Source organism: Sediminicola arcticus, assembly GCF_040566695.1.
In the GTDB taxonomy this organism is placed as follows: Bacteria; Bacteroidota; Bacteroidia; order Flavobacteriales; family Flavobacteriaceae; genus Sediminicola; species Sediminicola arcticus.
Genome location: NZ_JBEXAE010000002.1, coordinates 346,030 through 403,700 on the forward strand (window position 1 = coordinate 346,030; position 57,671 = coordinate 403,700).

57 protein-coding genes and 1 tRNA gene (1 of these 58 running past the window's edge) are annotated in these 57,671 nt (G+C 36.5%); 30 read left to right on the forward strand and 28 right to left on the reverse strand.

Translation table 11 applies throughout. The features are described from left to right. The 3 genes from ABXZ36_RS05310 to ABXZ36_RS05320 form a co-directional block, all read right to left on the reverse strand. Positions 1-496, reverse strand: partial view of a hypothetical protein gene (locus ABXZ36_RS05310; protein WP_354614450.1) — the 5' portion only. It extends 65 nt beyond the left edge of the window; the window shows 496 of its 561 coding nt (coding positions 1-496); its start codon is at positions 494-496; its stop codon lies beyond the left edge, outside the window. Between the two features lie 230 nt (positions 497-726). Next, on the reverse strand, positions 727-867 hold the full coding sequence (locus tag ABXZ36_RS05315) for a hypothetical protein (protein WP_354614451.1): 141 nt from the start codon (positions 865-867) through the stop codon (positions 727-729). Between the two features lie 350 nt (positions 868-1,217). Beyond that, positions 1,218-1,294, reverse strand: a tRNA-Arg gene (locus ABXZ36_RS05320). A 256-nt stretch (positions 1,295-1,550) separates the two neighbouring features. Between ABXZ36_RS05320 and ABXZ36_RS05325 the strand changes: the two genes are divergently transcribed. Next, complete coding sequence (locus ABXZ36_RS05325; RefSeq protein ID WP_354614452.1) at positions 1,551-2,549, forward strand: LacI family DNA-binding transcriptional regulator; 999 nt, start codon at positions 1,551-1,553, stop codon at positions 2,547-2,549. A 4-nt stretch (positions 2,550-2,553) separates the two neighbouring features. Here ABXZ36_RS05325 and ABXZ36_RS05330 read toward each other — a convergent pair whose 3' ends face one another. The 3 genes from ABXZ36_RS05330 to ABXZ36_RS05340 form a co-directional block, all read right to left on the reverse strand. Beyond that, complete coding sequence (locus ABXZ36_RS05330; RefSeq protein WP_354614453.1) at positions 2,554-2,706, reverse strand: SsrA-binding protein; 153 nt, start codon at positions 2,704-2,706, stop codon at positions 2,554-2,556. A gap of 514 nt (positions 2,707-3,220) precedes the next feature. Next, a complete protein-coding gene (locus ABXZ36_RS05335; RefSeq protein ID WP_354614454.1) occupies positions 3,221-5,101 on the reverse strand; it encodes a M56 family metallopeptidase in 1,881 nt (626 codons plus the stop codon). Between the two features lies 1 nt (position 5,102). After that, a complete protein-coding gene (locus tag ABXZ36_RS05340) occupies positions 5,103-5,462 on the reverse strand; it encodes a BlaI/MecI/CopY family transcriptional regulator (RefSeq protein ID WP_354614455.1) in 360 nt (119 codons plus the stop codon). 160 nt (positions 5,463-5,622) lie between these two features. On the opposite strand from ABXZ36_RS05340, the gene ABXZ36_RS05345 reads away from it, so the two are divergent. Then, the gene (locus ABXZ36_RS05345) at positions 5,623-6,561 is read left to right on the forward strand and encodes a calcium/sodium antiporter (protein WP_354614456.1); all 939 of its coding nucleotides are present in this window, start codon (positions 5,623-5,625) and stop codon (positions 6,559-6,561) included. 63 nt (positions 6,562-6,624) lie between these two features. Here ABXZ36_RS05345 and ABXZ36_RS05350 read toward each other — a convergent pair whose 3' ends face one another. After that, entirely contained in the window at positions 6,625-7,635 is a 1,011-nt protein-coding gene (locus ABXZ36_RS05350; RefSeq protein ID WP_354614457.1) for a glutamine synthetase beta-grasp domain-containing protein, read from the reverse strand. 203 nt (positions 7,636-7,838) lie between these two features. On the opposite strand from ABXZ36_RS05350, the gene ABXZ36_RS05355 reads away from it, so the two are divergent. The 9 genes from ABXZ36_RS05355 to pyrF all read left to right on the forward strand — a co-directional run bounded on the left by ABXZ36_RS05355 (position 7,839) and on the right by pyrF (position 16,869). Next, entirely contained in the window at positions 7,839-10,025 is a 2,187-nt protein-coding gene (locus ABXZ36_RS05355) for a glutamine synthetase III family protein (RefSeq protein ID WP_354614458.1), read from the forward strand. 87 nt (positions 10,026-10,112) lie between these two features. Further along, positions 10,113-11,291, forward strand: a complete 1,179-nt coding sequence (locus ABXZ36_RS05360) for an AIR synthase related protein (protein ID WP_354614459.1) — start codon at positions 10,113-10,115, stop codon at positions 11,289-11,291. Positions 11,292-11,342: 51 nt separating this feature from the next. Beyond that, the gene (locus ABXZ36_RS05365) at positions 11,343-11,774 is read left to right on the forward strand and encodes a QcrA and Rieske domain-containing protein (protein WP_354614460.1); all 432 of its coding nucleotides are present in this window, start codon (positions 11,343-11,345) and stop codon (positions 11,772-11,774) included. Between the two features lie 27 nt (positions 11,775-11,801). Further along, positions 11,802-12,236 (forward strand): thioredoxin family protein, encoded by a 435-nt coding sequence (locus ABXZ36_RS05370; RefSeq protein WP_354614461.1) that lies wholly within the window; start codon positions 11,802-11,804, stop codon positions 12,234-12,236. Continuing rightward, the gene (locus ABXZ36_RS05375; RefSeq protein ID WP_354614462.1) at positions 12,233-13,228 is read left to right on the forward strand and encodes an FAD:protein FMN transferase; all 996 of its coding nucleotides are present in this window, start codon (positions 12,233-12,235) and stop codon (positions 13,226-13,228) included. Before ABXZ36_RS05370 ends, ABXZ36_RS05375 begins: the two co-directional genes overlap by 4 nt. 36 nt (positions 13,229-13,264) lie before the next feature. Then, positions 13,265-13,474 carry a DUF4266 domain-containing protein gene (locus tag ABXZ36_RS05380; RefSeq protein ID WP_354614463.1) on the forward strand — a complete coding sequence of 70 codons (210 nt, stop codon included), beginning with the start codon at positions 13,265-13,267 and terminating at the stop codon, positions 13,472-13,474. A 6-nt stretch (positions 13,475-13,480) separates the two neighbouring features. Continuing rightward, positions 13,481-14,764, forward strand: a complete 1,284-nt coding sequence (locus ABXZ36_RS05385; RefSeq protein WP_354614464.1) for a DUF3570 domain-containing protein — start codon at positions 13,481-13,483, stop codon at positions 14,762-14,764. A 153-nt stretch (positions 14,765-14,917) separates the two neighbouring features. Beyond that, positions 14,918-15,994, forward strand: coding sequence for a peptide chain release factor 1 (gene prfA / locus ABXZ36_RS05390; RefSeq protein WP_354614465.1), 1,077 nt, complete (start codon positions 14,918-14,920; stop codon positions 15,992-15,994). A gap of 53 nt (positions 15,995-16,047) precedes the next feature. Then, entirely contained in the window at positions 16,048-16,869 is an 822-nt protein-coding gene (pyrF, locus tag ABXZ36_RS05395) for an orotidine-5'-phosphate decarboxylase (RefSeq protein ID WP_354614466.1), read from the forward strand. 7 nt (positions 16,870-16,876) lie between these two features. Here pyrF and ABXZ36_RS05400 read toward each other — a convergent pair whose 3' ends face one another. Continuing rightward, on the reverse strand, positions 16,877-17,071 hold the full coding sequence (locus ABXZ36_RS05400; RefSeq protein WP_354614467.1) for a hypothetical protein: 195 nt from the start codon (positions 17,069-17,071) through the stop codon (positions 16,877-16,879). A gap of 228 nt (positions 17,072-17,299) precedes the next feature. Here ABXZ36_RS05400 and ABXZ36_RS05405 point away from each other — a divergent pair, with 228 nt between their 5' ends. Then, positions 17,300-18,082: an alpha/beta fold hydrolase gene (locus ABXZ36_RS05405; protein ID WP_354614468.1), complete on the forward strand. Its 783-nt coding sequence runs from the start codon at positions 17,300-17,302 to the stop codon at positions 18,080-18,082. 83 nt (positions 18,083-18,165) lie between these two features. Here the strand turns inward: ABXZ36_RS05405 and ABXZ36_RS05410 are convergent, their stop codons facing one another. The 4 genes from ABXZ36_RS05410 to purU form a co-directional block, all read right to left on the reverse strand. Beyond that, entirely contained in the window at positions 18,166-19,521 is a 1,356-nt protein-coding gene (locus ABXZ36_RS05410) for a RagB/SusD family nutrient uptake outer membrane protein (protein ID WP_354614469.1), read from the reverse strand. A 13-nt stretch (positions 19,522-19,534) separates the two neighbouring features. Next, complete coding sequence (locus ABXZ36_RS05415) at positions 19,535-22,570, reverse strand: SusC/RagA family TonB-linked outer membrane protein (protein ID WP_354614470.1); 3,036 nt, start codon at positions 22,568-22,570, stop codon at positions 19,535-19,537. A gap of 343 nt (positions 22,571-22,913) precedes the next feature. Next, positions 22,914-23,618, reverse strand: coding sequence for a DUF4197 domain-containing protein (locus ABXZ36_RS05420; RefSeq protein ID WP_354614717.1), 705 nt, complete (start codon positions 23,616-23,618; stop codon positions 22,914-22,916). A gap of 83 nt (positions 23,619-23,701) precedes the next feature. Next, the gene (gene purU / locus ABXZ36_RS05425) at positions 23,702-24,553 is read right to left on the reverse strand and encodes a formyltetrahydrofolate deformylase (protein WP_354614471.1); all 852 of its coding nucleotides are present in this window, start codon (positions 24,551-24,553) and stop codon (positions 23,702-23,704) included. A gap of 143 nt (positions 24,554-24,696) precedes the next feature. Between purU and ABXZ36_RS05430 the strand changes: the two genes are divergently transcribed. Further along, positions 24,697-28,131, forward strand: a complete 3,435-nt coding sequence (locus ABXZ36_RS05430) for a methylmalonyl-CoA mutase family protein (RefSeq protein ID WP_354614472.1) — start codon at positions 24,697-24,699, stop codon at positions 28,129-28,131. Positions 28,132-28,194: 63 nt separating this feature from the next. Here the strand turns inward: ABXZ36_RS05430 and ABXZ36_RS05435 are convergent, their stop codons facing one another. Then, positions 28,195-28,632, reverse strand: a complete 438-nt coding sequence (locus ABXZ36_RS05435) for a hypothetical protein (protein WP_354614473.1) — start codon at positions 28,630-28,632, stop codon at positions 28,195-28,197. A 120-nt stretch (positions 28,633-28,752) separates the two neighbouring features. Here ABXZ36_RS05435 and ABXZ36_RS05440 point away from each other — a divergent pair, with 120 nt between their 5' ends. Then, entirely contained in the window at positions 28,753-29,205 is a 453-nt protein-coding gene (locus tag ABXZ36_RS05440) for an Lrp/AsnC family transcriptional regulator (protein ID WP_354614474.1), read from the forward strand. Positions 29,206-29,346: 141 nt separating this feature from the next. Continuing rightward, positions 29,347-30,756: an alpha/beta hydrolase gene (locus tag ABXZ36_RS05445; RefSeq protein ID WP_354614475.1), complete on the forward strand. Its 1,410-nt coding sequence runs from the start codon at positions 29,347-29,349 to the stop codon at positions 30,754-30,756. Here the strand turns inward: ABXZ36_RS05445 and ABXZ36_RS05450 are convergent. Both ABXZ36_RS05450 and ABXZ36_RS05455 read right to left on the reverse strand, forming a co-directional pair. Further along, the gene (locus tag ABXZ36_RS05450; RefSeq protein ID WP_354614476.1) at positions 30,743-31,483 is read right to left on the reverse strand and encodes a DJ-1/PfpI family protein; all 741 of its coding nucleotides are present in this window, start codon (positions 31,481-31,483) and stop codon (positions 30,743-30,745) included. The two genes, ABXZ36_RS05445 and ABXZ36_RS05450, sit on opposite strands and share 14 nt — an antisense overlap. Continuing rightward, positions 31,476-32,687, reverse strand: coding sequence for an MDR family MFS transporter (locus tag ABXZ36_RS05455; protein WP_354614477.1), 1,212 nt, complete (start codon positions 32,685-32,687; stop codon positions 31,476-31,478). Before ABXZ36_RS05455 ends, ABXZ36_RS05450 begins: the two co-directional genes overlap by 8 nt. A 223-nt stretch (positions 32,688-32,910) precedes the next feature. Between ABXZ36_RS05455 and ABXZ36_RS05460 the strand changes: the two genes are divergently transcribed. After that, positions 32,911-33,558 carry a DUF1684 domain-containing protein gene (locus ABXZ36_RS05460; RefSeq protein WP_354614478.1) on the forward strand — a complete coding sequence of 216 codons (648 nt, stop codon included), beginning with the start codon at positions 32,911-32,913 and terminating at the stop codon, positions 33,556-33,558. A 62-nt stretch (positions 33,559-33,620) separates the two neighbouring features. Here ABXZ36_RS05460 and ABXZ36_RS05465 read toward each other — a convergent pair whose 3' ends face one another. The 5 genes from ABXZ36_RS05465 to ABXZ36_RS05485 all read right to left on the reverse strand — a co-directional run bounded on the left by ABXZ36_RS05465 (position 33,621) and on the right by ABXZ36_RS05485 (position 37,265). Then, positions 33,621-34,667 carry a porin gene (locus ABXZ36_RS05465; RefSeq protein WP_354614479.1) on the reverse strand — a complete coding sequence of 349 codons (1,047 nt, stop codon included), beginning with the start codon at positions 34,665-34,667 and terminating at the stop codon, positions 33,621-33,623. A gap of 126 nt (positions 34,668-34,793) precedes the next feature. Beyond that, positions 34,794-36,038: an ammonium transporter gene (locus ABXZ36_RS05470; RefSeq protein ID WP_354614480.1), complete on the reverse strand. Its 1,245-nt coding sequence runs from the start codon at positions 36,036-36,038 to the stop codon at positions 34,794-34,796. A 30-nt stretch (positions 36,039-36,068) separates the two neighbouring features. Beyond that, positions 36,069-36,407, reverse strand: a complete 339-nt coding sequence (locus ABXZ36_RS05475; protein ID WP_354614481.1) for a P-II family nitrogen regulator — start codon at positions 36,405-36,407, stop codon at positions 36,069-36,071. 289 nt (positions 36,408-36,696) lie between these two features. Then, the gene (gene crcB / locus ABXZ36_RS05480; protein ID WP_354614482.1) at positions 36,697-37,068 is read right to left on the reverse strand and encodes a fluoride efflux transporter CrcB; all 372 of its coding nucleotides are present in this window, start codon (positions 37,066-37,068) and stop codon (positions 36,697-36,699) included. A gap of 17 nt (positions 37,069-37,085) precedes the next feature. Next, positions 37,086-37,265 carry a hypothetical protein gene (locus tag ABXZ36_RS05485; protein WP_354614483.1) on the reverse strand — a complete coding sequence of 60 codons (180 nt, stop codon included), beginning with the start codon at positions 37,263-37,265 and terminating at the stop codon, positions 37,086-37,088. A 346-nt stretch (positions 37,266-37,611) separates the two neighbouring features. Between ABXZ36_RS05485 and ABXZ36_RS05490 the strand changes: the two genes are divergently transcribed. Beyond that, a complete protein-coding gene (locus ABXZ36_RS05490) occupies positions 37,612-38,001 on the forward strand; it encodes a pyrophosphohydrolase domain-containing protein (protein ID WP_354614484.1) in 390 nt (129 codons plus the stop codon). Positions 38,002-38,048: 47 nt separating this feature from the next. Here the strand turns inward: ABXZ36_RS05490 and ABXZ36_RS05495 are convergent, their stop codons facing one another. Then, positions 38,049-39,113: a branched-chain amino acid aminotransferase gene (locus ABXZ36_RS05495; protein WP_354614485.1), complete on the reverse strand. Its 1,065-nt coding sequence runs from the start codon at positions 39,111-39,113 to the stop codon at positions 38,049-38,051. Positions 39,114-39,219: 106 nt separating this feature from the next. Between ABXZ36_RS05495 and ABXZ36_RS05500 the strand changes: the two genes are divergently transcribed. The 9 genes from ABXZ36_RS05500 to ABXZ36_RS05540 all read left to right on the forward strand — a co-directional run bounded on the left by ABXZ36_RS05500 (position 39,220) and on the right by ABXZ36_RS05540 (position 48,036). Beyond that, complete coding sequence (locus tag ABXZ36_RS05500) at positions 39,220-39,723, forward strand: DUF4920 domain-containing protein (protein ID WP_354614486.1); 504 nt, start codon at positions 39,220-39,222, stop codon at positions 39,721-39,723. Between the two features lies 1 nt (position 39,724). Beyond that, positions 39,725-40,408 carry a tRNA (5-methylaminomethyl-2-thiouridine)(34)-methyltransferase MnmC2 gene (gene mnmC2 / locus ABXZ36_RS05505; RefSeq protein ID WP_354614487.1) on the forward strand — a complete coding sequence of 228 codons (684 nt, stop codon included), beginning with the start codon at positions 39,725-39,727 and terminating at the stop codon, positions 40,406-40,408. A gap of 113 nt (positions 40,409-40,521) precedes the next feature. Continuing rightward, on the forward strand, positions 40,522-41,484 hold the full coding sequence (locus ABXZ36_RS05510) for a TIGR01777 family oxidoreductase (RefSeq protein ID WP_354614488.1): 963 nt from the start codon (positions 40,522-40,524) through the stop codon (positions 41,482-41,484). Positions 41,485-41,633: 149 nt separating this feature from the next. After that, a complete protein-coding gene (locus tag ABXZ36_RS05515) occupies positions 41,634-42,188 on the forward strand; it encodes a nucleotide exchange factor GrpE (protein ID WP_354614489.1) in 555 nt (184 codons plus the stop codon). Positions 42,189-42,197: 9 nt separating this feature from the next. After that, positions 42,198-43,316: a molecular chaperone DnaJ gene (gene dnaJ, locus ABXZ36_RS05520; RefSeq protein WP_354614490.1), complete on the forward strand. Its 1,119-nt coding sequence runs from the start codon at positions 42,198-42,200 to the stop codon at positions 43,314-43,316. A gap of 193 nt (positions 43,317-43,509) precedes the next feature. Continuing rightward, positions 43,510-44,445, forward strand: coding sequence for an ABC transporter ATP-binding protein (locus ABXZ36_RS05525; protein WP_354614491.1), 936 nt, complete (start codon positions 43,510-43,512; stop codon positions 44,443-44,445). Next, complete coding sequence (locus ABXZ36_RS05530) at positions 44,438-45,772, forward strand: ABC transporter permease (protein ID WP_354614492.1); 1,335 nt, start codon at positions 44,438-44,440, stop codon at positions 45,770-45,772. The genes ABXZ36_RS05525 and ABXZ36_RS05530 overlap by 8 nt, the downstream gene beginning before the upstream one ends. Before the next feature lies 1 nt (position 45,773). Continuing rightward, positions 45,774-46,616 carry a mechanosensitive ion channel family protein gene (locus ABXZ36_RS05535; RefSeq protein ID WP_354614493.1) on the forward strand — a complete coding sequence of 281 codons (843 nt, stop codon included), beginning with the start codon at positions 45,774-45,776 and terminating at the stop codon, positions 46,614-46,616. A 256-nt stretch (positions 46,617-46,872) separates the two neighbouring features. Then, positions 46,873-48,036 (forward strand): sigma-54-dependent transcriptional regulator, encoded by a 1,164-nt coding sequence (locus ABXZ36_RS05540; RefSeq protein WP_354614494.1) that lies wholly within the window; start codon positions 46,873-46,875, stop codon positions 48,034-48,036. Positions 48,037-48,081: 45 nt separating this feature from the next. Here ABXZ36_RS05540 and ABXZ36_RS05545 read toward each other — a convergent pair whose 3' ends face one another. Continuing rightward, positions 48,082-48,780 carry a hypothetical protein gene (locus ABXZ36_RS05545; RefSeq protein WP_354614495.1) on the reverse strand — a complete coding sequence of 233 codons (699 nt, stop codon included), beginning with the start codon at positions 48,778-48,780 and terminating at the stop codon, positions 48,082-48,084. Between the two features lie 199 nt (positions 48,781-48,979). Here ABXZ36_RS05545 and ABXZ36_RS05550 point away from each other — a divergent pair, with 199 nt between their 5' ends. The 3 genes from ABXZ36_RS05550 to ABXZ36_RS05560 all read left to right on the forward strand — a co-directional run bounded on the left by ABXZ36_RS05550 (position 48,980) and on the right by ABXZ36_RS05560 (position 52,322). Continuing rightward, the gene (locus tag ABXZ36_RS05550; protein WP_354614496.1) at positions 48,980-49,864 is read left to right on the forward strand and encodes a PPK2 family polyphosphate kinase; all 885 of its coding nucleotides are present in this window, start codon (positions 48,980-48,982) and stop codon (positions 49,862-49,864) included. Then, positions 49,861-51,240 (forward strand): M20/M25/M40 family metallo-hydrolase, encoded by a 1,380-nt coding sequence (locus ABXZ36_RS05555; RefSeq protein WP_354614497.1) that lies wholly within the window; start codon positions 49,861-49,863, stop codon positions 51,238-51,240. Before ABXZ36_RS05550 ends, ABXZ36_RS05555 begins: the two co-directional genes overlap by 4 nt. A 149-nt stretch (positions 51,241-51,389) precedes the next feature. Then, entirely contained in the window at positions 51,390-52,322 is a 933-nt protein-coding gene (locus ABXZ36_RS05560; RefSeq protein ID WP_354614498.1) for a peptidylprolyl isomerase, read from the forward strand. 671 nt (positions 52,323-52,993) lie between these two features. Here the strand turns inward: ABXZ36_RS05560 and ABXZ36_RS05565 are convergent. The 5 genes from ABXZ36_RS05565 to ABXZ36_RS05585 form a co-directional block, all read right to left on the reverse strand. After that, positions 52,994-53,185, reverse strand: coding sequence for a cold-shock protein (locus ABXZ36_RS05565; protein ID WP_062055258.1), 192 nt, complete (start codon positions 53,183-53,185; stop codon positions 52,994-52,996). A 185-nt stretch (positions 53,186-53,370) separates the two neighbouring features. After that, on the reverse strand, positions 53,371-53,628 hold the full coding sequence (locus ABXZ36_RS05570; RefSeq protein ID WP_354614499.1) for a VF530 family protein: 258 nt from the start codon (positions 53,626-53,628) through the stop codon (positions 53,371-53,373). Positions 53,629-53,640: 12 nt separating this feature from the next. After that, positions 53,641-54,603 carry a tRNA-dihydrouridine synthase family protein gene (locus ABXZ36_RS05575; protein WP_354614500.1) on the reverse strand — a complete coding sequence of 321 codons (963 nt, stop codon included), beginning with the start codon at positions 54,601-54,603 and terminating at the stop codon, positions 53,641-53,643. A gap of 86 nt (positions 54,604-54,689) precedes the next feature. Further along, positions 54,690-55,256 carry a cupin domain-containing protein gene (locus ABXZ36_RS05580; protein WP_354614501.1) on the reverse strand — a complete coding sequence of 189 codons (567 nt, stop codon included), beginning with the start codon at positions 55,254-55,256 and terminating at the stop codon, positions 54,690-54,692. A 261-nt stretch (positions 55,257-55,517) separates the two neighbouring features. Next, positions 55,518-56,156 (reverse strand): peroxiredoxin, encoded by a 639-nt coding sequence (locus tag ABXZ36_RS05585; RefSeq protein ID WP_354614502.1) that lies wholly within the window; start codon positions 56,154-56,156, stop codon positions 55,518-55,520. 157 nt (positions 56,157-56,313) lie between these two features. Between ABXZ36_RS05585 and ABXZ36_RS05590 the strand changes: the two genes are divergently transcribed. Further along, positions 56,314-56,859, forward strand: a complete 546-nt coding sequence (locus ABXZ36_RS05590; RefSeq protein WP_354614503.1) for a YfiT family bacillithiol transferase — start codon at positions 56,314-56,316, stop codon at positions 56,857-56,859. A 32-nt stretch (positions 56,860-56,891) separates the two neighbouring features. Here ABXZ36_RS05590 and ABXZ36_RS05595 read toward each other — a convergent pair whose 3' ends face one another. Beyond that, positions 56,892-57,449: a thioredoxin family protein gene (locus ABXZ36_RS05595; protein WP_354614504.1), complete on the reverse strand. Its 558-nt coding sequence runs from the start codon at positions 57,447-57,449 to the stop codon at positions 56,892-56,894. Positions 57,450-57,671 lie beyond the last annotated feature (222 nt).

The window sequence follows — 57,671 nt, forward strand, 5'->3', positions numbered from 1 at the left end:
ATATAGGAGAAGGGGAGAAGGAGGACTGAACATGAAATGGTATTGACCTCAAACCATTATCTTCGGCTACACCTACTAGATTCAGCATACTCTCAGCTAATTCTAGTCTAGCAATTTGTTCTTTAGTGGTCGCATATTTAGTGAAGTCTTCTTTTACAGGTTCTAATATGTCCTTTTGAGGGTAATGTTTAGCGCTTAAAGACTTGATTTTCTCTAAGTTTATGTCCATTAAGCCAGCTAATTTTAAGCCATTTAAACTAAGGGTATTTTCCTTCTTATACTTATCCTCTATTAAACCATAAACGTTCGGCATGAGGTCGCTAAACAGCTCTGATGGGATATTAGTTTCATTACCTAGAACGCTTTTAATCTCTTGTATTATTTGCTCTTCAAGGTGTAGTTTGTCCTTATAAGATTGCATTGCGGAATTGAATGCTGTGTCATCAAATTTAATAGCTCTTTTCTCGTTCTCTTTTACTTTAATTTCTCTAGTCATTATATAATTATTTATTTAGTTATTTATTTAATTTTTCAGTTCGGTATGATACTGTTCGATATTAAAAACTTGTAAATGGTTTTTTAAAACCATTCGCAGAAATGTGCTAATAGTTGTACTATGTTTAACAGTAGTTGCAAGTCCGCACATGCGTCTAATCTTGGATATTTCTCCTTTACTAAGTTTTACCTCAATGACTATTTCAGGTTCTTTCTTTTCCCCTTTCATTTTTAGTATTTCTGAAGGTTTCTTAACACGATCTGACGCATCAAACTTGATGGGGTCATGTATAGTTCATCAGCCTTCTTGTAGATTTTCAGTTTGTCTTCTGTAGTAATTCGGATTGATACATTTTCTTTTAGTGAGTCCATATAAGTAGATTTTAGTTATTACTTATAGTTATAACTTGATTCGTCTTTATCTGTTCCATTTTAAGGCGATTACCATCAAAAAGTTATTAACGTTCCTAATTGACAATAGAGAATGAATTATAAGAGTTGGTTATATGTTGAGGTGAGATATGTCTTGATTACTAAGGGAGTAGAAGATATTTACATTTCCTTAAATATACCTATTGGTATATTAATATCTTGAAAAAGTTCTGATTTAATGGGAAAATATCCCTCGAATTGTGTTAAAAAGTGCAGTATGTTGTAAACGTGGTCGTAAACATTGGGCATAAAAAAAGGAGCTACTTTCATAGTAACTCCTTGATATTCAGTGGTGACCTCGACTGGATTCAAACCAGTAACCTTCTGAGCCGTAATCAGATGCGCTATTCAGTTGCGCCACGAGGCCTTTTTGGCGATTTCCGAACTAACGGGCTGCAAATATATTTCTTTTTGAATTTACAGCAAAGAACTATTGTAAAAAGTAATGAAAATAAGATGATTTCATGGATTTGGACTGATCTAGAACAATACTTTTCTGAGAATATGTGTTAAAAAAGACAGCTAACCACCTATTTTTGTGGTAAATCCTTAATGACGACATGTGGCGTAAGGTCGAAAATAGTATATCGTAAAAATGGGGGATTTTAATTAACAACCAACTCGTGAAAAACTTAACACTAAAGGATCTCTCTAAGATTTTAAACTTATCTCCATCTACTGTATCAAAGGCGTTGAACAATAGTCCAGAAATTAGTGATATCACTAAAAAAAGAGTAAAGGAGGTGGCTTTGGAATATAAATACAGACCAAATTCATTGGGACTTAGCCTTAAAAAGGGCCGAACCAAAACCATAGGAGTTATTATTCCAAGTGTTTTAGATCGGTTTTCTGCTAAGTTATTTATAGGAATAGAAAAGGTTGCTCATATATACGGGTACAATGCGATCTTGTGTACTTCTAATTATAGTGTACAACGCGAAGATGAGAATTTGAATTTCTTAAGTGATAAGGGCATTGACGGAATTATTATTTCCTTGACAGATGAAACTATTGTACAAGAGAAATACGAACATATAACAAGGGTTATCAATTCGGGTATGCCGGTTGTGCTCACTAATAAGGTTCCAAATGAATTAAATGCCCATAAGGTTAGTATTGACTTCTACAAGGAGGCTTATAATTCCATCAAGAATATAAAATTGTCTAAAAATGACAAAGTTTTGATAGTGGATTCTTTTTCAGATGCCATTTATTTTGATAAAAGGAAAAAAGGAATTTTAGACGCCCTAAACACTGAGCATCAATTTAAGGATGTGGAATTATTGAAATCTAACGGAGAAGAAACTTTTGTCAAGGATGTGGTAAGCAAGATTAAAATGAAAAGGATAAATGTTTTGATCATATCCAATCAGTATTTATTGGAAACCATCATTGACGATATGGAAGTGCGTAAAGATTTGGAAACCGGTCATGTGTGTGTATATGGTTATTCTAATCAGAAATCTTCTTTTGAAAATATCAAAGGTGTTACAGCTATTTCTCAGCGCGGTAAGTTTCTCGGGGAACAGTCGGCTCAATTACTAATTTCCCAATTGGAAGGGAATGTGGAAGATACCTTAAAGGCAATTCGTATTGATAGTATACAGAAGAGGTTATATTGAGAGCCTAATCTAAGGATTGAAGTGTCACATAGTAGCGCCATCCAATAATTGCCATTTGTGCTTTGGTGGCTTTAGAAAGATCTAATTGCTTTTTTGAAAAGGACGGAAAGAGTAGTTGGTTCACTTTGGCCAACAATTTAAAGAATATTTTTTTCATCGCTATTTTTTCCAAATATAGTAGATATGTACTAATAAAAAGGATGCCTTTCCACTCCTTTCTTTTTAAATGGGTTTATGGTATTGACTTTAAGCTAATATCATAATTAATGACATGAGGACAAATACCAGAATTTCAGCAAGAATGATCATAGTTCTTCGTTTTTAATGTTAGTAGATTGGATTACAGTGATCGATTATTGACTCAGTATACAACAATACAATTCACATTTCCAAGTCGTGGTCTACGATTTAATATATTTGCATATGAATATATTACTAAATAAATATAATCTATTTTAGATTTTCAGCTTGTATCTTATTAAAGGTTTTATATTTTAATTTAAAAAGGCTCAGATGTTGTAATGTGTAAAAGCTGAAGGGGGATTTGTGCTCCTTTTTTATGTTGCCTAGGGAACTTTGATGCTGAAAGATATTAAAAAATATACTTGTATCATTTTCTTTCAAAAAAAATCGCTCCCTTTAGGAGCGATTTTAACAAAATGCAATCTTGCTCATTGTTTCTTTTTGGTTGTAATTTTAATGAAGGTCGCCTTATTTGTCGTTCCCAGCTTTTCGTTATCTTTTGCATTTTTTAAAATGTCAACTGATACAATATCATCTGGGGATAGCTTGTTCATTTCTTCTCTTGTAGATTCCTTACCGTTTATCATTATTTTGATATTCTTCTCATCATCTGCGGTATTCATCATGGAGGAGTGGATTAATTCCTCTTCATTTTCGTCATTCATTTCCTTGTGTATATCCTTTACAATAAAAACAGATTTCTTTTTGTTGTTATGGTGGTCCATATGCAATATCATTTGATCTGATTCTTTGCCCATCTTCATTTTTTCAAAATCTTCATTGGAAATTGTTTTCCCATTGACCTCAATTGTTTTTTTACCGTCTACTTCTTTAATGATTATTTTATTAGTTGTATCATTAAAGGATTCTATCCAAATAGTATCATCCCCATTTCCCTTCTTTATTTTTTTAATGATAATTTCTTGTTCTACCCCTTCCTTTTTCATTTCTTCAAATTCATCCATGGTAACTCTATCGCCATTTACTATAATTGTTTCTTCATCGTTTTCATTAAGAATTACAATGTGCTTTTTCTCCTTTTTATAAGTATTGGTGCGAGCTAGATCTTCATTTGCCCGATCAATTTTAGTGCTTATAATCATCCTCTCTATATTGGAGCGTATTTCCGAAGGGCCATAAGGCATCTCATGATCTCCCGAAACAATGAACATACCACCTCCAGTATTGGTACCAAAAAGTATTGGTTCTATCCCATTCTCCTCACTGTAACTAGCTCTGACCATCCCATTGGTCTTGTGCTGGTATTCAATTGTTATAGCGGAAATGTACCCAGCCTCGTTTCTTTTGAGGCCATTGTATTTTAAGGTTCCCATTTGGGTAGATTTTATCTGTTTCTTTAGTTCTTCCAGTTCTGCTTTGGTTCGTTCTTTTATGATGGTATAGACCACTTCCTCTGGATCTAATTCTACAGAAGTTTGTATGTTGTACTGTGCAACGGTCTTGACATTGAAAAGGAAAATAAAGCCAATGATCATAGGAAGGACAGTGGCAAATTTCCACACTTGTTTTTTGTTTGATTTTACTTTGTTTAACATGACGATTCGTTTTTTGATTAATGAATTAAAAAAGGGATTTACAATGGAGAATTGCTGACTTCCCAAACTTGTTTTTAGAAGGAGATATTGATAACTCTTCTTATTTTGATTTATTTCTGCGGTTTGATGGTCTGCAATAAATTCTAAATTTTGTTCCATATATGATTTATAGAGCCAAATGAATGGGTTGAACCATAGGAAGATTGATACTAATTGCATGAAAAGAATATCTAGGGAATGTAAGCCCAAGACATGGACTTTTTCGTGGGTTATAATACTACAAAGTTCCTCTTCTGAATAGGGCTTTTTGTAGAGAACAATGTATTTGAAAAATGAAAATGGCGCTATGTTCTTTTTTGTCTCCACCATGATATAACCTTCTGTATTTGAAGTAGTACTCTCATAAACTAATTTTCTTAATGATAATAACTGTATGATTAATCGGACAGTTAATACGAGACAACCTATTACGTACATTAGAAGTACTAGCCAGAACCATTTAATAGGCTCCGGAAGTTCATGCGGAGGTAGTGCTGTGTTTAAAGAAGCTACATTGAGAACTATCGGTGAATTTATCCAGATTATTTTGGTGTAGGTAACAAAAGGCAATACTAAAGCTAATAGAAGTCCGAAGAGTAAAAAAATGCGATTCAACTTAAATGTAGTTTCTTTCTGAAGTAGCACAGAATAGCTTAAGACAAATAAAAGGATTACCCCTGACGATTTTAATAGGTATATTATAAATATTTCCATGTCATTTGTTCTTTTCGATAAGATTGATAATTTCTTTCAATTCCTCAACAGATATTTTATCCTCTTTCGCAAAGAAGGAAACCATACTTTTATATGAATTGTCATAATAATCTGCCAATGTTGAATTGATGTACTTTTTGCGATAATCTTCCTTGGTAATTATTGGATAATACCTGTGGGTGTTTCCAAAAGCCTCGTGGGATACATAGTTCTTATCTTCTAAATTGCGAACAATGGTTGATAATGTATTATAATGGGGCTGATCCTCTTTTATTTCGGCCATAATTTCCTTTACAAAGGCCTTTTTTAATTGCCATAGGATTTTCATGATTTCCTCTTCCTTATTGGTTAGCTTTTGCATCACTTTTATTGTTTATACCAAACCTAAAACTAAAATAGTAGTTATACAACTAAATTAGTAGTTATTTAACTAAAAACATAGTAGGATGAAAATGGGTGAGTTGTTCCCAAGCGTGTTTTGAATTGGTATTCTTCTTCTATATTTACAAGAAAAAATAGTAATGGAGAATATCTTATTCGTTATCACTGGGTTGGTATTTTTAATCTTGGGAGGTAATTGGTTGTTAAAAGCAGCTGTAGCACTTTCATTGAGACTCAATATTCCTAAAATTGTGGTAGGGATGACTGTAGTTTCTTTTGCTACTTCTGCTCCAGAATTAATTGTTAGTATCAATGCCGCATTGGATGGATTTCCAGATCTGGCTCTAGGTAATGTGGTCGGCTCCAATATTGCAAATCTGGGACTTGTGTTGGCGATAACCATTATTCTTGGACCTATTGAGGTTCGTAAAGACTTTTACACGACCAATTGGCCTGTTATGATGTTGGCTTCGTTGATATTTTTTGTATTTATTTACTTTGATGGACGGTTACACCAAAGCGAGGGGATTGCCATGGTGGTAGTCTTGTTCTTGTTCCTGGTTTATTTGTTGAGATTTCAGAAAACAGCAGTAGTAGATGAAATGCCAGAGGATGATGTTCAATTGCCGCTATATAAAACGGTATTGTATATGGGACTTGGAGGAGTCGGACTTTGGGGCGGCTCCGAGTTGTTGATCAATGGTGCCGTAGGATTAGCATCTTATTACGGGGTTAGTGATAGGATAGTGGCAGTAACCATAGTTTCTGTAGGTACTAGTATTCCGGAATTGGCCGCCTCGGTGATTGCGGTATTAAAAAAGGAAAAGGCGATATCCCTTGGTAACCTAATTGGTTCAAATATTTTTAATCTATTGGCCGTTTTAGGGATAACGGCAATTATCACTCCAATTACAGTCATGGATCAGGGTTTATTAAATAGCGATATCTTTTGGATGTTGGGTATATCATTTCTCATTCTTCCATTGGTATTTTTCCCGAAAGGACTCCGCTTGGGATGGCGTGACGGCTTGGTGCTCTTGGTATTTTACCTGGCCTTTATTTACCATACAATATCATAAAAGAGCCCATGGAATTCCAGAGGCTCTTTTGGGTGATAAAACAATTAATTTATTTTGGTGGGTTTAAACTTTAGCAGTTTTTACCGTTTTTACAATTCTTCCCGCAATCTTATATGGATCGCCGTTAGAAGCTGGTCTTCTGTCTTCCAACCATCCTTTCCATCCTTTTTGAACGGTGATGATCGGAATTCTTATAGAAGCTCCCCTGTCAGATACTCCGTAACTAAAGTCATGGATAGATGCAGTTTCATGCTTCCCTGTCAATCGCTGGTCGTTAAACTCACCATAAACGGCAATATGTTCAGCGGTAACTGGTCTAAAAGCTTCACAGATTTTCTCGTATATTTCTTGTGAACCACAAGTTCTCAAAGTAGTATTGGAGAAGTTTGCATGCATGCCTGATCCATTCCAGTCACCTTTTACTGGTTTTGGGTGGTATTCTATATAGTAACCATATTTTTCTGTTAAACGATCCAATAAATATCTGGCAACCCAAATTTCATCTCCTGCCTTTTTGGCTCCTTTTGCAAACAATTGGAACTCCCATTGTCCACTTGCAACCTCTTGGTTGATTCCCTCAAAGTTCAATCCGGCAGCGATACAAAGATCGGCATGCTCCTCTACAAATGCCCTTCCGTGGGTATTTTTACCACCTACAGAACAGTAATACATCCCTTGAGGGCCTGGATAACCTCCTACTGGGAAACCTAAAGGCAATTGGGTGGCTCTATCCATAATAAAATATTCTTGCTCAAACCCAAACCAGAAATCACCATCTTCATCATCAATACCTGCTCTTGAATTTGATACGTGTGGCGTTCCATCGGGATTTAAAACTTCTGTCATAACTAAGTATCCATTTTTCCTAGTAGGATCTGGATATATTGCAACAGGCTTTAGAAGACAATCAGAAGATCCTCCTTCAGCTTGTTTTGTAGAACTTCCATCGAAAGACCAAATAGCACAGTCTTCCAATTTTCCACTAAAATCATCTTCAACTTTAGTTTTGCTTCTTAGGTTTGCGGTTGGTTCGTAACCATCCAACCAAATGTATTCTAATTTAGACTTGCTCATAATCTTGGTAGTTAATTTTAATCTTTAAGAAAGGCAAAAATATAATATTTCATCTACCTATCTAAATTTTTAGGGTCTAATTGTATTAAATGATCTTATTATTTTATTTACCCATATAGATTTAGGGGTATTTTGATTTAAATTTATTTTTTAGTCCATAAATTATTAAATCCTTAATTTTGCTCTCAACATAAAATCAATATATGTCCAAGCTTAGATTTTCGTCCATAAAGGAAAGTAATAATAGAAAGCGCATAGCCATTGAAGAGAAAGGTAGACGGTCTGAACTTTTTGGGATGAATGTTTTCAATGAGGCTAAGATGCTTCAGTTTTTGACCAAGGACGCCTTTGACCGAGTTAAGGGTGCCATGTTTTCAGGAACAAAAATGGATCGTAAAATTGCCGATCAAGTAGCGGAAGGAATGAAGGCATGGGCCATCAATATGGGGGCCACGCATTATACCCATTGGTTCCAACCTTTAACCGGAGCTACCGCAGAAAAGCATGATGCTTTTTTTGATCTTTTACCTGATGGCAAGGCTTTAGAGAAGTTTGGAGGCGGACAATTGGTGCAACAAGAGCCAGATGCATCTAGTTTTCCCAATGGAGGAATTCGCAATACCTTTGAAGCTAGGGGGTATACCGCATGGGATCCTACTTCTCCAGCCTTTATCTATGGATCAACCCTTTGTATTCCTACTATCTTTGTAGCCTATACTGGCGAGGCTTTGGATAATAAAGCACCGTTATTGAGGGCATTGGGCGCTGTTGATGAGGCGGCTACTGCAGTAGCTAAATATTTTGATAAAAATGTTTCTAAGGTAAATGCTACCCTAGGATGGGAGCAGGAATACTTTTTGGTAGACAAGGCTTTGGCATATTCTCGTCCAGATATATTATTCACTGGAAGAACCTTGGTGGGAAGTTCTGCTGCCAAAGGACAACAATTGGATGATCACTATTTTGGGGTAATTCCAAGCAGAGTACTTAGTTTTATGAGTGATTTGGAGAAGGAGTGTACCAAATTGGGAATCCCTGTGAAGACGCGTCATAACGAGGTGGCGCCCAATCAATTTGAATTGGCACCTGTATTTGAAGAGGCCAATTTAGCGGTAGACCACAATCTATTGCTCATGGACGTCATGGAAAAGATTGCGGACAAACATAGCTTTAAGGTGCTCTTCCATGAAAAACCCTTTGCTGGAATCAACGGCTCAGGAAAGCATAATAATTGGTCTTTGGCTACGGATACAGGAGTGAACCTCTTAAGTCCGGGAACTACGCCCATGAAAAACTTGCAGTTTTTAACCTTTTTTATCAATACGATAAAGGCGGTGGATACGTATGAGGAGCTCTTGAGATCTTCCATTGCTTCGGCAAGTAATGATCATAGGCTAGGGGCCAACGAGGCGCCCCCAGCCATTTTTTCTATTTTTATTGGTAAACAATTAAGTGATGTACTTGATGAGCTGGAAGGGGTTTCCCATGGTAAATTATCGCCAGAAGAGAAAACTGAGCTTAAATTGAATGTAGTTGGTAAAATTCCAGAGATCTTATTGGATAATACTGATAGGAACCGTACCTCTCCCTTTGCTTTTACAGGAAACAAATTTGAGATGCGTGGTGTTGGGTCCAAATCTAACTGCGCTAAGCCAATGACTATCCTCAATACCATTGTAGCGAAACAATTGATTGCCTTTAAAAAGGAAGTGGACGCTTTGATAGATAAAAAGAGCCTTAAAAAAGATGAGGCTGTTTTTAATATCCTACGGGAATATATAAAGACCTCCAAGAGAATAAGGTTCGAGGGGGATGGCTACAGCGAGGATTGGGAAAAAGAGGCCAAAAGAAGAAAGTTAAGCAATAATAAATCTACTCCTCAGGCCTTACAGGTACTTACTTCTAAGGAGAGCTTGACTTTGCTGAAGTCCATGAATGTCATGAGCGAAGTGGAGGTAAGAGCAAGACAAGAGGTGGAATTGGAAGCTTACATACTGCACCTGCAAATAGAAGGTAGGATGTACAATGAGATTGTATACAACTATTTGATACCTGCTGCCATTACCTATCAGAATAAACTGATCACAAATGTGATGGGTCTCAAGGATATCTACGGAGCGGCCCACAAATCGTTTACAGAAGGGCAATTGTCTATTATAGAAAACATAGGGGAGAATATTAGTGCTTTAAAGAAAAAGACAGACGCCATGACGGAGGCTAGAAAAAGTGCCAATGCCTTAAAGGATGTAAATAAAAAAGCATTTGCCTACTGTGACAATGTTCGTCCATATTTTGAGGAGATACGAAATCACAGTGATAAATTGGAACGCTTGGTAGATGATCAGCTTTGGCCACTGACCAAATATAGGGAGCTATTGTTCATAAAATAGAAGCCTTCTAATATCCTAAATTTAAAAGCTCACTTTATGTGGGCTTTTTTTATGGATTCACTTATTTTTGTACCAAACAACAGATCCATGGTTTCATCCAATAGTGAAAGATACAAGCAAAGAGGGGTTTCCGCATCCAAGGAAGATGTGCACAATGCCATTAAGAACATAGACAAAGGCTTGTTCCCTAAGGCATTTTGTAAAATAGTCCCTGATTATTTAACAAATGATGAGGACTATTGTTTGGTAATGCATGCAGATGGGGCAGGGACCAAATCTTCATTGGCCTATATGTATTGGAAAGAGACTGGGGACATCTCGGTATGGAGGGGTATTGCACAGGACGCCCTGATCATGAATGTGGATGACCTAATCTGTGTTGGAGCCACTAACAATATCATGCTATCTTCCACCATTGGACGTAACAAAAATTTGATTCCTGGTGAAGTGCTGTCAGCCATTATCAATGGTACGGAAGACCTTATTGCCGATTTAAAGGAGCATGGAATCACTATCCACTCCACAGGAGGGGAAACTGCCGATGTAGGGGATTTAGTGCGAACTATTATTGTGGATTCTACCGTTACCGCAAGAATGAAACGCAGTGAAGTTATCGATAATGCGAACATTAAACGCGGGGATGTCATTGTGGGTTTAGAATCTTTCGGACAGGCTACTTATGAAAAGGAATACAACGGAGGGATGGGAAGTAACGGACTTACGTCTGCAAGACACGATGTATTTTCTAAATATTTAGCAGATAAATACCCAGAAAGCTATGATCATGCCGTGCCTTCTGAATTGGTGTACTCTGGAAATGTAAAGTTGACAGATGTTGTACCGGAATCACCATTGGATGCGGGAAAATTAGTTTTATCACCAACGCGGACCTATGCGCCCATTGTAAAAAAGATATTGAATTCTTATTCCTCCAAGGATATTCATGGCATGGTGCACTGCAGTGGTGGAGCACAGACAAAAATCCTTCACTTTATAGATAACCTTCATATTATAAAGGACGATCTTTTCCCAGTACCACCTTTGTTTAAATTAATCCAGGAACAATCTAAGACAGATTGGAAGGAAATGTACCAAGTATTCAACTGTGGTCATCGCTTGGAATTTTATGTGAATGAAGCAATTGCCAATAATGTGATTTCAATATCCAGAAGTTTTGGGGTAGATGCCAAAATAGTGGGGAGGGTAGCCGAAAGTGAGACTAAAAAACTCACAATAAATAGCGAATACGGAATCTTCCAATATTAAGGCATACGAATTATTCAATTAAAACGTTGTCTTATAATAAGGTAATGTGCTATGGAAAGAAAAAAATTCTTAAAAAGTATAGGTGCAGGTGCAGCCTTTGCCCTTGTATTTCCATGTTTAAATGGGTGTTCCTCAGGTGGGGATGATTTGCAAGAGACGCCTGTTCCCAGTGGGGTAGATTTTACAATAGATCTTAATTCAAGTGAAGCCAATAACCTAAAAAATAATGGAGGTTTTATCCTTAAAAACCTCGTGGTTGTCGTAAGAAACTTACAGGGCAACTTCGTGGCGGCTAGTCAAGTTTGTAGTCATCAGGGAACTGAGGAGGTTCGCTTTATTGATGATAATAATGGAATATTTTATTGTTCCACCCATGGTTCACGATTCGACCAGACAGGAACTCCTTTAAATAGTATCACCAATAATCGACTAAAAATTTTTAGAACAGAACTCAATGGTGATATCCTTCGCGTTTTTGAATAATGGGCAATTAATTTTACACTTTTCATAATGAAGCTATTGGTAAGGGTTTTATTGATTTTTTTTACCCTATTCTGTGCTGCGCAAGATTGGCAGGAAAACTACAAGGGGGTCTTGGCTATGGCTCAACATGAAGATAAGCCAATTGTTTTAGTGTTTTCAGGATCTGATTGGTGTGCTCCTTGCATTAAATTGGATAGGGATATATGGCAGTCTGAAGAATTCAAATCATATTCCAAGCAAAACTATCTTCTTTACAGGGCAGACTTTCCCCGTAAAAAGGAAAACAAACTTAAAGATCAGGTGGTACAACAAAATAAGGAATTGGCGGACCGTTATAATTCAAAGGGATATTTTCCTTTGGTGTTGGTCCTCGACAAAAACGGAAACATATTGGGAGAAACAGGGTATCATAAATCCACACCTAAGAAGTACATCACACTTTTAAACTCCTTTAAAAAGTGAAAAAAATACTCCCCTATTTATTTCTGATTTTGTTTGTGAGTTCTTATGGTCAGGAGCATCAATATGTCACCGTACAAAAGGTAATGAAATTGATGGGGAGCAGGTTTGAAATAACCGTAGTTGCAGCTAATGAGGAGATGGGATATATTAATATTGAGGATGCTGCGGCCGAGATACAACGTATTGAAAGAATAATTTCTTCTTGGGATGAAAGTTCTGAGACTTCCGAAATCAATAGAAATGCAGGTATTCAACCAGTAAAAATAAGCAGTGAACTGTTTAAGCTCATTGAACGAAGCAAACAGGTATCTGAGATTACAGATGGGGCTTTTGATATTACCTTTGCTTCAATGGATCAGATTTGGAAATTTGATGGATCCATGAAATATCTTCCATCTAAAACTGAGATAAAGAATTCCGTTGCTAAAGTGGGCTTTCGAAAAATAATTATGAATTCAGACGAGAGCACCGTATTCCTAGAGGATAAAGGAATGAAAATAGGTTTTGGCGCCATCGGAAAGGGGTATGCAGCCGATAGGGCCAAGGAACTTTTGATATCCAAACAAGTTAGGGCTGGAATTATAAATGCAGCCGGAGATCTTACAACTTGGGGTACCAAGGTGAGTGGTGAAAAATGGTTGATTGGTATCGCTAATCCGTTGAGTAAAGATAAAATTTTTTCATGGTTGCCCATTGTGGAATCTTCAGTGGCAACCTCAGGCAATTATGAAAAATTTGTAACTTTTGGAGGTGTAAAATATTCACATATTATTGATCCTCGAACAGGATATCCTGCCAGTGGGATCAATAGCGTATCTATATTCACAAAAACAGCCGAGCTTAGTGATGCCTTGGCTACCGCTGTTTATATTATGGGTATCGATACGGGGTTGGCTTTGATTACCCAACTAAGAGGAACTGAGGCAATAATAGTGGATAGTGAAAATAAAATTCACAAAAGCAATGGCATTCTGTTCGAGAATAATAAGTAGTTTTAGACTATAGACGCTTTTTTACTTTATAATCAAATGAAAATAACACTAGTACTCTTTTTTTTAGGCATATCGCTAACTTCCTGCGTAGCAGTAAAAGAGTATGATAAAGTCTATTTGAATGACGAGGAAATGCAACTGGCCATAAAAAGTATGGAGCAGTTCGAAATCAATTTTCAAATATACAGGGAGGCTGCATCTGGTGGTAACGGGGGTAAAACCGGTGGTGGCTGTGGCTGTAATTAACAGGGTATGAAAAAAATCTTTTTATGTTTTTCTTGTATTGTTGCATTTGTCGGATTTGCACAAGACGATTCTAACACTACCTATAAAAAACGTGTTTTAGAGGCTACTGAAATAGATGTTTTATTTAGCTATTATAACCAGGATGGCATACATGCTGCCGTATCTGGTGGGGATGGCACGGAAGAATTGACTGATATTACCTCTAGTCTTATTGTGAAAATGCCCATAGGTGAGGATGATGTGCTTACCGTAGATGTAGGTATATCGGCGTATACATCAGCCTCTTCTAGTAACATAAATCCTTTAGATGGGGACCCAAATCAACCAGTTAGTCCATATATAGCTTCCTCTGGGGCATCTAGGAGTGATGTCTTAGCACATTTAACACCATCTTATCAACATAGTTCTGATGATAGGAATACCATTTGGGGAGTAAAGGGATATATTTCTTCTGAGTATGATTATTTTTCCTTAGGATTAGGAGGGAGTTATACCCGTCTATTCAATGAGAAAAACACAGAAGTAAGTGCAAGTGCTCAGGTTTTTTTAGATACTTGGAACCCACAATATCCGATAGAACTCAGAGGTGGTTTCTTTGATGATCGTATTACTGGTAATGGCACATATGCTCCAGTATTCTCTTCTTTTGAAAATAAAAACCGAAACTCCTATTCCCTATCTCTCAATTTATCTCAAATACTAGGCAAAAGGGTGCAGGGGTCTCTATTTATGGATCTTGTTTCACAAAATGGTCTACTAAGTACACCGTTTCAAAGAGTGTATTTTGGTGATCGCAACGATTTTTTTATTGATGAATTTCAATTGGCGGATGATGTGGAACGATTACCGGATACTAGGTTTAAAGTTCCTTTTGGTGGTAGACTTAATGTTTTTGCCAGCGATATGTTCGTTATAAGATCTTACTACAGATTTTATAGCGATGATTGGGGTATAAATTCTCATACTGCTAGTATAGAAGTGCCTATAAAGGTAAGTACTGCCTTTACTATTTATCCCATGTACCGATTTTATACCCAAAGTGCTGCAAATTATTTCTACGAAAAAGAAGTAGCAGTGTCCACGTTAGACTACTATACCTCAGATTACGATCTTTCAGCTTTTGATGCGCATCAATATGGGATGGGGATTCGCTATAAGGATATTTTTACCTCTGCAAAAATATTCTCTTATGGGCTCAAGACGCTAGATTTACGCCTGAATCAATACGATAGAAGTGACGGATTGAGTTCTTTTATTGTCACTTTTGGAGCATCTTTTGTGGCTGATTAGAAGACTTCAGAAACTAAATTTTGATGTAAAAATTTGAATTTCAACAACTTAATAATTTTCTTTATTCCTTGAAACATATTTTTATGTCAAACTGAATTGAATGGTTTTACCTCCAAAAAAATTGTAAATTCGCAGTCCAAGTGAAGATTGAATATGTTAGATAAATTAAATTATGTCAAGCAGCGCTTTGATGAGGTTTCCGATCTTATCATCCAGCCAGATATTATAACGGACCAGAAGCGTTATGTACAATTGAATAAGGAGTATAAGGACCTTAAGGCATTAATGGACAAAAGGGAAGAATATATTACCTTAACGAATAACATGAAAGAGGCCGAAGAAATACTGTCGGATGGGAGTGATCCTGAGATGGTAGACATGGCTAAAATGCAATATGAGGAGGCTAAAAGTGGTTTGCCAAAATTAGAGGAGGATATAAAAATTCTTTTGATTCCGAAGGATCCAGAAGATGGCAAAAATGTGGTTATGGAAATCCGAGCCGGAACAGGAGGGGATGAGGCTAGTATTTTTGCGGGAGATCTTTTTAGGATGTATACCAAATATTGCGAATCTAGGGGATGGAGTACCAATGTGATAGATTTAAGTGAAGGTACTAGTGGAGGTTATAAGGAAATTCAGTTCGAAGTGAACGGGGAAGATGTATATGGCACCCTAAAATTCGAAGCTGGAGTGCACCGTGTGCAAAGGGTGCCACAAACAGAAACTCAAGGAAGAGTGCATACTAGTGCCGCAACGGTAATGGTTTTGCCTGAGGCAGAGGAGTTTGACGTACAGATTGACCCCAAAGAGGTTCGAATCGATTTTTTCTGTTCTTCGGGACCGGGAGGTCAGTCGGTGAACACTACCTATTCTGCGGTGCGTTTAACTCACCTTCCCACAGGTTTGGTGGCACAATGCCAAGATCAAAAATCGCAGCATAAGAACAAGGATAAAGCCTTTAGAGTATTGCGTTCCCGTCTCTATGATATGGAATTGGCCAAGAAACAGGAAGCAGATGCCGCTAAAAGAAACTCTCAGGTGAGCAGCGGTGACCGATCCGCAAAAATTAGGACCTATAATTATTCGCAAGGAAGGGTAACCGATCATAGAATTGGCTTTACCCTTTATGATTTGTCTAATATTGTTAACGGTGATATCCAGCGTTTCATTGATGAATTGAGATTGGTGGAGAACACAGAGAAACTTAAAGAAGCTTCTGAAATATTTTAAAGCATAAAAGCCAACTGGAAACAGTTGGCTTTTTTATTTCCTCGATCATTATTATGACCAATAAGCAACTAGTAGACCAAATACGCATAAAACAATCCTTCCTTTGTATAGGACTGGATGTTGATATCAATAAGATCCCAAAACATTTATTATTGGAGGAGGATCCTTTATTTGCCTTTAACAAGGCCATTATTGATGCCACCAACCATTTATGCGTGGCTTACAAGCCTAATATTGCTTTTTATGAGGCACACGGTTTAAAGGGATGGAAATCTTTGGAGAAGACGATACAGTACCTTAATACGCATTATCCCGAACAGTTTACTATTGCCGATGCTAAAAGAGGTGATATTGGGAACACCTCTTCTATGTATGCCAAGGCTTTTTTTGAAGATTTAGGGTTTGATTCGGTCACGATTTCACCATACATGGGAAAAGATTCGGTAGAGCCATTTTTGGAGGTTGAGGACAAACACACCATATTATTGGCATTGACCTCTAATGAAGGGGCCTATGACTTTCAGACCCAAATGGTGGATGGAATCGAATTGTATAAGAAAGTGCTTGTCACTTCCAAAACCTATAAAAATGCAGAGAACCTTATGTATGTTATTGGTGCAACCAAAGCAACCTTTTTAAAGGACATAAGAAAGATAATTCCAGATAGCTTTTTGTTGGTACCGGGGGTTGGTGCCCAAGGGGGAAGTTTAAGCGAGGTATGTAAATATGGAATGACTAAAGATGTGGGCCTTCTGATAAATTCTTCAAGGGGCATCATATACGCTTCAAAAGGTATCGATTTTGCTGAGGTAGCGAGAGTCAAAGCCGAAGAGTTACAGGTGCAAATGGCAATTGAGTTGAAAAAATTAATCTAATAGAAGTCTATAATAATCCTTCTAGCATCTTTTTTATTTTCGATGCCTTACCCTCAAAAAATTCACCTAGTTTGGCATCCGAATTTTTAATTTGTAAAGCCTTTTCCATGAATACGGCATATTGGTATTCCAGAAAACTAATAGCATCGCTGCTCTGCGTGATTGGAGTGGTGGAACCTACTCTACAATATTGATTTTCCATCGTGATATTTTCTTTCAAAGATACGTGCTAATGGAGAAATTACTCGATTAATAAATCGTTATATATCTAAAAATCAGGTATTTTGTCTAAAATTTTATTTTTTGTTTATCTTTTATATTCTTAATACGTGCTTTCGGTAAAAACCTGGATTTTATAGATTATGTCCCTAATATGAGGCAAGTAGCAATAGATAAAGGATTTTAAATTACTTTTATAAAAAAAAATCGTTTGCTAAACTATACAACTTACCTACATACCACCTCAGATAAATGGGTCACTTTTGTGCATGGTGCAGGGGGTAGTTCTTCTATTTGGTACAAACAGGTACGTGAGTTCAAGGAACATTTCAATGTGCTTCTGTTAGATTTAAGAGGTCATGGAGCTTCCAAGCCCCACTTGAAAGACGCGTTTAATGATAAATATACTTTTGATTCCATTACAAAAGATATTGTAGAGGTTATTGAATATGAAAAAATAAAAACCTCTCATTTCGTAGGTATTTCGTTAGGTACTATTTTAATAAGAAATCTCGCTGAAAAATATCCTGAAAGGGTAGAGAGTATGATTATGGGAGGTGCCATTATGAAATTAAATTTTAGATCCCAGGTATTGATGCGCACAGGAGTGGTTTTAAAATCTGTAGTGCCCTATATTTGGTTGTATAAGTTCTTTGCCTTTGTAATCATGCCCAATAAGAATCATAAGGAGTCTAGATCACTATTTGTAAGGGAGGCAAAAAAACTTTATCAAAAGGAGTTTATCCGCTGGTTTAAACTAACTGCTGAAATTAATCCGTTGTTACGTTTTTTTAGAACAATGGAAATTGGTATTCCAACATTGTATGTTATGGGGGCAGAAGACTATCTCTTTTTGCCTACTATACGTAAAATAGTGGATAGCCATAAAACTTCTGAACTTATTGTAGTTCAGAACTGTGGACATGTAGTAAATATAGAGCAACCTAAATTTTTTAACGATACTGTTATAGGCTATTTATCAAGTAAAAAATAGACTATATATAAACTAGTCTGGAACTATATAAACGAAAAAGGTCGACCATTTGGTCGACCTTTTTTTATGACGAATAATTTGTTTTAATATCCTTGATTTTGAACCATTAATGGGTTGGTATCCATTTCCGATTGAGGAATAGGCAAAACTAGAGAAGTATCATCCCAAGCTATGCTTCCTACGGAGCGTTGTGTTCTTTTTGAATCATTTAGAATAAAGCCCTCAAAGGCCAATTCTAATTGTCTTTCGTTAAAAATTAGATCCAACGTCAAAGGTCCTATAAGAGGAGCAGCACTAGATCTTGCTCTTAAGGCGTTAATTTCAGTTAACGGCGCTAAGCCTAAGCTAGAGCTCAGTCTAAAATTACTTTCTAATCGAATCAGGTGCATCTCGGCTACACGAAAAATACTAATATTGGCAAACTGATTGGTATACTTCAAGGTCAGTCTGCGATCATTATCAGGATTTATATACGTAAAATTTCCTCTTTCATCATTGGGATCATCAAACAAGGTAAGATATGCATCTTCAATTACAATATCTCCGCCTCTACCACCATCGCCTTCAGAAGCATAGTGATTTGTTAAATCGTGACTTCCAGTTTGACTAGTCACTTGAAAAGCGAATATATCCTCACTGCTATCTACGTCGTTATTAAAGGCACCAGCAAAACCTGATGTTAAACTATGACCACTGTTTAAAAGTACATCACTTGCAGCATCACGCGCAGCTGCATAATCCCCTTGCTGAAAAAAGGTTCTTGCTAACAATGCTTGTGCAGCATATTTGTCAGCATAAAATCCATTAGCAGACGGTAGTAAATTGTAGGCATCTGTTGCGTCTATAATTACTTGATTATAAATTTCATCTACAGAACTTCTGGCAATTTCTTGCGTTTGTGCATAATCTACAATTCCCACTAATCGCAATGGCACTCCTGGCTGCGCATTTACTTGTCCTGCTACATAGGGAGTAGCAAAATTACGAACTAGGTCTAAATAGTTAAGAGCTCTTAAAAATTTGGCTTCTCCTTCTATACGATCTTTTTCTTCCGGACTACTGGTTACGGTTTCTAAATTGTCAAGAACCAAATTTGCCTGATTGATTGTTTCGTAAGCGTTGCTCCAGATGTCATCAACAAATCCATTGTCTACAAAAACATTTTTTTGAAATGCTTGCCGGAATGCCTGAAATGTTCCTGACCAAAAAGTTTGATCTGAAGTACCAAGTAAATCAGTAAATATTTGTAAATCTCCACCATAAGTAGCAGCTTGTCCTGCTTCGTCATAGGTTCCGACCAATATAGCCGCGATATTCGCTTCAGAAGAAAAAGCTAATTCCCCGGGAAGATTGTTTGTTGGGTTTATTTCCAATTCATTTTCACATCCTATCAATAGTAGCAAAATGGAAAATACGTATGTTATTTTATATATTTTCATGATTATCTAATAATTAAAAATTAATATTTACCCCTAGTGTAATGGTTTTTGCCGGTGGTGAGGAATAAAATGTTTCACCTGGTGTATTTTGTCCATTTACGTCACTTCTTGCTTCTGGATCTTCAAAAGGATAATTGGTAATGGTTAATAAGTTGATCGCGGTAACATATACTCGAAGCTTACTTAATCCCATCTTTTCTATTGCTGCATTTGGAAGTGTATAGCCTAAAGATATGTTTCGTAATCTAATAAAATCTGCATCTGCTAAAAAGCGGGTAGAATGGGCTGATCCGTTCCCTGCAAATAATCTGGCTTGTGGTATATTGGTAATATCGCCTGGCTGTTGCCATCTATTTAACTGATCAACACTTTGGTTGTCAAAATAATCTGCATTTACAGATTGATAAATACCACCTCCATTGTAAATGCTAGCTCCCCATTCGCCTTGAAAGGTAAATGTAAAATCAAAATTATTGAATAATAAAGTGTTTGTAAATCCAGCAATTAATTCAGGAAAAGGATTTCCAGCTACAATACGTTGAGCCTCATCAGAATCGGTTGTCGTATTTCTATTCAGGCTACCATCAGGATTTTCAGTATTTAAATAGTATAGGGCATCTCCATTCGCTGGGTCCACACCTGCATACTCCCTTAAATAAAATGAGGCTACACTTTCTCCTACCCGGTTGATATTACGTCCCGTAACAATGTCGGCGTTATCATTTGGTAAAGATTTTAGTTCATTAGTGTTGTTACTTATATTAAAGTTAGAGGTCCAAGTAAAATCTTCGGTTTCAATATTTCTAGTGTTCAATACAAATTCTACTCCTTGTCCTTGCAATGTGCCAATATTTGAATTAATACTAGCTGCACCACTGCTTGGAACTAAAGGCACACTAAACAATAGGTCTTCGGTATCTTTCTTATAGTAATCCAATTCTCCGGAAATACGACCATTAAAAAAGCCAAATTCCACACCAATATCGGTTTGTGCAGACTGCTCCCAGGTTAAAAATGAATTTCCGGGTTGGGCTGGCGCTAAACCAGGGCGTTGGTTGTAAGAGACACCAGAGAATAAAAATAGGGACGGATAATCACCACCTATATCGGCATTCCCTAATTTACCCCAACTTCCTCTTAGCTTTAAAAAGGATAGTGTTTCAGAATTTTTAAAGAAATTTTCTTCGGATAGAATCCATCCCGCAGAAACGGCTGGGAATGTACCAAAACGCACATTACTACCAAATCGAGAGGAACCATCGCGTCTTATACTAGCTTTAAGTAGATATTTGCCATCAAGATCATAGGTAGCTCTTGCAAAATAAGATACGAATGAACTTTGCAAATCTACTCCAGTTCCTGCAGTAACTTCAGCACCTCCACTTACGGTAGACAAATCGTCTGATGGAAATTGTTGGCTGGTGACACTAGTAATTCTTCGGTTATATTTAATAAATTCCGTACCAGCTACTACATTAATATTATGTCTTTCTGCGAAAAGTTTGTCAAACGTTGCATAATTACTAAATGTATAACTTTCAGATCCCAAGTCTGATGCAAAAGCTTGTCCATTAGTAGATTGGAATAAGGCATTCTGGCCTCTAAAATTATCTTCAGTTTGTGAAAACAAATCATAAGAAAAGTCTGAATTAAAAGATAGGGATGGAAGGAATTTGTACTCTCCATAAACTTTTCCAATGGTTCTGCGTATAATGGTTTTAAAAAAGGCATTATCAGCATCTAATAAAAAGTTTCCATATAGCGTGCTTGGGTTTGCTGATCCATCATCTAATCTGGCAGGTGAAAGCGGAGATTGTGCAATTGCTTGAAGCGGAGTAGCGAATGCGTTGTCATTCGCAATACGATCTATTTCTGTTCTAGAAAAGCTCATGTTCATTCCGGCTTTAAACTTTTCAGTTAATTGATGACTTACATTCAATCTTGCATTTACTCTTTCCAATGCATTGTCTTTTATAATTCCAGTGGTATTATTATATGCCCCTGAGAAGAAATAAGATGTTTTTGCATCAGCTCCAGACATGGAGAAATCAGCATCTGTTTGATAGCCATTTTGAAATGCAACATCCGACCAATTAGTATCAACTTCTCCAGTTCTCCAATCGGTATTCCCAGCAAAAAAGTCGAATTCACCTTCTACATATTCCTGACCTTCATCTGGCGTAAAGAAGGGTGAGTTTCTCCCTGCTTCTGTAAATAGTTCAACGTATTCTGCTGCATTGAGCCATTCCCTTTTATTTGTTGGTTCACTAAATCCTTGAGATAGATTGAGACTAAACTTTGCCTTTCCTTGCTTTCCTCTTTTAGTGGTTATAAGAACAACACCGTTTGCTCCACGCGCACCATAGATAGCCGCTGAAGATGCATCCTTTAATATATCTATGGACTCAATCTCGTTAGCGCTTAAGGTTAATAGAGGGTTAGTAGGAGCACCAGTACCAATTTCACCACGACCACCAGTAGGATCTATTAATGGGATACCATCTAAAACATACAATGGTTGGGTTCCCCCGCTTACACTCGCTGCACCACGTACCCTTATGTTTATACCACCCTCAACTTTTCCATTGGTTTGAGTTACCTGAACTCCCGCAGCTTTCGCTACCAGCGCATTTTGAAAGTTTGGATTGGGAACCTCAGATATATCGTCAGAAGTTAGTTTAGAGATGTTGTCTGTTAAGGTTCGTTTACTTTGTGTACCATATCCTACAACAATTACTTCTTCCAATTGTGAAGCATCTTCTTCCATTTGTACGTTTATAGTGTTAGATGTTCCAACGGTCTTTTCTGTTGTTTTCTGTCCTAGATAAGAAAAAACAAGAACACCACCCATATTAGTATTAATGGTATAATTACCATCAAAGTCAGTTTGGGTTCCATTGGACGTACCTTTTATTACAACGTTTACTCCGGGCAATGGTATGCCGCTCTGATCGGTGACTTTTCCTGAAATTGACTTTTCTTGCGCAGTTGCTAATTGTGCAATTAAAACCAACAACAGGGTTAAAATTCCTTTTAATTTTGCTTTCATTTTAAAGTTTTTGAGTTAGTCCGTTAAAGATCTCATATATTTTTTAATAATTAAGAAAAATAACTTAGAAATGGAGACTGATAATCTCATTTTTGTAAGTATATTTAAAAAATGGCGTGTTTAATGATATTTTGATAATATTAAACAAAAAAAAACCGGTGCTCCCACCGGTTTTAGACTAACTAACTCAAAAATTACTAATTCAAATAATTCAATGCAAAGATTACATTTAACTTGATATAATAGCTCAGATGAGTATTATTATTACGTTATGTAAACTATACTTTAAAGTAACGAAATATTTTTTAAATTATTGTATATTTTGAATTAAATTACCTCATTATCAGTCCTGTAAGGCAAAAACTTTTCTTAGTATTGGCGTTGTCCTAGCAATTACCTTGGTGCGTATTTCTTTTTCTTCCAAAGCAATCATAGAGTAGACTCCCGATAATGCTTCTTGGGTTACGTAATCTGTCAAGTCTGGGTTAACCTTATTGGTTAGGGGTAAGTTGTTATAGCGTGTAATTAAATTACTCCAAATTTGGTCAGCTCCTACCCGTTGAAATGAGCTTTTTATAACAGGATTAAATTTATTGTAAAGTTCTGTTTGTGTAGTGTTTTTTAAATATTGGGTAGCAGCTTCATCATTTCCTAAAAGAATGTTTTTTGCATCTGCAAAAGTAATTTCCTTTACAGCAGTAATGAAAATAGGCGTGGCTTCTCTTACCGCATCTTCCGCAGCTCTGTTCAATACTTTTAAACCCTCATCGGCAAGATTACCAAGTCCAACATCCCTTAAGGTCTTATCTACTTTTTGTAATTCTTCCGGTAGCAGTATTTTAACCAATTCATTTTTGTAAAAACCATCTTCTTTGGTAAGTTTGCTTACTTGTTTTTCAATACCATTATCCAAGGCTTCCCTTAGACCATTTGCAATTTCTTCATTTCCCAATCCATAGGAGCCTTGAGGTAATTGATCTACCACTTGTTGGAGTTCTGCACAGGATACAAGTTGGAGGACACAAACAAATACTACTAGTTTCTTCATCATATCAATATTTTGGAATTATCTGTAAATATAGGATACTTCTAATTTTAAATCCGTTATTGTTATACTTCAGGTAGGTTTATTTAAGAAAAAATAACTGTCTTGTTATTGTATACCATGGTTTTTCTTTGGATGTGCAATTTAACCGCTCGTGATAACACTATCTTCTCCAAGTCTTGACCTTTGGCAATAAAATCTTTTATGGTATGCGCATGTGTAACGGTTACAACGTCCTGTTCAATGATTGGACCGGCATCTAACTCCTCGGTCACATAATGACTGGTAGCACCAATGATCTTGACGCCCCTAGCAAAAGCCGCGTGGTATGGTTTCGCTCCAGCGAAGGCAGGAAGAAAAGAATGATGGATGTTTATGATCTTGTTTTGATATTCACCAATGGTTCTTGGTGAAATAATCTGCATGTATCTGGCTAGCACTATAAAGTCTATTTGATGTTCCTTTAGAAGTTCCAATTGCTTTCTTTCTGCTTCTAATTTATTTTCCTTTGTTATAGGGATATGATAAAAGGGAATTTGGAACTGTTCTGATATACTTTGTAGGTCTTTGTGATTACTCAAAATAAAAGGAATTTCCACGTCCAATTCCCCAGAATTAAACCTGCTCAAAAGATCATATAGGCAATGATTATATTTAGAAATAAAAAGGGACATTTTTGGTTTAATGCCACTGACATGCATTTTACACTCCATATTCAAAGGTGTTGCAATGTCCTTTTCAAAAAGAGCCTTGAAATGTTCAAAGGAAATGGAGCTTTCATCAAATTCACTTTCTAACCGCATAAAAAACACATCAGACTGCTTGTCTACGTGTTGGTCAATATAAATAATATTACCCCCTTTTGCATGAATAAACCCAGTAATCGAACTTATAATTCCAGCCTGATCAGGACAATTGATTAAGATAGTGGTTTTCAAAATGGCTGATTTTAAGGGGTAAAATTAAGGCATTCAGAATAGAGGGCTAAATTCCAATGGTATTTTTATAATATTCCAATTTATACTTTATATACTTTGCACTTTTCGTAAATTGCAGGTCTAAAAATGTCTCTAAATTACATATGGAACAAATTACACCCTACACTCCAAAAAATAAAGTAAGAATAGTTACTGCTGCTTCCCTGTTTGATGGTCATGATGCTGCTATTAATATAATGCGTAGAATAATCCAATCCACAGGAGTGGAGGTGATCCATTTGGGTCATGATCGAAGTGTTACCGAAGTGGTAGATTGTGCCATTCAAGAAGATGTAAACGCAATAGCCATGACATCTTACCAAGGAGGTCACAATGAGTATTTTAAATATATGTATGACCTGCTAAAAGAACGTGGGGCATCGCACATTAAAATATTCGGCGGCGGCGGCGGAGTTATACTTCCCGAAGAAATTAAAGAATTAATGGATTATGGGATTACCAGAATCTATGCTCCAGATGATGGGAGGACCATGGGCCTTCAGGGAATGATTAATGATTTGGTAGAACAAAGCGATTTTCCTGTTCCACCCTTGGTTATTCCAAAAGGAAAAACATTGGTTGAATCGCTTGAGGAAAAAGATGTAAATATTTTGGCGAGGTTAATAAGTTTGGCCGAAAACAGGAATGAGGAGTTTAAATCCCATTTTTCGTCCGTCGATCATAAAAAAAATCAAGTCCCGGTTTTGGGGATCACGGGTACAGGAGGTTCTGGAAAGTCTAGCTTGGTAGATGAATTGGTGCGTAGGTTTTTAATTGATTTTCCAGAAAAGACCATAGGTATTATTTCTGTAGATCCTTCTAAAAGAAAAACAGGAGGAGCTTTACTAGGGGATCGTATAAGAATGAATGCCATAAATGATGATCGTGTATATATGCGTTCACTGGCAACAAGACAATCCAATTTGGCATTGTCCAAATATGTAGAAGAGGCTGTACAGGTATTGAAATCAGCTAGCTTTGATCTTATTATACTAGAAACATCAGGGATAGGGCAGTCCGATACGGAAATAATTGAACACAGTGATGTGTCTTTATATGTAATGACCCCAGAATTTGGGGCTGCTACGCAGTTGGAGAAAATCGACATGCTCGATTTTGCAGATCTTGTTGCCATCAATAAATTTGATAAAAGAGGTTCTTTAGATGCCCTAAGGGATGTTAAAAAACAGTACATGCGCAATAATAATCTTTGGGATATCCCACAAGATGACTTGCCAGTATTTGGAACCATTGCCTCCCAGTTTAATGATCCGGGCATGAATAGAATTTACGGAGCCATTGCAGCTAAATTAGTGGAAAAAGTAGGCGCTGACCTGAATTCCACCTTTATAGCAACCCATGAAATTACTGAAAAGATCTTTGTAATTCCCCCTTCAAGAACCAGATACCTTTCTGAAATTGCAGAGAATAACCGTGCGTATGATGATATGGTTAATGCCCAATCTAAAGTAGCACAACAATTGTACGGGATTTATAAAACTTTGGAAGGTCTTTCTAAAGGAGCAATTGGTCTTACAAAAATTGGTGTAGACGATGAAATGCTAGATACCAAGGATCCGGAAAATGGGCAGCTAATAGAATTGCTCTTAAAGGAATTTGATAGGGTTAAGATGGATTTGGATCCCTATCATTGGGATAGTATTATTAATTGGGCATCTAAGGTACAAACCTATAAGGACCCGATTTATAGTTTTAAAGTAAGGGATAAGGAAATTAGAATTGAAACCCACACCAAATCTTTGTCACAGGTAGACATACCTAAAATAGTACTTCCAAAGTACCAAGCGTGGGGAGATCTGTTGCGATGGACTTTGCAAGAAAATGTTCCTGGAGAATTTCCGTATACGGCCGGACTCTATCCATTTAAAAGGACAGGGGAGGACCCAACAAGAATGTTCGCTGGTGAAGGAGGTCCTGAACGAACCAATAGACGTTTTCATTATGTGAGTTATGGCACACCGGCAAAAAGGTTGTCAACGGCATTTGATTCAGTGACTCTTTATGGGAATGATCCAGGTCATAGACCAGATATTTATGGTAAAATAGGCAATGCAGGAGTATCTATATGCTGTTTAGACGATGCAAAAAAATTGTATTCAGGCTTTGATCTAAGTGGTGTTATGACATCGGTAAGTATGACCATCAATGGTCCTGCCCCAATGTTATTAGGCTTTTTTATGAATGCCGCTATTGATCAGAATTGTGAAAAATATATAAAGGAAAACAGTCTAGAGAAGGAAGTAGCTATTAAAATCAATGCCCTCTACAAAGATAAAGGCTTGGAAAGGCCAAAGTATGTAGGCGAACTTCCTAAAGGAAATGACGGTTTGGGATTAATGCTCTTGGGAGTAACAGGAGATCAGGTTTTACCAAAGGAAGTGTACGCATCTATAAAAAAGACAACGATGAATCAGGTCAGAGGAACAGTTCAGGCCGATATTTTAAAGGAGGATCAAGCACAGAATACCTGTATATTCTCAACGGAGTTTGCCCTTCGACTCATGGGAGATGTTCAAGAGTACTTTATAAAGAATGAGATCCGTAATTTTTATTCTGTATCCATTTCTGGATATCATATTGCTGAGGCTGGTGCCAACCCAATTACACAATTGGCATTTACGTTATCCAATGGGTTTACCTATGTTGAGTACTACCTAAGTAGAGGCATGGACATAGATAAGTTTGGCCCCAACTTGTCATTTTTCTTTTCCAATGGAATAGATCCTGAATATGCAGTAATCGGCAGAGTCGCACGTAAAATATGGGCAAAGGCGTTAAAGCATAAGTATGGTGCCGATCCTAGAGCCCAGATGTTGAAGTACCATATCCAAACATCTGGTAGAAGTTTGCATGCACAAGAAATAGATTTTAACGATATACGTACTACATTACAGGCACTGTACGCTATATATGATAATTGCAATTCCTTACATACCAATGCATATGATGAAGCCATTACAACGCCTACAGAGGAATCTGTAAGAAGGGCCATGGCCATACAACTGATCATCAACAAGGAATTGGGCTTGGCCAAAAATGAAAATCCGTTACAGGGCTCATTTATCATTGAGGAACTGACAGATTTGGTGGAGGAAGCCGTATTGTTAGAATTTGATAGGATTACAGAAAGAGGTGGAGTTTTGGGAGCCATGGAAACCATGTACCAGCGCTCCAAGATACAGGAAGAAAGTCTCTATTATGAGACATTAAAGCACACTGGGGAATTTCCAATTATAGGAGTAAATACTTTTTTAAGTTCTAAAGGCTCCCCTACTATTTTACCTGCAGAGGTTATCAGGGCCACTGAAGAAGAAAAACAAGCACAAATTACAACACTTCAAAATCTTCAAAGGCGTAATGCGGATATTGTGGAAAAGGAGTTAACGGAGTTACAGGATAAGGCTGTAAATAATGAAAATATTTTTGAAAAATTAATGGATGTCACTAAAGTTTGTTCTTTAGGACAGATTACCAATGCCCTTTTTGAAGTTGGGGGGCAGTATAGAAGGAATATGTAGTAGTAAAAAAGCCTCGATTTAAATCGAGGCTTTTATTTTTGAGGGACCTTTATAGTTGGTAATCTAAAATCCAAAGGATTCATTTAAACCCCAATTGGCATCACCATTATCTCCTTTAAGCGATCTCTTCCATTTTTTGTAAAGCCTTCTGAAAAGTTTTATTTCACTTCGAAGTAAGTTGATATATTCTTTTTCCTTTACGCCATCTTTTTCTAAGCCATTGCAGTAGGATAGGATATTGCGTATCATGATATTGATAAGGGCAACGCTTTTTAAGCGGACATCATAAGATTCAGTACATTCTGCTTGGGCAATTTTCTGTGGAATAATAATGGAATCAGTGAGTAAAGAGTCGGCAATAATATCACGTAAACTATTCGATTGATATAATAATAGCAGATCTTTATTGTAAGAAACATACGCAGCTATTTCCCTGCTCATGGTGCAGAGTTCCAAAGCCTTTCTATATATAGGCACTGTGCGTAAATTTTTATAGGACATTTCTTCGTTTCATGAATATTTATACTATAAAATTACGTAGTAATCAGTAATATTATCTTTGGATTTAAAAGCAATATTGTAATTTAGCTATTGAAAATAAATTATTTAAAACAAATAGATTTGAATGTGAAGATTGATGATTTGAATTGGGGAATCCTAAAATGTCTTCAAGATAATGCGAGGGAATCCTTTGCCAATATTGGTCGTAAAATAGGACTAACTCCTCCTGCAGTGGCGGAGCGTGTCAAGAAAATGGAGGACATGGGTATTTTGGAAGGATATAAAGCTGTAGTCTCACATACGCAGACGGGATATCAACTAAGAGCCATTATTACCCTCCGTGCTTTTATGGGCAAGTTAAAACCATTTTTGGATACCGTAGGGACCTTTGAGGAGGTGTTGAACTGCTATAGGATTACGGGAAATGAAAATATAATTATGGAGGTAGTATTAAAAGATCAATTTCATTTGGAACATTTTATAGATAAATTGATCCAATATGGCGAGACGAGAACGCATATTATTCTTTCTGATGTGGTATCAGATGCGCCAATAAAAAAGAGAAGGATTTAAATAGATTTAGAGGCAATTTGTTTGTTCTTATAGTTATTTCAGACAGATGTTAAAATAACGGATTATATTCTACAAGCGCCTCTAAATTGATTAACTTTATGAAACCAATAATTTGGCTAGATTTTTGATAAGTTTTGTTTTATGAAAAAAATTATTTTCCTTTTTATTTTCGGCAGTATTTGTGGTTTAGGTGCACAAGAATTAACCTTTAAAAAAGGGGTAGTTACAGATTCGGTAATTGTCAATGATTCAATACAAGAGTCTTTTGCACTATATCTGCCGAAGGATTTTGAAATATCAAAAAACTGGCCGGTGATCTTTCTATTTGATGAAAAGGGCAGGGGAAGGCAATTGTTAAGGTTTTTTCAGGAAGCCGCGGAGAAAGAGGGTTATATTTTAGCCGCATCCAACAATGTTCATGACTCTTTACCAATTTCCCAGAATATAATTATATCGAACCGTATGCTCAATAAAACATTTCAATTGTTTTCAATACACCCTAAAAGGGTTTATACTGGGGGTAGGTCCAATGGCGGGAGACTTGCCAGCGTCATTCCTGTATTTGTGCCCAATATAGAGGGGGTGGTTTCTTTAGGCGGAGCTCTTGGGAATGTGGAGGTTTTAAGTACAAAGAACATGTTTCATTATATAGGAATAGTAAGCAAGGAGGATTATAACTATCCAGTAATGTTATCTGATGAGGCAATACTTAATAATTTAAAATTTCAAAATCAACTACTTATATTGGATGATGGAGATATATTACAAGAATTATATCAATTGCAAAAGGCCATGCAAATATTTACGTTATCCTCTATGGCCAAAGGAAATATTCCCTTGGATGAAACGTATATAGATCAAAGCTACGAAGTTAATCTGATCGAAATTGAAAAATTGATAGCCACCAAAAAACTTTTGGAAGCTGAAAAACTGATACAAGAAACACAGTCCGTTTATAGGGTCCATAAAAAAGGAGATGATCTAAAGGAGAAATTAAAGTCGCTTAAAAAGGACAAACAATTTAAAATCCAAAGACGAAACGAAAACAATGTGTTTTTTAAAGAGTCGTTGATCAAGGAGGATTATGCCTATTATTTGGAAGAAGATGTGCTCACCTATAATTTTAATAATTTAGGATGGTGGAATTATCAAATGGAGGAGCTTAAGAAGTTCGAAAAGAGCCAGAATGAAGCCGAACGCCAAATGGGAAAAAGACTCTATGGTTATGTAAATGCCTTGGTAGACGATAACAAAGATGTGTTGTTAAGGGAAACCACCGTAGAAGAAGCTTTGCTTTTTGTCTTCATGTTGAAGACCATCACAGAGCCTAAAGGGTATGAAGCATATTTGCAAATTATTTCTATGAGTTCTAAAATGGAAGATTATGGGACGGCCCTATTTTATACGGAGGAATTACTTAAAAATGGATTTGTCGATAAAGCAACCCTATATAGTTTAGAGGATACAGCACTTCTAAGAATAACCCCCGAATTTAACGAATTGGTGACCAAATACCTTAACGATGCTCGTTATGAAATTAAGGAACAATAAGATGAGGAACCTTATTTAGGTCCCAATCTATAACTAATCCTTTGGCAATGGATTTTGCAAGCTCTTTACCGTATAAAAGTTCACATAAATAAAGAGCTGCTTCGAAACTTTTGGCTCCTCCTGCTGAGGTAATATATTTGCCGTCATGAACAAAAAGAACGCTGTCCTTTACCTTTAGGTTGGGAAATTTTGCTCTGTACGTTTCTATGTCACTCGGAAATGTGGTGGAATTAACATTATCTAAAATACCTGCTTTAGCCAAAACAAAAGCACCATCGCAATGAGAGGTTATGAATAATGCTTTTTTATCAATCATTTTAATAAAATTGATCATAGTTGTATCTTCTAGATCGCTGTCTAGATGGTGTTCTGCGCTGGGAACTACCAATATATCTATTTGAGGTAACTCGTCCTTGGTATAATCATAATCAGGTAAGATGCGTAGGCCTTCAAATGTGGTTATAGGTTGTACTGTGTTGGCAACTGTAAATACGTTCATTGCTTTAATCTGCCCCCTATATTGGGTGTGCTGAAAAATATCATAAGGTGCCGTAAACTCCGTATTGTAAGTTCCATTCATAATCAAAAAGGCCACATTATACCTATTAGCAACAATGTTGGGCTCATATTTTTTAATTTCCGAAATACTCTTAGTTTTTTCTTTTTGTACACATCCTAAAATAAGAATGCCCATTAAGGCTGCGTAAATTCTAAAAGTGCTACTCATTGCTAGGGTGGGTTTTAGTATATTTTTTTAATAGTAAAAGTAATAAAATACCGATCATGCAGATTAGAACTATGGCATACCAAGTGACATTAAACCCAAAATTTGAAATGGATCTCATTCCATAATTATGGGCAAAAACATGTGATATAGAAAAAGCTATACTGTACAGTGCCATATATTCTCCTTGGTTCCCTTTCTTAGAGCGCTCCATGGCGAATGCATTAGAAAAAGGGAAAGCGATCATTTCTCCTAAGGTCATGAGCAACATACCAATAATAAGAATTCCTATCCATGAAAAGAGATTTAATACCAAAAAACTTAGTCCTACGAGTATAAAACCTACCATCATATTGGTAATTTTAGACCAGGGTTTGCCTTCCATATACTTTATAAGTGGCATTTCTAGTACAAATATTAAAAATCCGTTCATCGCTAGGATTAGTCCTATTTCCAGTTCACTTAAAGAATAGCTCTTGCTGTAGTAGATAGGAATTGTCGAAAAATATTGTACAAAGGCAAAGCCGAACATGACCATGGCAAAAATAAAAATCCAATATGTTTTGTCTTTGTAGGCAGAAGTGGGATTGGGATTTTTTTGGTTGTCCATTACCTTAGCCTTCTTAGGATTTAAAATATAAAGTAATAATATGCCTGCGGAAATACACGTAAGACCATCTACCCAAAATAGTCCTGCATATCCTATAGAAGTAATTATAATACCTCCTAAAGCGGGACCAGCTGAAAACCCTAGGTTTATAGCCAGTCGTATTAAGGTTACAGTCCTAGTTTTGTTTTCAGGTTTACTATAGGCAATAAGGGCAACAAAAGCGGCAGGTCTAAAGGCGTCAGCTACGATCATTAGCACAAAAATCCCTAAACAAATAGCATGAAAACTTTGTAAAAATTGCAATCCGATAAAGAGACTTCCCGATAAAAGGAGACTAATCAACATTACCTTGTAATATCCTATTTTATCTGTGAGCTTACCGCCAAGCCAGGCGCCTATTAATGAGCCGAGTCCAAAACAAGTCATTATGGTGCCTACATTATCCAATGCAAAGCCTAAGTTCTGAGTAAGGTAAAGTGATAGAAATGGAATTACCATGGTGCCGGCCCTATTGATTAATGTAATCAATGCCAACCACCAAACTTCTTTTGATAGGCCTTTAAAGGAGTCTATATAGCTCAGGTATATTCTTTTCATTGATGTACGACCGACATAAAAAAAAAGCCCGACTTTTAGTCAGACTATCAATCTAAAAAATTGTAATTGCACTAATGGGACATGTTATTTGCTGATCTGCCTGTGAATTTTGGTGTCATATTTTCAAGCGATCTAGGTATCATTTTATTCGATTAATGGACAAAGCTAGATAAAAATATGGTATGTTGTATTTTTGTATTTTCAACAATAAGAAACAATAGATATGAGGTGTTTTTATGTGGTACTGCTTCTACTTATCCTAGGATGTAAAGAAAAGAAATATCATTCGGAAATTAAGGTTAAGATTCCTGTGAATGGATATACCGCTTTTTTTGAAATTCTGGAATTTCAGAAAAAAATGAATCAAGAATTCAAAGACCCGGAGACTTCTCCTCTGCCTGATAGATATCGTAAAAATTTTGAAGGATTAGCTTTTTTTAAACCAGATACAAACTATAGGGTTATAGCTAAATTTGTTAGAACTCCCGAAGCACTGCCCTTTATGATGCCAACCACCACAGATAGGGAATCAAAAAAAGTCACCTATGGGGTAGCTTATTTTTCATTAGAGGAAAAACAATATGAATTGGAAGTCTATCAGGACCAAGAACTGATATTAGAAAAAGGGTATCAGGACTATTTATTCTTGCCTTTTTTAGATGGTACCAATGGAGAAGAAACGTATGCTGGTGGGCGTTACATAGATTTGCGTATCCCTGAGGGTGATAGCTTGACCATAGACTTTAATAGGGCCTACAACCCTTATTGCGCCTATAATAAAAAATATTCTTGCCCAATTGTTCCAACAATAAATGCCTTGCCTATAAGGGTCTTGGCTGGGGTAAAGGCATTTATGCCAACGGATAAATAAAAAAATCCTAGCAGCATTTGCTAGGATTTTTTTTAGAATATATAAACGAAACGCTTTCTCATTTAGAACGAATAAACAGCCGCCAAAACAAAAGAGGAAAGACTCTTTGTTGGAGTAAGGTCATTGTTAATAAAAGCATCATCTGAAGCACTATCTAATCGCAATTCTGGTTTAATCATTAAATTGCCAATAGTAGCACTTCCAGTTAAGGTAACTGCAAATACGCTGGAATCTTCAATTCCTGTTCCAATAGCTCCAAAGTCTCCTGTTTCGGTGAAATATTCACCTCTCAAACCAATGGTGAAAGTGTCAGATGTAGCGTACTGTGGGTAAAGAGCTGCTCCTGCAAAGCCTACTCCGTCATTGTCAAAGTATGCCGCATTAATTCCCAAGAAAAACTCCTCAGAAACATCAAAACCACCAGTAAAGTCTATTTCGTATGCACCATCATCGGTAATAAAGTTTAAATACTGACCGCTATATCCCAATTGTGCTCCGAAGGCGTAATTTCCTGTAGGGTTAAACTCAGTTAGATCCGTTGGGTTCATTACTGCAACCATGGCAGACCATTCGTTTCCTAGATCAAAATCAGCTTTAAGGCCTGTATGGGAAAAGGGGCCATAAGAAAATAGATAAGATGTACTATAGTTAAAGTTTGCTACCGGTGAAATAACCTCATATCCTAAAAAGGTATTGAAGTTACCAAAGGTTAATTTTACTTTATCACTAACATTCCAATAAACATATAATTGGTTAACAATGTTTCCTGTGGCAGAATACATAGGAGATGCAAAAATAGCATCGGTACCGCGAGGACCAAAAACAAGGTCGGCCACAAAGCCAACATCTTCTCCTTCATAGCTAGCAATAACATTTGCCATGCCCAATGCAAATCCTGGGAGATTTGCAAATGATGATCCCGGAGCTATAGCATTCTCATCATTTGGCGCACTTAGATTAGCGCGGTAATAAGCATCTATAGATCCGCTCAATGACAATTTGGGTTTTGTTTTTGCTTCCTCATCCTGGGCAAAAAGACCAGTAGTGAACAAAGCTATAGCGAAAAAAAGTATTTTTTTTACGTTATTTGTAGAGATAATCGTTTTCATATTTCAATGGTTTTATGGTCCCTTTCAAAAAGGAATGATGAATTATTGATCGTGATGTTTAATTATGAAATGGTTATGTAACGGAGCGTTCTGCAAAACGCTCCGTTTTTATTTTGTGAATAGTGATTAATGTTGATTTAATCTAAAATCAGGATAGGCATCCATTCCATGTTCATGAAGATCTAATCCTTCTATTTCTTCTTCCTTGGAAACTCGTATACCTATAGTTTTCTTAAGTGTGTATAGGATGATGAAGGCGCTTAGCGAACAAAACATTGCTGTTGCACCTACTCCCGCAAGTTGATAAAGGAATTGATCACCTCCTGCTTTTGCTCCAAAAATACCTACGGCTAAAGTACCCCAGATACCACAGATTAAATGCACTGCGATAGCTCCTACCGGATCATCCAATTTAATTTTATCGATAAGGGCAACTCCTAGCACAATGATTATACCGGCAAGTCCACCAATCATGATAGACTCAAAAGGAGACATTAGGTCTGCACCTGCCGTAATACCAACCAATCCACCAAGGATACCATTTAAGAACATGGTAAGGTCATAATTTTTATAAAGTATGGAAGAAAAAATAAACGCTCCAACTCCACCTGCCGCCGCTGCAAGACTTGTGGTAACTAATACCAATGAAGTGCCAGCGGGATCGGCTGATAGTACAGATCCACCATTAAATCCAAACCATCCTAACCAAAGTATCAAAACTCCAGCAGCTGCGAAAGGAATATTGTGTCCAGGGATAGCGTTTGGTTTTCCGTCTTCACTAAATTTTCCAATACGTGGTCCCAAAAGGGATACGGCAATGAGAGCGGCCCATCCGCCAACGGAATGTACTAGTGTAGATCCTGCAAAATCATGGAATCCAGCCTCATCGCCACCAAGGGTTGATAAGAAACCACCACCCCATTGCCATGATCCAACAATTGGATAGATTAGGCCTACATATATAATAGTAAAGATCATGAAAGGTCCAATTTTAACGCGTTCAGCCACTGCTCCAGATACGATGGTCGCTGCTGTAGCCGCGAACATGGCTTGAAATAGAAAATCGGTCCAATAGGTATACCCTCCACTAGCATATTCAGCGGTCATTCCATTTTCTCCCGGATCCAATCCGAATCCTGAAAATCCAAAATACCCGTTAAAATCACCTGGGTACATTAAATTAAATCCGCCTATATAATATAATAGTAGTCCCGCGCATATAATAAAGACATTTTTAAATAATATGTTGATCGTATTTTTTTGTCTGGTAAGTCCTATCTCTAAGAGGGAGAATCCTAAGTGCATGAAGAATACAAGTCCTGTACAAATCATCATCCAAACATTATTAGCTGTAAATAATCCTGCTTCCATTTTTGTAATGTTTATTAAATTTTACTTGAGTTAGTTGATGCCTGCGTGTCCGTTTTCCTTTGTCCTAATGCGATAAGCATCTAAGACGTCTGATACAAATATTTTTCCATCGCCCACATTTCCGGTACTTGCTATCTCCAAAATGGTGCTTACGGTCTTGTCCAAGAAATCATCGGAAACCACAATGACCAGATATCTCCTCTGGATATCAGTAGTGCTGTAGGAAATACCGCGATAAACATGGCCTTGCTTTTCATTTCCAACTCCAGTTACATCCCAATAGCTGAAGAAGTTCACCTCAATTTGATGAAGTGCTTTTTTTACTTCGTCAAATTTTGACTTTCTAATAATTGCCTCTATTTTTTTCATAATTGATTTATTAATTATGGGCCAAATGTATGTTAAAAAAATTAACACCCCTTAAAAATAGGGGCTATGTGTCTTATTTTTATATATATATCAAATTAACCCCCATAAAATTATGGGTATGTATTTTTAAAGATAAAAAAATGATTATTCAATTAATTTTTAGCAGAGCTAATCGAATATAGTTGATATAAGATGATATTTTTCGACCAAAAATTGCGAATTGTTTAATAAATAAGGTAAAATGGTATTTTTTACTTATTTCTAGAATAGAATGCCTGTAGTGTGTTATTTATAACAATTTGGAGATCCAGAGGCCTGAAGCCACCGCTATAACCCCAAGAATCATACTCGAAAGGGTGTAAAGGGAAAAGTTAAGTAGTTCGCTAGCCTTAAGAAATGAAAAGTTTTCAAATGCAAAAGAAGAAAAGGTGGTAAAACCACCACAAAATCCAGTGGCTAATAATAAGGTTTGGTTTTGTGAAAGATAATTTCCTTTAGCAGAAAGGCCCAAAAGGAATCCTATAAGCAGGCATCCCATGCTATTAACTAAAAAAGTACCTAAATAAAAGTTAGTGAAATAAGGGTTGTAGGTTTTGGAGATAAGAAAGCGTAACATGCTGCCTAATCCTCCTCCCAAAAAAACAAGTAGCATTTGTTTCATACCCTAAAAGTATAAAACTAAATTGCTTTTTTATAATTGGAAGAACTTAATTCCATTGAATAGACCTTTGAGGCCGACCCTTCTAAATTTTCATCTACTGAAACCGTTTTCTTCTTATTGGTTCGATTGACACTGAAGATCAATAAAACGGCATTTATAGCGACCAACGTGATGAGAATGTTAAAAAATGTAACCATTTGTCCAATTAGTTTAGCAGTATAACGCAAAAGTACTTCTTTTCTTATATTATACGTTGTATCTGGACTTTATGTTGTGTAAGTGGAAATTTTTGTGGTTAAGTCAAAGGAAGTGTTAATTTTTAAGCAAATACTTCATTAGAAAAAGGATAATTATGAAGATTATAAATGTTATTCCTATCCATTTGACTCCTTTGTAGTTTTTAAGGTGTAATTGCTTGTCTTTTTTATACGAAAATATCATTACCCCAATAAAAACAAGTACAAAAAGGGCGGCAAAAATTAATTGACCGTTACTGAACATATTTTTTATTTTTACGCAAAGCTAACTTAAAATAGAACAATAATGAAACGTAAACTTCGCGCAGTAGAGCTATTCCATAGCTCATTCGGTCTAGGTGTCTCCAATACTACAAAGGCAAATTTGGGGATACGAAAAAATTTACTTCGATTTAATTTAATGGATGAGGAGAATAAAGAATATTTGGAAGCTGCCAATAATAACGATCTGGTGGAAGTGGCTGATGCCTTAGGGGATATGTTGTACATTTTATGCGGGACCATATTAGAACACGGTATGCAATATAAAATAGAAGAAGTGTTTGAAGAGATACAGCGAAGTAATATGAGTAAGTTGGATGAAAATGGAAAACCAATCTATAGGGAAGACGGTAAGGTTTTAAAAGGCCCCAATTATTTTAAACCAAATATCAAGGAAATCTTGGATAAGAAATAAAAAAAGCACCTCGTTGAGGTGCTTTTTATTATGATAAATCTATTGATTTATAATTTGTACCTCCAACCAAATTTATCTTCGGCTCTATTGTATTGTATATCCGTGATGCGTTTCCTTAATAGTGCAGCATAACTATTTTCCAATTCAGGGAGTTCATAATCTTTCTCTCTGTAACCAAAAGCAGTGATCGGAGATATTACGGCGGCAGTTCCTGCGCCAAACATTTCCATCAAAGTACCATTTTCCGAAGCTTCTACCACTTCCTTTACGGCAATCTTGCGTATTTCAACATTAATTCCTTCTTCTTTGGCAAGTTCTATCAAACTCTTCCTGGTAATACCATCTAATATTCTATCGCTGATAGGACTAGTAATCAATGTATCATTGATCCTGATAAAGATGTTCATTGCCCCTGCTTCCTCAATGTATTCGTGGGTGTTGTCATCGGTCCAAATAACTTGGTTGTAACCTTTGGCAACCGCTAATTGGGTAGGATAAAACTGTCCTGCATAGTTACCTCCAGCTTTGGCAAAACCTACTCCTCCGTTTGCGGATCTAGAATAGGTCTCTTCTATAAGTACTTTTACTTTTCCTGAAAAGTAAGGACCTGAAGGGGCGCAGGCAATAATGAATTTATATTCATCTGCTGGAGATGCATGAAATCCTTTCCCCGTAGCAAATACAAATGGTCTTATATATAAAGAACTACCTTCGGTTTGAGGAATCCATTGTTGTTCTAACTTTAAAAGAGTCTTAAGGCCTTCCATGAAATATTCTTCTGGGAATTCAGGAATGGCCAATCTTTTGGATGAAATATTAATGCGTTTTTGATTTTCTAATGGGCGAAACAACCAAACATTGTTGTCCGTATCCTTATAAGCTTTCATGCCTTCAAAAACAGATTGTCCGTAATGGAATATCTTGGAGGAAGGATCTAATGTAATGGGCTGATAGGGGACTACTTTTGGAGTTTCCCAAGACCCATTCTTATAATCGCATACCATCATGTGATCTGTAACGATACTACCAAATGAAAGATTATTGAAATCTACTTGGTCAATTTTTGATGTTTTCGCTTTTTCTACGATCACATTCTTTAAACTCGTGTCCATTCAATTTAAATTTGTCGCAATAAAATTAATGAATTATCATTAGTTGCCCTTCTTTTTTTGTTTAAAAAAGACCAAATTTGTATAAAGGATCAAAAATTTATCAGATATGAAAAGTTTTAACATATTGCTTGTTTTAATTGTATTGATTGTCTCTTGTAAGGATGTAAAATCAACCTCGGAAAAATCGGAAACGACTACTGAAGCTGCAAAACACACCGTCTATGGAGATGAAATTCAGTCCGTTGGGGCCATTCCTCAATCAGAAATGTGGCAAAACTATAAAGTACTGATGGTGTCAGATACCTTATCCTTAAAATTTAAGGCCACGGTTGCAGAGGTGTGTCAGGCTAAAGGATGTTGGATGAAGTTGAAGTTGGAAGATGGTCAAGAAGCTATGGTAAAATTTAAGAACTATGGTTTTTTTATGCCTAAAAATATTGTAGGTAAGGAAGTAGTCGTTAATGGAAAGGCTTTTGTGGAACAACAATCCGTGGAGGATCAAAGACATTTTGCAAAAGATGCCGGCAAATCTGAAGCTGAATTGGCTTTGATTCTTGAATCAAAGAAAACGTATAGTTTCGAAGCTGACGGAGTCCTAATTAAACAATAGGATGAAACGAAATATTATTACAACCTCCGATGGTTCAAAGACCATACAAATTGAGGAATGGGATGAGCAGTATCATTCTAAGCATGGTGCTGTGCAAGAGGCTTACCATGTATTTATTAAACATGGACTATCACTTTTCGAAAACAGAAAGATTTCACTATTGGAAATCGGATTTGGCACTGGCCTCAATACATTAATTACATTAATAGAATCAAAGAGATTCAACTTGGAAATTGCATACACGGGGGTAGAAGCTTATCCAGTGACTTTGGAAGAGGTAGCGCAATTGGATTACGTAAATGAACTTAACGCCCAAGCACTCGCCTCTGATTTTGAAAAGATGCATAATGCCCCTTGGGAAGAAGCCATCGAATTATCTAATAACTTCACCTTACAAAAACAGAAAAAGGATTTTATGGAAATTGTGGATAAGGATAAGTATAATCTTATTTATTTCGATGCCTTCGGTGCACGGGTACAGCCCGAACTGTGGACAGAGGTCCTTTTTCAAAAAATGTATGATGCTATTGGTCAAAACGGAGTATTAGTAACCTATGCAGCAAAGGGAAGCGTGCGAAGAGCTATGCAGTCTGTTGGTTTTAAAGTGGAGCGTTTACCTGGGCCTCCGGGGAAAAGGGAGATGCTAAGAGCTGTGAAAATTGATTTGGGCGAGGATAAAAGTTAAATAATAACATAAAATTATTATTTCTTTAAGTCATTGTTGGACGATACTGTTAAACCTTAATTAAAGCGTTTGACACCCCTACCTAAAACCTATATCTTTGTTTAAAAATTAACATGAAAATATTAATAACAGGTGCGACGGGATTAGTGGGATCCGCGATTGTTGAGTTGTGCCAGAAGAAAAATATTGACGTTAATTATCTTTCCACAAGTAAAAATAAAATTGTAACCAATTCCAATTATAAAGGCTTTTATTGGGACCCTTCCAAAGGTGAAATTGATCTCGGATGTTTTGATGGTGTAACCTCTATTATTAACCTGGCTGGGGTCTCTATTTCCAAACGATGGACGAAAAGCAATAAGAAGGCTATCCTAAACAGTAGAATAGATAGCTTGAAAACTTTGAGAAATGGTTTAGACAAGGTGGATTCTAATACGATTGAGTCTTTTATATCGGCCTCTGCCATTGGCATCTATCCTGATTCTCTCTCTGGTTATTATTCTGAGGAGGAGAAGGCTGTGGACAATAGTTTTTTAGGTGAAGTTGTCCATGCTTGGGAAAAAGAGGCGGATACGTTCAAGAACTATAATTTTAATGTTGCTAAGATAAGAATAGGCTTGGTGCTTTCTAAAAAGGGTGGTGCTCTTCCGGAAATGGCTAAGCCCATTAAAAATTATGTTGGAGCAGCATTTGGGACAGGTGACCAGTGGCAGTCTTGGATACATATTAGAGATTTGTCCAGATTATTCCTTTTTGTAGCGAACAACAAATTACAGGGTGTTTTTAATGGGGTAGCCCCAAATCCTATTTGTAATAATAAATTGGTCAAGGAAATTGCAAAGCAGCTGAACAAGCCCTTGGTTCTGCCCAATATTCCACAATTTGTAATGAAATTGGTTTTAGGAGAAATGTCTTATATATTATTTGCTAGTCAACGTGTGAGCAGCAAGAAAATAGAAGAAGAGGGCTTTATTTTTCATTATCAAAATATTTGTAAAGCATTGGAGGCTATTTATTTTAGTGAAAACAAGGTAAAGCAAGACAATGCCGTTTCTCAAACCGAGTCTTTAAGTTAAGCGAACAGAGAAATTTTTTAATGTCAAAATCCAAACGACATCCGCCTAAAGTGGATGTTTTTTTATAATGTTTAATGACATTTTGACATTTTTAAAGAATTGGCAGTACTTTTGCATTTTGAAACTAGTATTATTATAAAGACACACAAATGAGTAAGAAAAATAAAGCAGAAGAAATGGATGAGATGGTTTCTGATGCATCAAATAATGATGGGAATATAGGGGAAGAAAATGTGCAAGCCCATGAAGAATTGACAACAGAGGAACAATTGCAGATGGATTTGGCCAAGGAAAAAGATAAATTTTTGCGTCTATTTGCAGATTTCGAAAATTATAAGAGACGTACTTCTAAAGAAAGAATGGAACTGTTTAAAACTGCAGGTCAAGAAGTTATCGTTTCTTTATTGCCTGTGATTGATGATTTTGAGCGTGCAATGAAAGAGTTGGCAAAATCGGATGATAAGGAAATGTATAAAGGAGTAGAGCTTATTAATAATAAGCTTAATGAAGTATTAAAGGGAAAGGGACTTCAAGTAATTGAAGTGAAACAAGGAGATGATTTCGATGCTGAATTGCACGACGCCATAACACAGATACCAGCACCTGACAAAAAATTGAAAGGCAAGATTATAGACGTTATAGAAAATGGTTTTACCCTAGGGGATAAAATTATACGTCATCCAAAGGTTGTTGTTGGGAACTAAATTTAAAGTATGAAGGAAGATTATTACGACATTTTAGGAATTGCTAAAAACGCGAGTGCTGCCGAAGTCAAAAAAGGGTATCGCAAAAAGGCCATTGAATATCATCCAGATAAAAATCCTGGTGATTCTAAGGCAGAAGAAATGTTTAAAAAGGCAGCTGAGGCCTATGAGGTGCTCAGTGAGCCAAATAAAAAAGCTAGATACGACCAATACGGGCATGCTGCGTTTGAAAGCGGTGGTTTCGGAGGTGGAGCTGGAATGAATATGGATGACATATTCAGCCAGTTTGGAGATATTTTTGGTGGTGCATTTGGCGGAGGCGGTGGCTTTAGTGGTTTTGGAGGCGGTGGTCAACAACGCAGGGTCAAAGGGAGTAATCTCAGGATTAGGGTTAAATTAACCTTAGAAGAAGTAGCCAATGGCGTTGAGAAAACGGTCAAAGTAAGAAGAAAAATTCAAGCAGAGGGTGTTAGTTACACTACATGCTCTACATGTGGGGGTAGGGGACAGGTGACAAAAATCACCAATACCATTTTGGGTAGAATGCAAACTGCGGCAACATGTATTGTTTGTAGTGGCAGCGGACAGTCCATAGATAAAAAACCTAGTGAAGCTGATGCGCAGGGATTAATCGTTAAAGAAGAAACAGTATCTATTAAGATACCCGGTGGTGTTGAGGAAGGCATGCAGTTAAAAGTTTCTGGTAAGGGTAACGATGCACCAGGAAATGGAGTGCCTGGAGACTTATTGGTGGCCATTGAAACGGAAGAGCACGATACCTTGAAAAGAGAAGGTGATAATTTACATTACGATCTTTATATTAGTTTCTCGGAGGCTGTTTTAGGAACTTCAAAAGAAATAGATTCTGTAACTGGAAAGGTGCGAATCAAATTAGAAGCAGGAATACAATCGGGCAAGATTTTAAGACTTAGAGGAAAAGGCATTACCAGTCTTAATGGCTATGGTGCTGGAGACCTATTGGTTCATGTCAATGTTTGGACACCAAAGGAAGCGAATAAGGAACAAAAAGATTTTTTTGAACGCATGCAAAACCATGAGAATTTTGTTCCCAATCCGGAAAAATCGGATAAATCATTTTTTGAAAAAGTGAAGGATATGTTTTCTTAATAAATTTAGTTTTCATTTTTAAATAAAAAACGTATATTTGATTTAATGTTGGGAAACCAATATTAATTTTCTTTTTCATAGCAATTTTTTTCCCATCCTTATTTCTGATAAGGGTGGGTTTTGTTTTTAATAAAACATCTTAAACTCAAATCTCCTTTTAAAGCATTTAATTATCTTTGAAAAAATTGCGTACATGAACTCTATTTTAGTAGCTGAAAGTGTCTCCAAACAATTTGGTAAGCATGCAGCTCTTACGAATGTTTGCCTTGAAATTCCAAAGAATAGTATTTACGGGCTCCTTGGACCAAATGGTGCTGGAAAAACCACGTTAATCAGAATCATTAATCAAATTACCTATCCAGATAGTGGCAGGGTATACTTTGATGGAAAACCGCTACAACCTCACCATATTTCCTTGATCGGGTATTTGCCAGAGGAAAGAGGACTCTATAAAAGTATGAAGGTTGGGGAACAGGCATTGTATTTGGCGCAACTGAAGGGACTTTCAAAAACGGAGGCCAAGGAACGTTTGAAATATTGGTTCGATAGGTTAGAAATAGGAGACTGGTGGGGAAAAAAGGTTCAAGAACTCTCCAAAGGGATGGCACAAAAGATTCAGTTTATTGTAACTGTACTTCACCAGCCCAAGCTATTGATTTTTGATGAGCCTTTTAGTGGTTTTGATCCTATTAATGCTAATCTAATCAAAGACGAGATACTTCAATTAAAGGAAAACGGGACTTCCATAATATTTTCTACCCATAGGATGGAATCTGTAGAAGAGCTCTGTGAGTATATTGCCCTTATTCATAAGTCGGAAAAAATTCTAGATGGGAAATTATCTGAGATAAAAAAGGCGTATAAAAACAATGTTTTTAAGGTAGGGTTAGAAGTATTGGACGGAGACAGTCTACTGAATGAACTGCAACATAAGTTTGCCATATCTTCCCCTATTTTTCTAAGGGAAGAAAATCAATTGGACTTTACAATTCAATTGCCAAATAACCACACTGGCGACCTTTTAGCGCATTTGTCTTCTAAGGCAAATATTAATCATTTTGTGGAGACTATTCCATCGGCAAATGAAATTTTCATTCAAACCATCCAAAGCAAGAATACCCATGAATAAGCTGTTACTTATAATTAAGAGGGAGTATCTGGCAAAGGTTAGGAATAAATCCTTTGTAATCATGACCTTTTTAAGTCCTATTCTTATGGTGGGAATGGTTGTGCTAATTGCTTATTTGACTAAAGTGAACGATAGTGAAGAGCGTGTTATAAGCGTACTGAACGAGAGTGATTATTTTTCCAATGATTTTCTCTCAACTGATAATCTCTCTTATGTGAATTTTAGGGACATAGGTATTGAGGCCGCTAAAGATTCAACAACAAGTTTAGGATATTATGGTCTGCTGCACATTCCCAATAACGCAGATCTTGAAACTGTGGCACAAAGTGCAGTTTTTTACAGCAAGGATTCTCCTAGTACTTCAATTCTTGAGATTTTGGAAGATACTTTTCAGGATCGTTTAAGACTTGGCAGAATACAGGATTTAGGGGTCTCCGTTTCTGATTTTGAAGCAATGGACAAGCGGTATGAGATAAATGCAACCACGTTTAGCGGAGAACAGAATTTAAAGGGTATCAATGAGATAAAGGCTATTATTGGAGGAGGATTTGGGTATCTTATTATGATGTTCATTATTATCTATGGCGGTTTTGTTATGCGAAGCGTTATAGAGGAAAAAACAAGTAGGATTATCGAAGTTATTATATCTTCCGTAAAACCTTTTCAATTAATGCTAGGGAAAATTATTGGTACTTCCCTCGCTGGTATTACCCAATTTGCCATTTGGATTGTTTCTGGGGTGCTCTTGCTTTCTGTTGTTATTCTTATCTTTGGGATTGAGCCAGCTGCTCTAGGTAATGGGAGTACTATGGGGCCAGGAGTTGTAGGCGGTATTACACCAAATAGTGCCAATGAAACATTACAGTTATACGCTAATGAATTATTTCAAATACCTTGGGCTATGCTCATCACCTTTTTTCTGATCTATTTCATTCTTGGGTATTTGATTTATAGTTCTATTTATGCGGCCATTGGGGCTGCGGTAGATAATGAAACGGATACCCAACAGTTTATTTTTCCAATTATATTGCCACTAATGCTTGGGATTTATGTAGGTTTCTTTTCTGTATTTAATAATCCACATGGGCCTATCGCAGTTGCATTTTCGTTGTTTCCCTTAACCTCACCCATCGTAATGATGATGAGGTTGCCCGGTGGGCTCGGGGCAGGTGGCGTTCCCATTTGGCAATTGATCACTTCCATCGCCTTATTAATAGTTACCTTTATCGGTATTGTTTGGTTGGCAGCTAAAATCTACCGGGTAGGCATTTTAATGTATGGGAAGAAGCCTAGTTATAGGGAACTCTTTAAATGGTTAAAATATTAAAATGAATAATTTAAAGGATATTTGGTCAGAATTTAAAGATTTTTTATCACTTAAGATATTCCCTAGTGATACCATAAATATTAGTGTGGGGACTATCTTAGCGGTAATCATCGTTATTATCATTGTTACCTTTCTATTAAAATTGGTGCATAAGCTGGTGACCTCCAATTTGCCGGAGGAGGATAAGAATAAATTCGTGAGCATCTTCGGGTTTTTTAAATACCTCTTGTACATGTTTGTTATTTTAACGGTATTGCATGCTTCAGGGGTTAACCTTACAGTGCTGTTGACCGCTTCTGCCGCCCTTTTTGTAGGTTTGGGATTTGCCCTTCAGTATTTGTTCCAAGATATCATTTCAGGTGTTTTGATTATTCTGGACCAGTCCTTGCACGTAGGTGATATTATTGAGGTAGAAGATAAAATAGGTAAGGTCTTCGAAATTAGACTGAGGACCACTAGGGCGATAACTCGAGATGATAAGGTCATCGTTATTCCAAACCATATTTTTTTAACGGATAGTATTTATAATTATACCCAAAATCATAGAACCACAAGGGAGAGCGTGAAAGTAGGCGTGGCCTATGGGAGTGATGTAAGATTGGTCTCAAAATTATTAGAGGAAGTAGCAGCTTCACAAAAAGGAGTATTAAAAAGCCCAAAATCATTTGTTCTATTTGAAGATTTTGGAGATTCTGCCTTATTGTTTTCCATCAATTTCTTTATTAACGACAGTTTCAGTGATCCTAGATTAAAAAGTGAAATAAGGTTTAAGATCAATGATAAATTCAGGGAGCACAATATCAGTATTCCTTTCCCACAACGGGATGTTCATATATTCCAGTAGGTATTACAATCATAGTTCTTCGTGAAATGGAGGGCCGAATTTTTAAATAAAATTTAGTTGGCATGAAATATGTTTAATCCGTTAACATGGATTAACTAAATCTTACAATAGGATAATTTCCAAAAGAGAATTCACTCGAATTATATATTGAAAGGCTATTATAACCTAGTATCTAGTTTAAAGTGGTTCTTGAAAATACCAAATACCAAATACCAAAATAGTACAATAATCGTTAGTAGTTAATAAGTTAAGATAGATGTCAAAAATATTGGTAATAGAAGATGAATCGGCCATTAGAAGGGTTCTTGTAAAAATTTTGAGCGAGGAAAATGATTCATATATAGTTGAAGAGGCAGAAGATGGTCTAAAAGGTCTGGAAAGTATAAAAAAGGAAGATTATGATTTGGTTTTGTGTGATATCAAAATGCCAAAAATGGATGGCGTAGAGGTGTTGGAGGCTGCTAGAAAGATACGACCAGAAATTCCCTTTATAATGATCTCGGGACATGGCGATTTGGATACGGCTGTAAATACCATGAGATTAGGAGCCTTTGACTATATCTCGAAACCACCAGACTTAAATAGATTACTCACTACAGTGAGAAATGCCTTGGACAAAAAGGAATTGGTTATAGAAAATAAAATTTTAAAGAAAAAGGTAAGTAAGAATTACCAAATGATTGGCGAAAGTCAGGCCTTGGAAACAATCAAGGATATGATTGAAAAGGTAGCTCCCACCGATGCTAGGGTGTTAATTACCGGTTCTAACGGAACAGGTAAAGAATTGGTAGCACATTGGATCCATGAAAAAAGCCAACGTGGGGCATCACCTTTTATAGAAGTGAATTGTGCAGCGATACCGTCCGAACTAATAGAAAGTGAGCTTTTTGGTCATGTTAAAGGAGCCTTTACATCTGCTGTAAAAGATAGGGCTGGAAAATTTGAAGCTGCTAATAATGGCACCATTTTTTTAGATGAAATTGGAGATATGAGTCTTTCTGCACAAGCCAAAGTGTTGCGTGCTCTTCAGGAAAGTAAGATTTCTAGGGTAGGATCCGATAAGGATATTAAGGTAGATGTGAGGGTAATTGCCGCTACTAATAAAGATTTAAAAAAGGAGATAAAAGACGGTAACTTTAGGGAGGATCTATACCATAGACTGGCTGTAATCTTAATACAAGTACCAGCTTTGAACGATCGTAGGGAAGATATTCCTTTATTGATTACTTATTTTGCTCAAAAAATATCAGAAGAACACGGGACGACTACTAAAGTATTTTCAGATAAGGCCATGGAAATGCTACAGAAATACGACTGGACAGGAAATATTAGGGAATTGAGAAACGTGGTAGAGCGCCTAATCATTCTAGGAGGAAAAGAAGTAACAGATGAAGATGTTAAGCTTTTTGGAAGTAAATAAAAGAAATAGCGCCTTTTCTGAAGAGGGAGTTGAATTTTAAATAGCTTATTTTGAATTATTTATACAGCCTTCCAATTTTTTAAGAGCCTTCTCTGTGATAGATTTGGTTTTTAGATTATAGTACATTTTAGCCTCTGTTATATCTGTCCTCAATAATTGCTTTTCACAATTTCGAAAAACATTTATAGCGTAGGCATAGGCTTCTTCACAATCAAGGGAACTTACAACTTTAGCGAGGGATTTTTCATAACTCAAAAGCGATTTATCTATTTTGTCATGCAACAATGGTTGCTCTGGTAACCGCATACCGATCTTTTCCTTCTCTGTTTCCTTGGTATTCATGGCTAGTACATCACTGGCATATTTGCTTTTATGGAGTTCGTGTTCATCCAATGCATCCAAACTGCCTATGGCATTTTGAATAGCTTTTCCCAATAAAATTCTTGTGCTGGCCAGGGATGTGGCTCGGGTTGCATTTTTTAAATTTTCCGAAGTCTCACCAATGCTTTTTGTGGCGTATTCGCAATTACAATTTTCTAATTGTTTTTTAGATTTATCTATTGCACTCAAGGCCTTATAGGCATAGTATCTGGATTTATTAATACTCTCGGCTTTGATGGCCATTTCAGTCTGATTCTTTATGTAGCCAATATTAGAGCTTGCATAATCACATGCCTTATTGAAGCTGAAGGATGATAAAATGCACAAAGCTATTGCACTGAGCAAAAAGTATTGTGTTTTCATGACGTAGGTTTTAAGGTAATAATTTGGGTATATTACAGGATTAAAGTTAGTTAGGTCTGTTGATTACTTAATTATTTAATCGATTAAGTGTCGTTTTACTATATGATCGGACCAAAATGTGAACTTTTAGGACGAGAAAAGACTAAAAATTATTAAAGTAGAGCGTTTGGAAAGCGTAAAATATATTTATATGCATGATATGAAGAAAGTTGATACTAAAAGTTATAAAGTCACTTCTCCCATTATCTTATCCAATTTGGGAACGTCTGGGAATCTAAAGGCGTCAGATAAAAAATTAAATAAGGCGTTGGAAGAGATTAGAGAGGATTTGGGTGAATTCCAAGATATTTTGTACGCCCATGGAAAGTATAGTGTGCTGATCTGTCTACAGGGTATGGACACCGCGGGGAAGGATAGTTTAATTAGGGAAGTATTTAAGGATTTTAATGCTAGAGGGGTTGTTGTTCACAGTTTTAAGGTGCCTACAGAATTAGAATTAAAACATGATTATCTATGGAGGCACTATATCGCTCTGCCTGCCAAAGGCAAATTTGGGGTGTTCAATCGTACTCATTATGAAAATGTATTGGTGACACGAGTACACCCCGAATATATAATAGGAGAAAACATACCCGGCATACATAATGTTGCCGATATAGGCGAACAGTTCTGGGAGAAACGATTTGAGCAGATAAATAATTTTGAGAGACATATTGCCGAAAATGGAACGATCATATTTAAATTTTTCCTTCACCTTTCTAAAGAAGAACAACGCCAGCGACTTTTGAGAAGGTTAGAACTAAAGAGAAAGAATTGGAAGTTTTCACCTGGAGACCTAAAAGAGCGAAAATTATGGGATGTATACCAAGATTGCTATCAGGATGCAATTAACAAGACATCTAAACCAAATGCACCTTGGTATGTAATTCCTGCAGATAATAAGGAGGAGGCACGGGTTGTTGTTGCTTCCATTTTATTTGAAGAGTTAAAAAAATACAAAGAAATTGTGGAACCCGAACTCGTTGACGAAATAAAGGCTAATTTAGAAGTCTATAAAACTCAATTAGAAAAAGAAAAAGGATGAGAATACTAGGGTTATTATTGTTTTTATCGGTAACAATGGGATTTTCCCAAACAAGCGATAAACAACAGATAAGAGCAATTTATAATTCATCATTAACGGAAGGTAAATCTTATGGTTGGCTCAACTATTTATCTAACCAAATTGGAGGAAGACTTTCTGGATCTCTGCAGGCACAACTAGCTGTAGATTACACAAAGAAGCAAATGGACTCCCTAGGGCTTGATAAGGTATGGCTTCAGCCAGTTATGGTTCCTAAATGGGTAAGGGGCACCCCTGAGTTTGCCTATATTGAAAATCAATCAGGTATGACCAATAATGTTCCTATTTGCGCCTTGGGCGGGTCTGTGTCAACTCCAGGAGTAGGTATTAAGGCAGCTATCATAGAGGTAAAAGGAATAGAAGAACTTAAAGCATTGGGCAGGTCAAAAATTGCTGGTAAAATAGTATTTTTTAATCGACCCATGGATCCTACTTTAATTAGGACTTTTGAGGCATACTCCGGTTGTGTAGATCAGCGTTATTCTGGAGCAGAGGAAGCAGGGAAATTAGGAGCTGTAGGTGTTATCGTAAGATCAATGAACTTACGATTAGACGACAACCCTCATACGGGTGCCATGAGTTATGGTGATTTACCAGTGGAAAGCAGAATTCCGGCAGCTGCCATCAGTACTAATGGTGCCGATTTACTGAGCACAACTTTGAAGTTGGATCCCAAGATTAAATTCTTTTTTAGACAAAGTTGCAAGCAATATGATGATGTAGAATCCTTTAATGTCGTAGGAGAAATAACGGGCAGTACATATCCTAATGAGATAATGGTAGTTGGTGGACATCTGGATTCGTGGGATCTTGGTGATGGATCTCATGACGATGGGGCCGGGGTTGTTCAGAGTATGGAAGTGCTAAGACTAATGAAAGTTAATGGTTACAAGCCCCAAAGAACCATAAGGGCGGTCTTGTTTATGAATGAGGAAAATGGACTAAGGGGAGGTGCTAAATATGCCGAAATAGCTAAAAATAAAAAGGAAAATCACATTTTTGCATTAGAAAGCGATTCCGGAGGTTTTACACCTCGTGGATTTTCCTTTGATAGTTCCGATGCTAATCTTGAAAGGGTATTGACTTGGAAGTCCTTGTTTGAGCCCTATTTAATCCATGTTTTCGAAAAGGGATATAGTGGAGCCGATATAGGTCCCCTAAAAGATAAACAGATTGTTATGGCTGGGTTAGTGCCAGATTCTCAGCGTTATTTTGACTATCATCATGCACAAAATGACATCTTTGAGCATGTGAATAGAAGGGAGTTGGAACTGGGTGCTGCTGCGATGGCAAGCATGGTCTACTTATTCGACAAGTACGGTATTTTGCCAAACTAAATAGATATCGGATCTTATATCCGAAATCTAAAAAAGGGGACGATTGTAAATCGTTCCCTTTTTTTGGATAGATCTCTTTGAAAGACAATTGCACATATTTTAAGAAGAAAAATAAATCCGTACCTTTGCAGCTCATTAAAACGAGCAAAATGCAAGACGGAATATATGCTAAATTCAACACTTCAAAAGGTGAGATTTTAGTGAAATTAACACACGACAAAACCCCAGGGACTGTGGGTAATTTTGTGGCTTTGGCCGAAGGTAATATGGAGAATAGTGTAAAACCACAGGGCACTCCATATTATGATGGAATATCTTTTCACAGGGTAATTCCAGATTTTATGATCCAAGGAGGTTGTCCTTTAGGTAAAGGTACAGGTGATGGAGGATATAAGTTTGATGATGAATTCCATGTAGATCTTAAGCATGATGGTCCTGGAGTTTTATCTATGGCTAATGCGGGTCCTGGAACCAATGGGACACAATTTTTCATTACGCATATAGCAACTCCATGGTTAGATAATAAGCACACTGTATTTGGCTATGTGGAAGAGGGTCAGGATATTGTTGATGCTATTTCTCAAGGGGACAAAATTAAGACATTGGGAATTGTACGTGTAGGAAAAGAGGCCGAGGAATGGAACGCGGTAGAAGCTTTCCGCACGTTTGAAGGTTCAAGAGAAAAGAAGTTGGCAGCAGAAAAGGCAAAGCAAGCAGCAGAATTGGATAAGGTGGCTGCAGGATTTGATGAAACAGCATCTGGTCTAAGATATAAGATCATCCAAAAAGGAAATGGCGTTATGGCCAAAAAAGGGCAAATTGTATCCGTTCATTACGAAGGAGCTTTGATCAATGGAACTGTTTTTGATTCTTCATACAAGAGAAATCAACCTATAGATTTTGAATTAGGTGTAGGACAAGTAATTCCGGGATGGGATGAAGGTGTTAGCTTATTAAAAGTAGGTGATAAAGCTAGGTTTGTTATACCATCCAACTTAGCGTATGGAAGCGCTGGGGCAGGTGGCGTTATACCTGGAGATGCAACTTTAGTTTTTGATGTGGAGTTGATGAAAATTAAATAACGACTCTTTGTATCAGTATCCTATTTGTTTATATAGGATGTTGATTTATGAGGTAATTTAATAGTAAAAGGGAGGCCAGTATGTTGGTGTCCCTTTTATATTTTATTTGAGGTACGATTAACACTGATGACCAATAACAAGATATTTATTACTAAGAGTAACGTGATTGTGCTAAAAAACAAAGTCATTACTAGAAATTTTTATGGTCTTGGTAATGCCGGTTTCTAATGTAACAGCTGAAAGAAGAAAAACCCTACTTCCTTTTATTTTTTTGTTTTTGCATTGTTCACGCTTATTATTAATAATAAGGCATTAATAGCTAGTAATGAAAGTAGGATACCGAAGAATGTACTCATATAAGGTTGTTTGTTATTTGGGGGAAGTTATTTTTCTTTAAGATGTGATAAAGATAAATAGGTTGCGTCTCAAAACATAGAATTTTTACTTTTTTTTATGTAAAAATTCATAATTTTATAGGTAAGTAGTTCTATTTCAGATATTTAATTATTTAGAAAATAATCATTATATCTTATGGATGTTGTATAAATCATCCATAAGATAATGTGCAAGATGAATAATAAGGGGTGTAGGGTAGAATCTGAATATGAAAAAGCCTATCAATTTACATCAATAGGCTTTTAGTTTTTCAATAAAAAGTTAAAGAGTAAGTATTAAATTACTTTTACATTTACTGCGTTCAATCCTTTTTTACCTTGTTCCAATTCGAATTCTACTTCATCTCCTTCGCGAATCTCATCAATCAATCCTGAAATGTGTACAAAGTGTTCCTTGTTTGATCCTTCTTCAACGATAAATCCAAATCCTTTAGAGTCGTTAAAAAATTTTACTGTTCCTTTATTCATTACTAAAAATTAAAAAATTATATGTAACGCAAATATAGGATAAAATATGTTAAATAGCTTGTTATTGAGGTGTTTATCTTTGAATTGTTTTAGAAGACGTCAATTTTATACGAATATAATCTATGATAAATTGGCTCTATCCCTTGTAAATAATAGAAGGAACTTCAATTCACTTATAATTTAAATTAGTTGCTTTTTTTAGAGTACAGATATAGATTTTCTACTTTTTCCCTAGCCCATGGAGTCTTTCTTAAAAACGTAAGGCTAGATTTTATGGAAGGATCGTTTGTGAAACATTTAATTGGTATCCTCTTCCCTAGATCAAACCATCCATATTCTGCTACCAAATGATCCAAAATGTCCACTAATTTTATTCCATGAAGCGGATTATTAGTTTGATCATTTTCTGTCCTGCGTTCGTTTTTATACTCTTCCTCTTCCATGTTCTAAAGTAATTATCCTTTATCAAATTGGCGTTCCAAATTTAAAATTTCTTTAACCGCTACTTTATAGGCTGAAACATCCTTAGCCTTTTTAATTTTCTTATATACCTTTTGAGGATTTGAAAAAGATTGACTGAAATATTCCCAAAAACCAAGCATTTTCATTCGTATTGGAGTTGGACCTGACAACGCTAGGTCATATGCCGAGAAAATAGTTTCGTGGAATTCACTAAAAATACCCCATCTATCATCAGGATAGAGGGTACTATTGTTTTTTATCATTTGTGGTAAAAAAGGATCCGCAATTAATCCTCTCCCGATCATCCAATGATCTATCATTGGAAACCTTTCCTGCATTTCCTTAAAGACGGAGACCGAGGTTATATCCCCATTGTAATATATTTTATGATGACTTAGGTCCAAACAACGCTGGAAGGCATTTAGATCTACCCCTCCTTTGTAAAGCTGTTTTCCTATACGTGCATGAATAGCAATGTTTTTTAAGGGATACCTATCCAACATGGGGAGCGCCTTTAAAATTTCATCACTGTTTTCATAACCCATTCGCATTTTCATAGAAACAATAATATCTGTTTCTGAATGAACCCTATCTAGGATAGCATTTATTTTTTCAACATCACTTATTAAACCAGAACCCATTCCTCTTTTGGTGACCATAGGATAGGGGCAGCCCAAATTCCAGTTCAATTCCTTATACCCCAATTCCTGAACGTATTTCACCACAAAAAGGAATTCATCCACATCATTTGTCATTATTTGTGGTATAACCTCTAAGGTGGTATTGTTCTCCAATTGCAGGTCCCGCTGATATGATGATTTTATGAGTAATTTTCCATCCAATCGGATGTAGGGGGCATAAAAAGTGTCAACACCACCAAAATAGTGGTTAAAAGCATTTCGAAATTTGAAGTCCGTAAAGCCTTGTAGTGGGGAAGAAAGAAGTGTGCAGCTCATATATGATTACCAACTGCAAATATATTTATTTTTTTTGCTAAAAAGTTCTTACTTCGGTATGGTCCTCAAGAAATACCTCTTTATGATTAACCCACTTTTAATGGGGGAGCAACAATTTCCATAGTATTGTCCTTAAATATCTGGCTCATTCCAGACTTGCTAGGCTCATGGTCCAATGCAGCAAGGGCAACAAAAAATTGCTCCATCTTGCCTGCAGGTTGGAAGATGACCGTCATTTTTCCCTTTGTGGATATTTGGGTCACTGCATGAGGCACTTTTTCTGGTAGGAAAATACTATCACCAGTACTTAATTCAAATTCATCATCGCCCACTTTAAACCTATAAGAATCCTCAATTACACGTAACATTTCATTTTGGCAGTGATGAACATGTAAAGGGGTGCCCATTCCTTGGGAAATAGAAGTTTGTTCAAATACGGCAAGTCCAACATCAGTATCACTACCAGATACTTTTAGATCAAGAATGTTTTTATTTACTCCTTTTAATTTAATGTGGCCATGAATTCTACCTTTACCAGATTTTATTTTACAACCTTTGCCATCGGTTATATAATAAGGTTGCTTTTTGGCGTAGGATAATAAAGGAGTGGCTGCCAAAATCATCACGATCGAAATAAAGTTATTTCTTTTCATAGATGTCAGTATATGGGCATAATTACCTAAGCTAAAGGTAATTAATTTCTAAATCTGAAAGGTATATATGTGTTAATTATTAATTCTAATTAGGTATTTTACAACCATTTATGTTGGACTTCTTATTGGATTAGAATCACTACTATTTTGATTGATCAGGTACGAAAAAAACCTCCCAATCTAAAAGGATTAGGAGGTTAAACAGGTGTTTAAAAGTATTTTTAACTAGCAAGTAAGTCAGATAAAACAGGCTTGAAGCTTTTAAATGTTAGGCTGTGGGGTCATCCTTAAATAAGGTTTTACTTCTTGAACACCTTTTGGAAACATTTTCACAGCGTCGGCTGTAGAAATTGACGGACTAACCACCACATCTTCCCCTTGCTCCCAATTTGCAGGTGTTGCCACTTTATGATATGCTGTCAACTGTAAGGAGTCTATAACTCGTAAAAGTTCATGAAAGTTTCTCCCAGTAGATGCTGGGTAGGTAATCATTAGTTTTACTGTTTTATCTGGTGCGATTATATAAACCGATCTAACCGTTAAATTGTTATCCGCATTTGGATGAATCATATCATACAAATGGGAAACCTTTTTGTCCTCATCAGCTATGATGGGAAAGTTAACGGTGGTATTTTGTACTTCATTAATATCTTTAATCCATTCGGCATGGGATGCAGTGCCATCCACACTCAAAGCTAACATTTTTACGTTGCGCTTGTCAAATTCGCCTTTAAACTTGGAGGCCGTGCCTAGTTCCGTGGTACAAACAGGAGTGAAGTCTGCTGGATGAGAGAAGAGGATGCCCCATCCGTCCCCTAAATAGTCATATAAATTTATCATTCCGTGAGAACTGTCCGCTGTAAAATCCGGTGCAATATCTCCTAGTCGTATAGTCGCCATAGTGATGGTTTTTAAATTATTAATATCCTATAAAAATAGTAGATTAATGTTTAATCGAATCATATCTGGGGTTAAATTAAAACAGTATTCAAATTCACCGTCAAATAAATATGCTTTCAATGACACTGACTTAGTATTAGTTTTTTATTTTTAAGCTATGGAAGAATTAGACATGGAACAATTGCGGTACCCTATTGGGCATATGGCTTTGCCCAATAGTATTACACAGGAACAGATTAATGAGTGGATATTAGTACTAGAAGGCGTACCACAACGCTTAGAACATTTGGTCTTGGACCTTTCAGAGCAACAATTGGAAACACCTTATCGCCCAGGGGGATGGACTGTGCGACAATTGATACATCATATTGCGGACAGCCATCATCATAGTTATACGCGTTTTAAATGGGCGTTAACCGAGGATCGACCTTTGATCAAAGCCTATGCAGAAAAAGATTGGTCCATACTTTTTGATGCACAGTCAGGGCCTATAGGTCTGTCTTTAGATTATATAAAAGCACTGCATGGCAAATTGGTTTACATGCTCAAGGGCTTAGATTCTGAAGCGATGGATAAAGTGTACATTCATCCCGATGGTAATTTGTCTGTTACAGTAGCTCAAACTATTGGAAAGTATGCTTGGCATGGTAGCCATCATATAGCACATATAGAAAACCTATTGAAACGAAAAGGTTGGATATAGAGAATCGGGCTTAAGCCTTATACGCGTATATACTAAGATTTCCATTTGATATTGCACCCCATACTTGGTTTTTGAAGAGATGAAATTTCTTTACCTTCCAATAATTGGTCCATGGCATCTTGAAGGTCCTTTCCGGTTACTGGGATCCCATTACCTGGACGGGAATTATCTAATTGACCTCTATAGGCCAGAGTCAATTTTTTATCGAACAAAAAGAAATCTGGGGTGCATGCTGCTTGGTACACTTTTGCAACCTCTTGTGTCTCATCATAAAGGTAGGGAAAGGAGAACGCATATCTTTCTGCAAACTTTGTCATAAGCTTAGGTGCGTCTTGTGGGTAGTTTACTACATCATTACTGGATATGGCTATGGTCTTAATTCCCTTTTTTTTATATTTCTTAGCTATTTGGGTGACTTTTTCAATGACATGGATAACAAATGGACAGTGATTGCAGATAAATATAATTAATGTACCTTTTTCGCTTCTTAAATTGGAAAGCTCCATTTTTTGATGGGAAATGGTATCAAAAAGTGAAAAGGCAGTAGCTGGCGTACCCAAGGGCAACATAGTACTTGGTGTATTGGACATTTGTGTGTTTTAAAATTAGTTTACCTCTACAGTATAAAATTACGAGAAAACTGGTTTGTATCCAATTTGGAGTAGGATTATATTTTTTTTTCTTGTAAAGAAAGTCTTCTAAGAAATATTGGTTTTTATCTAAACAAGTAGTAATTTATAGTATCTCTAAAATGCCATGTTATGGATAGATCATATACATCGATTTCTGCAGCTATTACTGCTTTACAGCAA

Bases quoted from the DNA above. Each gene is read 5' to 3' on its own strand.
- ABXZ36_RS05315 (WP_354614451.1), bottom strand. From the start codon at position 867: ATGGACTCACTAAAAGAAAATGTATCAATCCGAATTACTACAGAAGAC.
- ABXZ36_RS05330 (WP_354614453.1), bottom strand. From the start codon at position 2,706: ATGAAAAAAATATTCTTTAAATTGTTGGCCAAAGTGAACCAACTACTC.
- ABXZ36_RS05335 (WP_354614454.1), bottom strand. From the start codon at position 5,101: ATGGAAATATTTATAATATACCTATTAAAATCGTCAGGGGTAATCCTT.
- ABXZ36_RS05340 (WP_354614455.1), bottom strand. From the start codon at position 5,462: ATGCAAAAGCTAACCAATAAGGAAGAGGAAATCATGAAAATCCTATGG.
- ABXZ36_RS05345 (WP_354614456.1), top strand. From the start codon at position 5,623: ATGGAGAATATCTTATTCGTTATCACTGGGTTGGTATTTTTAATCTTG.
- ABXZ36_RS05350 (WP_354614457.1), bottom strand. From the start codon at position 7,635: ATGAGCAAGTCTAAATTAGAATACATTTGGTTGGATGGTTACGAACCA.
- ABXZ36_RS05355 (WP_354614458.1), top strand. From the start codon at position 7,839: ATGTCCAAGCTTAGATTTTCGTCCATAAAGGAAAGTAATAATAGAAAG.
- ABXZ36_RS05360 (WP_354614459.1), top strand. From the start codon at position 10,113: ATGGTTTCATCCAATAGTGAAAGATACAAGCAAAGAGGGGTTTCCGCA.
- ABXZ36_RS05365 (WP_354614460.1), top strand. From the start codon at position 11,343: ATGGAAAGAAAAAAATTCTTAAAAAGTATAGGTGCAGGTGCAGCCTTT.
- ABXZ36_RS05370 (WP_354614461.1), top strand. From the start codon at position 11,802: ATGAAGCTATTGGTAAGGGTTTTATTGATTTTTTTTACCCTATTCTGT.
- ABXZ36_RS05380 (WP_354614463.1), top strand. From the start codon at position 13,265: ATGAAAATAACACTAGTACTCTTTTTTTTAGGCATATCGCTAACTTCC.
- ABXZ36_RS05385 (WP_354614464.1), top strand. From the start codon at position 13,481: ATGAAAAAAATCTTTTTATGTTTTTCTTGTATTGTTGCATTTGTCGGA.
- prfA (WP_354614465.1), top strand. From the start codon at position 14,918: ATGTTAGATAAATTAAATTATGTCAAGCAGCGCTTTGATGAGGTTTCC.
- pyrF (WP_354614466.1), top strand. From the start codon at position 16,048: ATGACCAATAAGCAACTAGTAGACCAAATACGCATAAAACAATCCTTC.
- ABXZ36_RS05400 (WP_354614467.1), bottom strand. From the start codon at position 17,071: ATGGAAAATCAATATTGTAGAGTAGGTTCCACCACTCCAATCACGCAG.
- ABXZ36_RS05410 (WP_354614469.1), bottom strand. From the start codon at position 19,521: ATGAAAATATATAAAATAACATACGTATTTTCCATTTTGCTACTATTG.
- ABXZ36_RS05415 (WP_354614470.1), bottom strand. From the start codon at position 22,570: ATGAAAGCAAAATTAAAAGGAATTTTAACCCTGTTGTTGGTTTTAATT.
- ABXZ36_RS05420 (WP_354614717.1), bottom strand. From the start codon at position 23,618: ATGAAGAAACTAGTAGTATTTGTTTGTGTCCTCCAACTTGTATCCTGT.
- ABXZ36_RS05430 (WP_354614472.1), top strand. From the start codon at position 24,697: ATGGAACAAATTACACCCTACACTCCAAAAAATAAAGTAAGAATAGTT.
- ABXZ36_RS05435 (WP_354614473.1), bottom strand. From the start codon at position 28,632: ATGTCCTATAAAAATTTACGCACAGTGCCTATATATAGAAAGGCTTTG.
- ABXZ36_RS05445 (WP_354614475.1), top strand. From the start codon at position 29,347: ATGAAAAAAATTATTTTCCTTTTTATTTTCGGCAGTATTTGTGGTTTA.
- ABXZ36_RS05450 (WP_354614476.1), bottom strand. From the start codon at position 31,483: ATGAGTAGCACTTTTAGAATTTACGCAGCCTTAATGGGCATTCTTATT.
- ABXZ36_RS05455 (WP_354614477.1), bottom strand. From the start codon at position 32,687: ATGAAAAGAATATACCTGAGCTATATAGACTCCTTTAAAGGCCTATCA.
- ABXZ36_RS05460 (WP_354614478.1), top strand. From the start codon at position 32,911: ATGAGGTGTTTTTATGTGGTACTGCTTCTACTTATCCTAGGATGTAAA.
- ABXZ36_RS05465 (WP_354614479.1), bottom strand. From the start codon at position 34,667: ATGAAAACGATTATCTCTACAAATAACGTAAAAAAAATACTTTTTTTC.
- ABXZ36_RS05470 (WP_354614480.1), bottom strand. From the start codon at position 36,038: ATGGAAGCAGGATTATTTACAGCTAATAATGTTTGGATGATGATTTGT.
- ABXZ36_RS05475 (WP_354614481.1), bottom strand. From the start codon at position 36,407: ATGAAAAAAATAGAGGCAATTATTAGAAAGTCAAAATTTGACGAAGTA.
- crcB (WP_354614482.1), bottom strand. From the start codon at position 37,068: ATGAAACAAATGCTACTTGTTTTTTTGGGAGGAGGATTAGGCAGCATG.
- ABXZ36_RS05485 (WP_354614483.1), bottom strand. From the start codon at position 37,265: ATGGTTACATTTTTTAACATTCTCATCACGTTGGTCGCTATAAATGCC.
- ABXZ36_RS05490 (WP_354614484.1), top strand. From the start codon at position 37,612: ATGAAACGTAAACTTCGCGCAGTAGAGCTATTCCATAGCTCATTCGGT.
- ABXZ36_RS05495 (WP_354614485.1), bottom strand. From the start codon at position 39,113: ATGGACACGAGTTTAAAGAATGTGATCGTAGAAAAAGCGAAAACATCA.
- ABXZ36_RS05500 (WP_354614486.1), top strand. From the start codon at position 39,220: ATGAAAAGTTTTAACATATTGCTTGTTTTAATTGTATTGATTGTCTCT.
- mnmC2 (WP_354614487.1), top strand. From the start codon at position 39,725: ATGAAACGAAATATTATTACAACCTCCGATGGTTCAAAGACCATACAA.
- ABXZ36_RS05510 (WP_354614488.1), top strand. From the start codon at position 40,522: ATGAAAATATTAATAACAGGTGCGACGGGATTAGTGGGATCCGCGATT.
- ABXZ36_RS05515 (WP_354614489.1), top strand. From the start codon at position 41,634: ATGAGTAAGAAAAATAAAGCAGAAGAAATGGATGAGATGGTTTCTGAT.
- dnaJ (WP_354614490.1), top strand. From the start codon at position 42,198: ATGAAGGAAGATTATTACGACATTTTAGGAATTGCTAAAAACGCGAGT.
- ABXZ36_RS05525 (WP_354614491.1), top strand. From the start codon at position 43,510: ATGAACTCTATTTTAGTAGCTGAAAGTGTCTCCAAACAATTTGGTAAG.
- ABXZ36_RS05530 (WP_354614492.1), top strand. From the start codon at position 44,438: ATGAATAAGCTGTTACTTATAATTAAGAGGGAGTATCTGGCAAAGGTT.
- ABXZ36_RS05535 (WP_354614493.1), top strand. From the start codon at position 45,774: ATGAATAATTTAAAGGATATTTGGTCAGAATTTAAAGATTTTTTATCA.
- ABXZ36_RS05540 (WP_354614494.1), top strand. From the start codon at position 46,873: ATGTCAAAAATATTGGTAATAGAAGATGAATCGGCCATTAGAAGGGTT.
- ABXZ36_RS05545 (WP_354614495.1), bottom strand. From the start codon at position 48,780: ATGAAAACACAATACTTTTTGCTCAGTGCAATAGCTTTGTGCATTTTA.
- ABXZ36_RS05550 (WP_354614496.1), top strand. From the start codon at position 48,980: ATGAAGAAAGTTGATACTAAAAGTTATAAAGTCACTTCTCCCATTATC.
- ABXZ36_RS05555 (WP_354614497.1), top strand. From the start codon at position 49,861: ATGAGAATACTAGGGTTATTATTGTTTTTATCGGTAACAATGGGATTT.
- ABXZ36_RS05560 (WP_354614498.1), top strand. From the start codon at position 51,390: ATGCAAGACGGAATATATGCTAAATTCAACACTTCAAAAGGTGAGATT.
- ABXZ36_RS05565 (WP_062055258.1), bottom strand. From the start codon at position 53,185: ATGAATAAAGGAACAGTAAAATTTTTTAACGACTCTAAAGGATTTGGA.
- ABXZ36_RS05570 (WP_354614499.1), bottom strand. From the start codon at position 53,628: ATGGAAGAGGAAGAGTATAAAAACGAACGCAGGACAGAAAATGATCAA.
- ABXZ36_RS05575 (WP_354614500.1), bottom strand. From the start codon at position 54,603: ATGAGCTGCACACTTCTTTCTTCCCCACTACAAGGCTTTACGGACTTC.
- ABXZ36_RS05580 (WP_354614501.1), bottom strand. From the start codon at position 55,256: ATGAAAAGAAATAACTTTATTTCGATCGTGATGATTTTGGCAGCCACT.
- ABXZ36_RS05585 (WP_354614502.1), bottom strand. From the start codon at position 56,156: ATGGCGACTATACGACTAGGAGATATTGCACCGGATTTTACAGCGGAC.
- ABXZ36_RS05590 (WP_354614503.1), top strand. From the start codon at position 56,314: ATGGAAGAATTAGACATGGAACAATTGCGGTACCCTATTGGGCATATG.
- ABXZ36_RS05595 (WP_354614504.1), bottom strand. From the start codon at position 57,449: ATGTCCAATACACCAAGTACTATGTTGCCCTTGGGTACGCCAGCTACT.